Origin of the sequence: Taibaiella koreensis (assembly GCF_003545715.1) — a bacterium.
GTDB classification, from domain to species: Bacteria; Bacteroidota; Bacteroidia; order Chitinophagales; family Chitinophagaceae; genus Taibaiella; species Taibaiella koreensis.
Genome location: NZ_QVNU01000008.1, coordinates 1 through 57,359, shown reverse-complemented (window position 1 = coordinate 57,359; position 57,359 = coordinate 1). Strand labels below are relative to the sequence as shown.

The following is a 57,359-nucleotide window of genomic DNA, read 5'->3' as shown; positions in this document are numbered from 1 at the left end:
CGGGCCAAGCTCAAGGACCGGGGAATAATTGGTTTCCCGTATGCGGATGGTCCTTTCCGTTATCAGGGCGCCCGGGCGGGCTGTCCGCTGCTACGCCGCTGCCGCTGTGCCTTAGAGCTTTTGGTACATATACCTAAGTAAATGATGTATTACCTTAAGTAGACTCTTGATACAACGGCCGCGGGGTATTCGCTGCCATCCCTGGCGCACAGGCTGTGGTGCAGGTACGGGCCTTTTATATAACACCAGCTGAAGCAATAACCGGGCAAAGGAGCATGTAATATTATAGAGACAATAACGAGCCCGTCGGCCGGCATAGCTTAGGGTAGAAGACCCCAATGCAGGATGCTAACAAAGTATAGTGATCGCTACCCGGCTTCAAAAGGTACAGACGATCTATTGCTGTAGCAGCGGTATGGAGAAGCATATCGCAGTACCCTCGCCGGGAACACTGCGCAGCTCAAGGTCGCCGCCGATAAGCCTTGCCCTGTGATGCATGCTGAGCATGCCGATGCCCTTGCCGGCGTATAACGCTTCTTTACTGAATCCTTTACCGTTATCGGATATATCCATACGGAAGCGATCGTAGCTATATTGCAGCGTGATATGAAGCAGGCGGGCGCCGGAATGCTTGAGCACATTGTGTATCGCCTCCTGTGCGATACGGAATATCATCAGCTCCTGCTCCTGCGGCATAGTACACACGATACCTTCAACCGCTACGTTGCCCTGCAGCTGCTGCCTGCTGTTCAGCCGTGCGACTTCTGCTTCCAGCGACGAAACCAGTCCAAGGCCCTTCATCAGTTCCCCATTGAGCGAGCGGCCAAGGTTCTTAATGTCCCTTACTATTGTTTCCAGTACATCGGTGGTCGCCAGCATCAGCTTATCGCCGGCAAGCTGTGTGTGCGTGCGGGCGATCACTTTAAGATTGGTTTGCATCAGGTACAGCAACTGGCTGATATTGTCGTGCAGCTCCATGGAAAGGCTATTCATCGAACGCTCCTGGGCTTCTACTTTTGCAAGCAGCACTTTATGTTCGTTCTCTGCTTTCAGCTTTTCCTGCTGACTGGCAAACCGTACCTGCCGGTTCTTATGCGCTACCAGGATGAGGATCACGAAAACGCCGACGGCCATAAATAATATTGTGCCGGACAGGAACAGGGTCAGTATTTCTTTATTGTTCATGACGTTTTTGCGGAAGAAAGCGCAGGAAAATAATGTCTAAAGAGATATAAAAGAAAGTGGTCACGCAGGCATGTGTTGCCTGCAATACTGGGTCAACGACAATTTTGAAAATGCTGAAAAACCCCCAAAACAGAAAATCGGAGAGCTTGTAGAACATGATGGTCGCGGTGAACCAGAAATCCTGGTTTTGCCGGTACCGGTTACCCGTTTGCTTTACCATAATTTGATAAAGCGAGAAGAAGCATAATATCGTAATGACGATGGTGCTAAACATGGTAAAATTCAACTTCAGCGCATTTGACGGCTCGATAAAAAAGGCATTAATGAAGCAGATCACAGCTCCTGTCACCGCGACTACAATACCCCAATTACCTTTTTTGAGCCGGCGGATACTATAATTGAAGTACAGGCACAGCAGACAGAAATCAAAAAGATCATAAATGGAATAGACCAAATGATTGGTTCGATAATAATAAGCCGTATAGTAAGCGGCGGCTTCCGATACCATCGCAAAAAAAACAAGCAGGAACAGGATCCGGGCAGTTTTGCTGAACTTCCGGAATGCGGGCAGACAAATAAAGAAGGTGACGCCAGGCGACAGGACCGCCATATGGTCGAGTATTAACCAAACTAAGTTCATCATATCGCCTTTAGCCAATCTGGCAGTTTATCTTCCTTGCCTGTTAAGAGGTAGCGACTTCCTGCAGGGTGAGGAAGCCCATTTTAATCGCTTTCACCACCAGGGAAGCCCTGTTATGTACTTCCATTTTTTTGAACAGATTGTCCCTGATGCCCTGTATGCTGCGTACAGAAGCGTTTAAGGTGGCGGCAATCTCGGGGTAAGATAAGTCGGAGACGGAAAGCCGCAATACTTCCAGCTCCTTTTGCGTGAGCACGGGTATTTTCACCAGCTTATCTTCCATGGCATTATGCAGGTACCGGCTGAAAGCGCCGGAATAATATTTTCCCGACGCCGCGACAGCGAACAGTGCCTTCCTGATCTCGGCGATATCGGCGCCCTTTAGCAAAAAGCCATTGGCCCCGGCCCTGATCATCCTCAATATGTATATTTCCTCTGTGAGCGCCGTAAGCACCAGCACTTTCATATCGGGCCATTCGCGTTTAATGACCGCGATACTTTCAAATCCGTCCATATGCGGCATATGAATATCGATCAGACAGATATCGGGCAAAGTAGCAGCCATCCGCAGCTGCGTAATAAGCTGCAGGCCGTCGGCCGCCTCAATCGTAACCTCGATGTCGGAATCGGCACAGAGCAAGGCAATAATCCCCTGCCGTACAACAGCATGGTCTTCCGCATAGGCAATAAGAAGGGAATTACCGGCGCCTTTCATCGTTTTCTGCCCTGGCATCAATGGTGTTTGTGCTACAAAACTAAGCAATCATCGTCGAATTAAGCGGTACAGGATCACCGCGATCAGGCATTTGCCTGTTGTTGTTGCCGGTACTAAGTCCAACCTTTGCCCTGTTATCGGCATAAGCAGCGAAGGGCTGCAGACCAGAAAACCGGTGCGGTCAGTGCCTCCGGAGCATAGTCCCGGCAAAGTAAACATCGTTTTCAGGAACCCTGCATGGGGTCCGTCCTGCTGCATTTATTGTTCAACCAGATCAAGTATCTTTTATGAAGAATCTTATTTCGATTGCAGTTGTTTCGGTGTTACTGTTACTTAATGTATCCTGCGCGCAAAAGGCATCAAAAAGAAAAGTATTGGCGCCAGGTTCCAGGTGGAACGGCTATACGAGAACGATAGGGCCGTCGCCTAGCCCCCGAGGGCAGCACAGTGATGCCTTAACTGTTTACTTTAGCACCTACGGTATTACCCTATTGTATAAAAATAGCCCGAAGTAAAGGCTGGAAAGAGGAGAGGAGTACGGATCCGGTATTGGCTACGGAAACTAGAAAACTCTATCCGTTTTACAAATTTGATTCTACCTTATTCAGAATAGCAAGAAACCAATAAAATTTATACGTAGCTGATGTATTATTGAAACAGGCAGCCAGTGAAGTAATAAGTAAATCAGACTGGTAAGGCAAATTCATAATGCAAATTAAATAATAAAACGTTGACAAGATTTTAGGTCAACTGACCAAAAACGAAACAGTCAATCATTTTCTGACCGGCTGCTTCAATTCTAAGTTATCTTCATTGGCGTTTAGGGTGCGTCAAATTCATAGCTTTATCATTTCATGGCTTATTATTGTTAGTTTTTTTCAATTCCATATAAAGGTCTTGCACTATAGTTCCAAAGCGATTTAACATATAATCGACTTTCAGCCTTTGCTCATTCTCTGCCTTGGATAATTTCTTTATAGTATTTAGCTGTACTTTTTGGTCATATAATCCTATCTTATGTAGCTGCTGAATGCGGACACCCCTATTGATATCCCTTCGGATATGCGGTGCTTGAGTATACATCTCAAGCACCACGAAATCGTCAAGAAAGGCATCCGAAATCATATGAGAGAGCCGAAAAAAGTCGGATTGAGTAATTCCATTTTCAATATACAATTTAAAAAGCTTTCCGATAGATGTTGCCTTGTCAATTTCATTTAACCTTGCGATTATAAGAAGGATTTGTCCCCCTACATAATTTCTCGTCTTATCATTTTCAAGTTTTTCTTTGAACTGATCGATCTTTTCTTGTGGTATGCCTTCGACTGCAATTAGAAATTTCAATATTTTGGATGCTTCAAATGACTCTTTTATTTTCTTTGATAGGTTGAAAACATTAATGACACTTCCTATGATTGGAATCTCCTTTAATAGCCCATCTTTTAAAACACTATCCAGCCCAACCTCTAAAATATCCTTTGAAAGATCAGTTAACTCTTTTGATCCTAATGATTCGATAAGGTCAATGTTTTCTATCATGATACCCTAGTTTTGTCATGTTGCCTACAATAAAATCAAGAAAGCAATTTATGAAGAAGAGCCAATCATCTCTGATCGACTGCTCTTCTATCCATTCTATCTTCTTTCGCGTTTTGGAGTATCAAATTCCTGGCTTTGCTATGTTGCTAAGGCCTGTTTACTCATTTTCAGTTTTGAGCTTCCATTTTGAACAAGACAGCTTCCAAAACCACACATCTGTAACACTACCTTCCAGGCAGGATAATCGTATACAGGTATCTCAAATTATTTGATTTGCTCTTCAAGTAAACATATCCATTAATTTGCTTTTCACTGGCATTGATTGGATGATTACAAAGGGTTGGCCCCCAAACTTCCAAACGGCCCTTGTAAATACTTATGAACCTGTTTTTAGATTCACGTATGTCATTTGGAATATCCTTACCCATTACTAATGGAGTATATTCACTTTTCTCCCAAACCGTCTGTTTATCAGTCATTGAATTAATCAACTTATGCTGGTTTTGTGTAAGAGATATAGTACCGCCTTCTTTAAGCAACCGTGTAATATTGCTACTAGTAGATTTTCGACAAGCCTTATAACTGTAAAAAGCGATAAATCGCCTGCGGCAGCTTTTGCAATAATACTGTTGCTTCTGCGTCTTCGTAAAACTATTCTTGATGATATTTACACTGCCACATGAACACTGCTTACGTTCATCACTAACCCTGTTACACGAGGATATTAAATTCATATTTTCAGGCTGATTTTAAGGCAAGAAATAAGCGAAGCGGGCATATGCCCGCTTCGCAAGGTTACGTTTCGTTTTAATTTTTAACTGAAATCCAAGCACTTAAATCTTCCCGAAGTGTCCATCACTAACTCTGTAACACTACCCTCAATACATCCTGAGCCTTTGATTGAATAATCTTCCAATCCTTATTCATTAGCAACATATTGGTATCCCTAATTACATTATCATTACCTAGTTGATAAAATTCGTTAAAAATTTTATCAAAATCCCAAATCGCTCTTTTTTCACTCTCATTAAAAATTGATTGGAACCATTCCTTGTCTCTGACGTAAGAAATAGAGTGCCACTGTTCATATAATTCTTCTCCCAAAATCATAAATGGAATTTGTGATTGATAGAATTGTGATTTCTCACTAGAAGCTATATACTCCAGGACTGAGATAAGATTATTCTTAAAATTCAATTGCAATTTCTTCATGTCATCTTCCCTTTGGTAGTCCTTCATATGGAATATGAGTTTTGACTTGAAAATCAGGATCATTGGTTGGTACTACTTTACCATTTTTATCTAAATAATCACCACTTTCATTTCTCCATCTAAAGTATCCATTTTCTTGCCTAGTCCAATCGCTGGCTGCTGCGTTATGCCTATCATTTTGGTGTTCAAATATGAAGTGAAAATATTCGTATTTTAAAATAAAGTAATTATATTTATAACTAATTTGAATTTGATTAGGCAAAGCAGCTACTTTTGTGCTCATGCTTTTACCTGCTTATATCGATATGCATACGCATAGAGAACAAACAAGCGATGCTGTGATGGCGCTGCAAAACCGTTATGATGGTTTTGATGTGCCGCCCGGCAATCAATACTGTAGCATGGGCCTGCATCCCTGGTACCTCGGTGAAGTATCGGCGCAAATGGCGTTGCTGGCACATTATGCAAGGCACAGGCAGGTGCTGGCGATCGGCGAATGTGGCCTGGATAAGATTTGTACAACGCCCTGGGCGCTCCAGCTGGAAGCCTTCCGGCAGCAGATCGCTTTGGCAGAGCAGTTGAAAAAGCCCTTGATCGTCCATTGTGTCCGGGCCTATACCGAGATCATGGCGCTGTTAAAGACAGTAGTGGTACCCGTAATCATACACGGCTTTCAAAAGAAGCCTGAGCTGGCCGCGGCATTACTGGGCCAGGGTTTTTATCTCTCCTTTGGCAAGGCATTGCTGGAAAATAAAGCGCAGGCCGCCGCAAGCCTCGCGGCCACAACGGCCGATCGCTTTTTCCTGGAAACGGACCATGCAGCGCTTCCCATCCGGCGTATCTATGAAGCAGCTTCTGAAATTCGGAAAACTGGACCGGATGAGCTTATTTTGCAGCTCCAAAAAAATTTCAAAACCGTTTTCACATGATGAAGGATACGGCATGGCTGTCGCGTACGGAATTACTGATCGGCAAGGAAGCACTGGAGCGGCTGGCCAACAGCCGGGTACTGGTGGTAGGCATGGGCGGCGTGGGCTCTTTTGCCGCTGAATTTATTTGTCGTGGCGGCGTTGGCCGCATGACCATTGTAGACGGCGACACCGTCGATCCCAGCAATCGCAACCGGCAGCTGCCGGCACTGGCTACCACGCATGGACAAAGCAAAGCGGAGCTGATGGCCGAACGCCTGAAAGCGATAAACCCGGAGCTGGCGTTGGAAGTGATCAGGGAATTCATACGGCCCAAGGCTGTAGAGGAGATACTGGCCGAGCCTTACGATTATGTGGTCGACGCTATCGATAGCATTTCGCCTAAGCTATCGTTCATGAAGGCCGCCTATTATAAAGGGTATCCCCTCATCAGCTCGATGGGCGCCGGTGGCAAGCTTGATCCCACACAGCTCGAGATCGTTGATATTTCGAAGACCTATATGTGTCCCTTTGCGCAGCATCTGCGTAAGATGCTACGCCGCGACGGTATTCGCAGCGGTATCAAGGTCGTCTTTTCACCCGAGGAGCCTGTAAAGGAATCGCTGATGATGACGGATGGTTCCAATTTTAAAAAATCGGCATATGGTACCATGTCCTATCTGCCGGCCACCTTTGGCGCCGTCGTCGCTTCCGTAGTGATCCGCGATCTTATTACAACAAGCCGGTAAGGGGCTGGCTAACCTTTATCCAGCACTATCCTGAAGCCCTCCAGTTGACGCCGGTGTCGCAGCACATGTACGATAGCATGCTCCATCATCTGCTCTATATCATAGATCTGTTGCCAGGCGGTTCTTATTTTCGCTGCCTCGTCCGGTTCTTCCAGCGCGGTATCGGGCACTTGTTCCAGTATGCCGCAGGTAAATGCGAAAACCTGGTCCAGGTCTTCCAGGTAAGCCGCGCTGCCGTGCCGTAGCGTCGGCAGCGGCCTTTGGAGTGCCATTCCTCTCAGGTTGCCGATATAGACGGCATAGCTGTAAGCGCAGCTGACGACATGGGTGAGCACCGTTTGCACCGACCGGCATTGTTCATCTGCCGTTAAGGGGTCGGCGATGACAACTAGTTCCTTATCATCGAAAAGCAGGATACATTGTTTCAGATCGTGTAGGGCCCGTTCGTATTCATCAAGCAAAGCGCCTGTAGCACCCTGCCTTCGGTATGGGATCATATAGATATTTTGGGTACAGCTGCAAGTTCGGTAAAATAAAATGGGAATACTATCGTTTATACGTATAAGTGTGTCTTTGTAGCAGAGACATAGTACGGAATTCTTTCCCGTGTGTCTTTCAGCTAGTAGTAGTATGCTGTCTCCTGGTAAACAGGGCCGGCGGCATCCCGGAATAAGGGTAAGCGGCGCTCCGGTTGTCTGACTAAAAGAACGAAGCATTTTTCAGAAAGTATCGGAACGTATTAATGAATGGATTTGGCATTTGGCTCCTGCTGGCCGGCTTGTTGACCGGGAGCAGTCTTTGGGCGCAGGAAAAGATCGGAGGGCAAGTAAAGGACAAGAAGACCGGAGCGCCGCTCTCTTTTGTAACGGTAAGTGTTCCCGGTACAGCTATTGGTGGCTTTACCGACGAAGATGGCCGTTTTCTGCTTGACGCGCCCGCGCGGGCCGACAGCCTGTGGGTGTTTATGCTGGGCTATAAAGAGCTATTGCTGCCCCTGGCCGGAAAATCCCTGCAGGCCCTCGATATACGGCTGGAAGAGCAGGGCGCTATGCTCGCCGAAGTCTCGGTGAGCAGCAGCAAGGAAAAATACCGCAACAGGGACAACCCGGCTGTCGCCCTCATCCGCCAGGTGATCGATCACAAGGACCGTAACTATGCCACCGGGACCGGTCCCCTTTCCTATACCCGTTACGAAAAACTCCAGGTTTCCCTCCTTAAGGACAGGGACAGTAAAAAGCCGGCGAAAAAGGCCGCATTGGCGACGTATCTTTATCAAAATGCGGACACGGGAAAGGTAGCAGGTAAAGCCGCCTTACCTGTATTTGTACACGAAAAGGCCAGCCGCTATTCCCGCGATCCCGCAGGGCGTACTACCAACACACTGTTCGGAGAGAAGAAAGCTATGCTCAGCGGCATTATCGACGACAATGGCCTGGAGGCTTATCTCGATAAGATCTATAGCAGCACCGATATCTACGACAACAACATTCTTCTGGGCGATCAACAGCTTTTGAGCCCTATAGCAGGCCTGGCGCCTTCTTTTTACAAATATTACATTACTGATACCATCAAGGATACCACGCCCTGGCAAATAGAACTGTCCTTTTTCCCGAGAAATAAGATCGATCTGCTGTTCAAGGGTACATTGCTCATCAGGCTGGATGGCAGCTATGCCGTGTCGCAGGCCGAAATGACGGTGAGCCGGAACATTAACCTCAATTGGGTAAAAGGGCTGAAGATAAGCCTGGATTACCAGCGCAGCGATTCGGGCAACTATTATCTGAAGCAAAGCAACCTGGGCATGGAGCTGTATATCTTCTCGCAAAAGAAAGGGCTCTATGGAGAAAGAATGGTCTCCGTTTCCGGCTACCGGCATGCGATAGCGCCGGACAGTCTCCTCAAAGAACAGGAGCGGCCTGCCGATGCATTGCCCGATGTGGCATGGGACAAGCTGCGTCCTGCCGGTCAAACCGCTGCGGAAGCCAATGTATCGGCGCATCTCGACACATTAAAGCGGCTGCCTGCCTTTAAGCGGGCGGCCAATATCCTTACTCTGGCGCTCTCGGGATACGAGGTGTTGGGCCCTGTAGAGATTGGTCCGGTAGGTTCTTTCTATAGCTTTAACCCGGTTGAGGGGCTGCGCCTGAAGCTGGGTGGGCGTACCACTGTCGACTTCAGCAAGAAGTTCATGTTTGAAGGGCATGTAGCTTATGGCTTCCGGGACAAGCAATGGAAATACAACGCCGGCGTTACTTATTCGCTTACCAACCGCTCTATATTCGAATTCCCGGTGCGCTCTATCAGCCTGCGCTATAGCTACGAAACACAGATCCCCGGCCAGGACCTGGCCTTCGTGGAGGAAGATAACTTCCTGCTTTCATTCAAAAGAGGTAATAACGATAAATGGTACTACAACAGGAAATGGCAGGCCGAATATGTTCACGAGACCCGGGAGCATTTAGCTTTCCGGGCCGGCTTCAGCCATAGCGTGCAAACGCCCGCCGGGGGCCTGGTCTACCGTATGGGGCAAAACGGCCAGCCCGTCTTGCGGCGCGAGCTTACCCTTACGGAATTAAGCGGCGAGATCCGCTGGGCGCCTCATGAGCAATTTTACCAGGGAAAGAAATTCCGGCGGCCGGTATTCAACGCCTACCCTATTGTCACGCTAAGGGGTACTATGGGCATTAAAGGCCTTATGGGTGCCGACTACAGTTACCGGAGCCTCACGTTGAATATATTCAAGCGGTTTTACCTGTCGCAGCTGGGCTATTCGGATGTGGTCCTGGAAGGTGGCCGCGTATGGGGGCATATACCCTTTCCGCTGCTGTATATCCACAAAGCCAACCAGAGCTATGCTTACCAGCTGCAGTCCTACAACCTGATGAACTTTATGGAGTTTGCCAGCGACCGGTATGTGAGCCTCTATATCGATCATTCTTTTAATGGCTTTTTCCTCAATAAAGTACCGCTGCTCAACAAGCTGCAGCTACGGGAAGTGGCCTCTTTCAAGGCGTTGTACGGCAGCATCGGCAGCGATAACCTGCCTCGGCGCAAATCCCAGGGCCTTTTCGACTTCCCGGTCGATAATCGGGGCCGTCAGTGTATGTATAGCCTGGACCAGGCGCCTTATATCGAGGCCAGCCTGGGTATTTCCAATATCTTCAAAGTGTTGCGGGTAGATGTCGTACGGCGTTTTTCCTATCTCGACCATCCCGGCATTACCGGCTGGGGTGTACGGGGAAGAATAGTGCTGGCCCTGTAATGCAAGATCCGGCTAGCGGAATAGCTCAAAGCCATACTGAGCATCGGTCCAGAACGCGTCCAGGGCAATCATCCGGGGCTTAAAAAAAGAGATGAGGGCAGGCCAGTCATCCTGCCGGAAAATGCTGACGCCTTCTATGCAGGTGCCGATGCTACTCACCACCCTGCCCTGCCCCTTGTCCGTGTGCTCTTCCCATTGCCAGGCTTCGCCGGTATGCCTTTCCAGCATGGGCCTGAGCTCCCGGAACTGCTCCATCATCAGCTCCCGGATGCCGGCGTCGGGATCGGACAGCACTATGCCGATAGAGGCCTGCTTTCGTTCCGCCTCCATCCTGAACTGCAGGTGACGGATGCCGGTGCGGTAATTGATCCAGTTGATACGAAGGCCTTCAGCAGACAGCTGCAGGGCCATATATTGACCAAAGGCTTTCCAGAAGGCTTCCCTGATGGCCGAGGACTCTTCTCTTGTGTACAAAAAGATTGTTTTTAATAGCCCGGCAAAGGTACTATTATTGCGGCTTTGCCGCCGGATCGGGCAGCGGCAGCATTTGATCAACATCCAGGGGGAAGCTGTCGTATTTTTGGTAAAGCTTCAGGTATTTGGCCGGATCGACAGGTTCTTCTTCCAGTATTGCCTTCAATCCGTAGAAGAAACCTTCCCTTTGCTGGCCGGGATGGAACAGCAGGGTAACGGTTACTGCTGCAGCTGAGTCATTCCGGAAACCATGGGGGCTCATCCTGGGGATGAAGACCAGGCCACCTTCGGGCACCGTTATTTCACGATCTTCCAGGCTCACCGTCAGCGTTCCCTTATTGACGATAAAAGTCTCGTCCATAAAGCGGTGATAATGCAGCCGGGCGCCGATGGTACCAGGCTGCAGCAGTATCTCGTAAACGCCGAGCTGATCGTTGGATAGATCGCTGGTCACCTTAAGGGTGATCTTATTGCCATTGATCGCGATCGCTTCGCCTTCTCCCGGGAGGAAGACCACCGTTTTGTCTTTAAGCTGGTCGTTCAGGTAATCTTTAGTCGTTTGCATGTTGTTCTTGATTTTGCTGCGACAAAGATCGGCCGGGCTGCAGCGTAAAACATTTACTTATGTTGAGAAAATGAAGCCGTTTACAGCGCTGCGCGGATACGGCTGAGCTGGGTAGGCGTTACGCCTACATAGGCCGCCACTTCATGTTGTTTAAGGCGGGGCTCCAGGCCCGGATAGGCTTCCCGGAAGTCGAGATACCGGGTGGTAGCATTGTCGTGGCGCAAGGAGATTTCCAGGGGCTCTTTTTCGATGATCCAATGCAGCTCCATATAGCGAATGTATAAAGCAGCAATGTCAGCATACTGTACCGTCAATTCTTTAAAGCGGTCGAAATTATATTCCAATATACTACTTGCTTCCAGGGCCTTTATCGTAAACCGGCTTGGTCCTTTCTGAAGCAGGGCGCTCATCGATGCCATAAAATAAGCTTCCGGGAAAAACCGCTTGATCACGGTATTCCCGTCTTCCGTAATGAAATACTGGGAGAACAGACCTTTGCTTACGAAGGCAACCGTGCGGGGAACATCACCTTCTCTGATGAAAAAATCATTTTTCTTCACACGGCGTTCGGTAATCATACCTGCCCAGGCGGCGCGGCTTTCCGCCGAAAGCGGCGCATAGTGATCCAATCTTTTCCAAAGCTGTTCCATTGTTTGGTTTATTCATGCAAACATAAGCAAGCCGCGCAGTAATGGCGCACGATTTGTTCTGATTTTTGATCTACTGGTAAGCAGGTGCCGGCGCGCTACCTGTTTTCAGGGAAGTCTGAACCCAGCCTGGCAGGGATTGTGTTTTTTTGCTATTTCGCTGGTTTTGGCCCAACCTTCAATATATCATTCAGGTCTTTTTAAGCGTTCCTGCCGTATAGTACTAACGACTATTTCGTCTGTCTTGATTGAGGACATGATGCTATACAAAGTTCTTTTTTCACTGGGGGCTGGTCCGGTTGCAGCGTATCGCAGCCGGACCTCATTGAAGAACCTTTATTGAAGAACCGGTAAGCAACCAGGCAGGAATACAACAGATCAGAATCGTTGCGTGTGCAAATTCCGGGTATCCCTTCGAGATGCCCATAAGAAGATTTAACAGACAATAAGACCGGAATTTTATGGTAACAGAAATGGCAACGCTCAGCGTACCCTACGCTGATGCAGGCAATCGCACTATGTCCGCTGAGGGCGGCAGATTGCTCGACTTTAAAACACCCGCTACTTCGGGGATCATCGGCATCGCCGGACCCGGGCAGGATGCCTGGAAGCAGGTTGCAGCAGATACTGGCGGCAACCGTTGTTTCACCGTCTTCTTTATGCAAGGCGACAATCCGCTGTTCATGCCGCCATTGGGCATGCCCGGCGGCTATAACGGGCATATTTTTATCGACAAGCCCCGATATAAGATACTGCCGGGAACAGTGCAGACCCAACCATTGGTGTATGCTTGTTTTGACCAGCCCGATGCCATTTTCCGCATGCTAAAAGAGCAGTATGGCGTTACACCTCAGGTACAGCATTATGGCAACAGCTATGTATCGTTACAGATCGCCGGTACGCCTGAGTTGGAGTATATATATTACTACCTGGGTAAGCTGCAGGCCTTGCAGGCAAAAGAAGAACATATAGCCTTGCTGGTAAAAGATCTTGTAAGCACATTGCTGGATACCCTTATGGGCCAGGTCCATACCAGGCTGCTCGACAGACGCATGATCCGTAATCATGCAGGTACCATAGAAAGAGCCAAGTCTTATATCTTCGAACATTTCATGGAGGAGATCACATTGGCCGGTCTGGCACGTCATTGCTATGCCAGCCCTTTTCACTTTAGCAGAATATTTAAACAATTCAGTGCCTACGCGCCACACCAGTACATACAAGCGCTCCGGCTCAAGCACGCAGAGCTGCTGCTGCGCACTACCGATCTGCCCATTGCCGAGATCAGTACCTTGAGTGGGTTCCGGCGTACCGACTATTTCTCCGCAGCATTTAAAAAACGATACAAAATGGCCCCTTCGGGATTTAAGCGGCTGTCTGCAGCCTAGGTCCTCTTTTTTACGCGGGTACAGTGCTGGCTATAGCAAAGCGATAGTTATGTTGTTTAGCCAGGCATAAGACCATGGCTGAAGGATCAAGCGTAAAGCTGGGAGAAGGAACAATTTAGTTCAGCTACCGTTCAGACCGCTGTCGCGTTCCGACCGGTAGCCGGACAGGACGGCCTGTAACCGCTCCGGAGATAGTAATTGCTCCGTAGGAGCAAAATGTCTGTAGACAAATAAGTCAGCAACCCTGCAATTGTTCCGTAGGAGCAAAATGTCTGTAGACAAATAAACCAGCAACCTTGCAATTGCTCCGTAGGAGCAAAATGTCTGTAGACAAATAAACCAGCAACCTTGCAATTGCTCCGTAGGAGCAAAATGTCTGTAGACAAATAAAAGCAACCCTGCAATTGCTTCGTAGAAGCAAAATGTCTGTGGTTTCAGCCATCATTCAAACCGCTGTCGCATTCAGACCGGTAGCCGGGCAGGACGGCCAATGGCAGCTTGACCAGGAATACCGAACCATGTCCCGGTGTGCTGGAAACGGTGAGCGCTCCCTCATGGCGATCGACAATTTCTTTACTCAGGTAGAGCCCAAGTCCCAGGCCGGGGATATCGTTGGTCCCTTCGGCGCGGTAGAAGCGGGTAAAGATCTTTTGGCGCTGCTCTTTACTCAGCCCTATACCTTCATCTTTTATGGCCAGGCAGGCTTTCCCATCCTGTGCATACAGGTTGACATATATCTTGTCGGCCTGTGGCGAATATTTGATCGCATTGGTAACCAGGTTAACGATCACCTGTTCTATACGTTGCTTATCGGCGTTTATCCATATGGCGTCGCCGGGGTCTTCGCATATGATACGATGGCTTTGGATTGTATACTGAAAGGTCTCCAGGTTCTCCTGCAGCAGTTGGCGCAAATTGAATACCTCCAGGCTGAACTGCAGTTTGCCCGCCTCGATCTTGGACACATCAAACAGGTCGGTGACCAGCGAATTCAGTTTTTCCACCTGGTTGATCAGTTTATCGAAGAAGAGGCGCCCTACCCCATCCTGAGCCGTTTTATTAAGGATCTGCAAATAGCCTTTGATAGAAGTGAGGGGCGTTTTGAGCTCGTGGCTGGCCAGGGCGATGAACTCGTCCTTTTTGGCGCTGACACTTTTAACTTCTTCAAACAACCGGGAATTGTCCAATGCGGTAGCGGCCTGTGCCGCTATGCTGCTGACGATATCTTCATGCTCCTCACTGAACATTCCCGGCTCGGGATGTCCGAAGAACAGGCCGCCGATTACTTCGCCGGAGACGGATATTACGGGCACGGCCAGGTAGCTTACTACCGGCAAATGCCCCTGGGGTTGTCCATAATGAGGCGCGCTTTTACCGTACCTGGGGTCTTTCGTGATATCATCGGACCGCACTACGCCCAGGCCGCTGAAGGTAGGGTGAAATACTGCGGTATTCCTGGGCATACCAAATTGTTCGAAAGCAGATCTGTCGGCTCCCGATAAGGTATAGAGCATAAAGGCTTCTCCCTGCTCGTCGATTGTATTGTAAAAAAAAGCGCCAAAGGCTGCACCGGTAAGGTGCGTGGTGGCGTCGGTTGCTTTTTGCAAAATGGCTTGCACATCCAGGTCTTCCGATATAGTCTTGCTGATATCATAGAGTAGCTCAAGCCGGTGCGCCACCTGCTCTATCACCCGTGTGGCATGGATTCTTTCCGATATATCCCTGGCGATTTTCGAAGCGCCGGTGATCTTGCCGGAAGGGTCTTTGACCGGCGACACCGTAATTGAGATCGGAATTTCGTGTCCATCCTTGTGCAGACGGATCGTCTGAAAGTGGTCGATCTTATTACCCGCTCTGATATTGCTGATGATCCGCTCTTCTTCTGCCTGCAGCGATGGAGGGATCAGGATGGTAATATGCTTACCCAACACTTCGTCTTCTTTATAGCCGAATATTTTTTGCGCGCCCTGGTTCCAGCTTGTGATAATGCCGTCCAGGTTCTTGCTGATAATCGCATCATCGGACGATTCTACAATAGCGGAAAGAACGGCCTGTTTTTCTTCCCAGCTTTTTTGCCGGCTGATATCAATAAGCGTAAAGCAGGCAGCCGTCATCCTATTTTCTGCCCCGGGAATGAGCGCCGGGTAAACTTGCAGGTGGCGTACTTCGCCATCTTCGTCCTTTACGATCAACTCGGCAGGTTGTGGCTCCGCCTCCATCAGTGCCTTCATCACAGGACTGTCTTTGGGTTGCATTATTTTCCCATCGGGATGGAACAATTGCCAGCGTCCGTGCCAGGTGTCTTCCCCTATGCGGGGTTGATAGCCCCACAGCTCTGCGGCGGCTATGTTATAGAAAGTAAGGATGTTGTTTTTGTCGCAGGTAAATATAGGGACCGGCAAACCATTAACTAGTTTACCGAAGTGAATATCGTTTTTTTCCGAAGCAGAAGCAAGATCAAAAGATGGGGTAACGCTCATCGGGTTAGTTTCAGGATCAGATGCAAAGCAAGCCGGAGGAGATCCCGGACGTATTTACGTCCATCAAGTTACGACAATATTGGCGAACAGATTTTTATTTAAATAAATGATTGTAAGGCAACCGGTAGCGCACCCGTTTTACCAGGGCCAGTAGCTGCAGATCAGGATAGCGGTAACGATGCCTGTCAGGTCGGCCAGCAACATAGAGCCAATGGCATAGCGGGTATTTTTTACGTTTACAGCGCCAAAATAGACCGCGATCACATAGAAGGTGGTATCTGAGCTGCCCTGGAACACGCAGCTCAGCCGCCCGGCGAAAGAATCGGCGCCAAACACTTTCATCGTGTCCACCATCATACCCCTCGCGCCGCTACCGCTCAACGGCTTAATCAGCGCAGTGGGCAAGGCATCCACGATATTGATGTTCAGGTGCAGTGCAGTGAACACATATTTCAGTCCGCTGGTGACCAGATCGAATACACCGCTGGTCCGCAGCATGCTGATGGCCACCAGCATGCCCACCAGGTAGGGAATAATCTTTATGGAAATATCAAAGCCGCCTTTGGCGCCTTCGACAAAAGCATCGAATACATTGATCTTTTTATATAACGCCCCGAATACGATCAGCAGGAAGATCAGCAGAATGAGCCCGTTGCTGAGCAAGGCGGAGAAGCTTTCCATCCGCGTTCTGTCGAGACGGCTGAGGTACCAGATCAATGCCGCGATAGCTGCCGATATGCCACCGATCCAGCCCAGGATCACCGGTTGAAAGAGGTTGATCTTCTGGCGGAGGGCGACTATGGTCATGGCCGCCAGGGTGGCGACGAAAGTCGCGATCATACAAGGCAGAAAGATATCCGTAGGATTCGCAGCATTCAGCCTGGCCCTCATCGCTATAATAGAAACCGGTATCAGGGTAAGACCGGCCGCATGCAGGCAGAGGAACATGATCTGGGCGTCGGTAGCCTTATTCTTGTCGGGATTGAGCTCTTGCAGGCTTTCCATCGCCTTGATGCCAAAAGGTGTGGCGGCATTATCCAGGCCCAGCAGGTTGGCCGAAAAGTTGAGCATCATATGACCCATCGCCGGGTGGCCCTTGGGAATACCGGGGAAAAGCCGCGAGAAGAAGGGACCTATGATGCGGGATAAGAGCCTGATGCCGCCGGCATTTTCAGCGATGCGCATAAAACCCATAAACAGGGCCATAATGCCGATAAGGCCGATGCAGATTTCAACTGCCGATTTGCAGGTAGCGAGGATGCCGTCGGCCACCTGTTCTTTATAAGTAATATAGTTCCCGTTGTCCAGCTGCCGTATACGGTCTTCCCCCTGTTTGAACTCTTTATGCGCATCGAGTTGCTGCCGTATACCGGCAGGTACATGGAGGCTGTCGTATACCTGCGTCATGGTGGTATCCCCAGCCTTCCCCGTCACCATTTTGCTGTAGATCTGCTGGTGGTCCGGTGAAAAGAACAGTTGCGCCGATGCCGCCAGGACGGCCAGGACGATGAATGCGCTCCAGATTCTACTTAATGCCATAAGATAATTGCGGGATATACCGCGGCGAATTTAATCAAATCTTTATGTTTTCCGGGATCCCTTGTTCCATTGCCGGTATAACGATGGACCGGGGCGTTTGCCATTGCCGCAAACGAGATCATATGGAACCGGAATTGTCTTTGTTCCTGCACACCGGCCGTAGCTTCGCCGACGCCATAGAAAGTCAGCTATTTGGCAAACCTTGCTTCGAGACCGGAGGAAAAGCCTTTATTTGTTTTTTTGGGAAAAGTATGGTGTTCAAACTGCCGGTCGAAGCGCATCGTGTGGCTATGGCGCTGGAAGAAGCCGTTCTGTTCGATCCGTCCGGTAAGGGCCGCGCTATGAAGGAATGGGTGCAACTCAGCTACCGCCACAGGGATCGTTGGCCAGACCTGGCACAGGAAGCATTTGTCTACGCCCGGGAATAAAGTAGCTTATGATTTGCCTTTGTCCAGGGTAAAGCCAAAGGAGGAACCTACACCTACTTTGCTGCGTACGGTTACGGTTTGCCCATGGGCTTCTATAATGTGCTTGACAATGGCCAGGCCCAGGCCGGTACCGCCTATCTCGCGGCTGCGGCTGCGGTCGGCGCGGTAAAAGCGTTCGAAAATGCGGGAAAGATGGTGCTCGGCAATACCCGGTCCATCGTCGGATACCTCTATATAGATGCGTCCGCCGTCCATCTGGTAAACGCCGGTGGTGATGGTGCCGCCGTCGTTGCCATATTTCAGGGCATTTTCCACCAGGTTCACGATCACCTGCTTTACCTTCTGCTTATCGGCATACACGGTAATGGCGGCCTCTGTTCCCTTCTTGATATGCATGTCGATATTACGGTCCCGTGCCTTCAGCATCATTTCCTCATACACATCTTTCACGAGCTCCTGGATCACGAACGATTCCTGCACGATCGGTATCTTACCCGATTCCAGCTTGCTGATCTGGTCGAGATCGTCGGCCAGTTGTACGAGGCGCTGAATACCTTTGGTAGCGTTGCTGAGGAATTTTCGGTTCACCGAGGCATCGTCTATCGCACCGTTCAGCAGGGTATGCACATAGCCCTGCACCGTAAATATGGGTGTGCGCAGCTCATGAGCCAGGTTCATCAGGAACTCTTTCCGGAACAGCTCGTTCTTCTGCAGCATTTCGATTTCATCTCTTTTTTCGATGGCCCAGCGTTCCACGTCTTTCCGTACTTCATCGATGGATTTTTGCGGTAGAATATTCTGATAAAAAAACTCCTCGCGCTTGGTGGCTTTGGTCTGGTAAATGAATTTATAGATCAGTTTTATCTTGCGGTAAATAAAGTACTGGAGCGTGTAAAAATAGATCGTATAAGCCACGGTAAACGTAAGGGCAAAAGCGCTGAGATCGATGTACCAGGGTTGTCTTAAAAAGAGGGTAAAAACAGTAATAATAGCAGCCAGTATCAGCGCCGTAAAGAACGAGAGAATGGCGGGAGAAGTGTTTTTGGATTGTATGACAGGCAAAGCATTCCGGTTTGGGGCAAAAGTAGCTGGAAATTAGGATTATTTTAAAAAGTTGAGATTAAATTTTTGCGTTCAAAATGTTTGTGGCATTATCTTTGTGTATATTTCATTTTTCATTCTCTTCCATGTCCGCTTTCAGTCAGAATCCCCGTCCCTGGATCATCCGTGGAGTGTTTGTTGTATTGGCTGTAATCCTCATAGCCCGCCTGTTTACACTTCAGATCCTGGATGATAAATATAAAGTGATGGCAGAAGGCCAGGCGATCTTCCGTAAGGTGGTTTACCCTGCCCGCGGCGCTATTATCGATCGTAAAGGCAAGGCGCTGCTCATCAATAACGTGGCCTACGACCTGGCTTGTATTCCCAACAAGATCAAAGATCTCGATACGGCGCAGTTCTGTACCGTGATGGGTATCGATCAGGCTACGTTCCTGAAAACCATGAAGAAGCTGATTACGCGCAATGGTTATCAGCGGCAAAGCATTTATGAGGCGGGGCTGTCGCAGGAAAAGAACGCGCGGCTGCAGGAGAATCTCTATTTATTCGAAGGTTTCGAGTTGCTGGAGCGTTCTACCCGTACGTACCCCCTGGGCATTGGCGCGCACATTTTCGGCTACCTGAACGAGGTAAGTGAAGGCATGCTTGGCAATTCCCGCTATGCCTCCTATCGCCAGGGCGACTATGTAGGCCAGAGCGGCCTGGAGAGCCGTTATGAAGAAGTACTTCGCGGTCAGCGCGGTGTAGCGTATATGGTACGCGACGTGTTGAACCGTCCCAGGGACTCGTATAAGAACGGCAGCATGGATACCCCTTCGATAGCGGGTCGCAGCCTGGAGCTGTACCTGGATGCCGACTTGCAAGCTTATGGGGAAAAGCTGATGGCAGGCAAGATCGGCAGCGCTATCGCTATCGATCCCAAAACCGGTGGTATTCTCGCCCTGGTATCCGCCCCCTCCTACGATCCCAACCTGCTGTCCGGCGCTACTTTTGCCAAAGGTTATACCGAGCTTTCCCGTAGCTATACAAGACCATTGTTTAACCGGGCGATCCTGGCCCAGTATCCTCCTGGCTCAACCTTTAAGCCGCTCACGGCCCTTATTGGCCTGGACGTAGGCGTGATCACGCCGGCATTCGGCTATCCCTGCGGCGGCGGTTATTATGCCTGTGGCCGCCGGATCGGCTGTACCCACTCGGGCGGTGGACACGCAGCCAATCTGCGTCTGGCAATGGCCAATTCCTGCAACTCCTATTTTTGCGATGTGTTCCGTAAAACGGTCGATGCAAAAAAGTGGGCCGGCGGTACACACGAAGGCCTCCAGCGCTGGCATGACTATCTTTCTGCCTTTGGCCTGGGACATCCCCTGGGTATCGATATCCCCGGGGAAAAGCCCGGCGGCATTCCCGATTCTTCTTATTTCAACCAGAAATATCATGGCAGCTGGAATTCCTGTACCATGGTATTCGTGGGGATGGGCCAGGGCGAGGTCGATATGACGCCGCTGCAGATGGCCAATGCCATGTGCCTCATCGCCAACCGCGGCTATTATTATATACCGCATTTCGTAAAGAGCGTTGGCGGCAACGCCCAGGACCCCACGTTAAAAGATTACCTGGTGAAGCATACCCCCACTCATATTTCCGACAGCGCCTTCGAATCGGTGATCATGGGTATGGAAGATGTGGTCAACCGCGGTACGGGACGTGTTGCCATATTACCCGGCGTGGAAGTATGTGGTAAAACCGGTACGGTGGAAAACTACTGGATCCTCAACGGGCAAAAGACCAAGCTGGACAATCATTCGGTGTTTGTATGCTTCGCCCCCAAGAACGATCCCAAGATCGCCATCGCCGTGGTGGTACAAAATTCCGGTTATGGCGCCACCTGGGCAGGACCTATAGCCAGCCTGATGATGGAAAAATACCTGAAGGATTCCATATCCGGCGCTTCGCGGATTGCGCTCCAGGAGAAGATGTATAAAGCCAATACAGTTAAAAGCTACATTCGCGTGATCGATTCGCTCCAAAGGCAAAAAGACCTGCTGCGGGATATGCTGCGCACGGCTGACAGACGTACCCAGGACAGCGTGAAGAAGCAGCGTGATACCATGCTGGTACGGCAGATCATGAAAGAATATTACCAGCTGAACACCGGAAGCGAAGTAAAAACCAATAACGGCACCATCCGCTTCCAAAACTAGCAACACTCTCTAAACGACACGAACAACATGAGCTTAGGCCGTAAACCCCTGACTGCCCGCATTGACTGGCCGGTAATTTACCTTTACCTGGCCTTGGTGGCCATCGGTATTGCCGCCGTATATTCCGTAGAATACACCAATTTTTCCGATCCCTTCTTCAATATGAGCAAGAGCCATATGAAGCAGCTCACCTGGCTTTGTGTCTCGCTGGTAGTGGGATTGATCATCATACTTACCGACAGCAAATTCTTTCTGGCGGTGGCTTACCTCTCGTACCTCACCGGTATATTGTTGCTGCTGGCCACTTTTGCTCTGGGATCGGAAGTGAAAGGTTCACACAGCTTTATTAAATTCGGTTCTTTCAGCTTTCAGCCAGGTGAGCTTTGTAAGATCTTCACGGCGCTGGCGCTTGCCCGTTTCCTGTCGACGCCCGAAACAAATTTTAAAACACTGAAGGACCGGCTTATTGCTTCGGCGATCGTGTTGCTGCCCTGCGCTATCATCATCAAGCAGAATGAGACCGGACTGGCCCTGGTCTACTTTTCATTCTTCCTGGCTATGTACCGTGAGGGGCTTCCCAATGCTATTTTGCTGATTGGATTTTCGGTAGCCGGCCTGCTGGTAGGAACCTTGCTCATAGAGCGCCTGCCCTTTTTTATTATCATTACTGCAATACCCATTCTGATTACCTGGTTGCTGCGCCGCCAGCTGAAGCGTAACCGTATCCTCATCGTCGTGATCGTGGGCGCCTGGCTTATTGCGGTGCTCTTTAGCCAGGTAGTGGTGCCTTATGTATTTAAAAATGTATTCCAGGGATACCAGACCGAGCGTATTTATTCCATGTTGGGGCAGGATGTACCGCAGGAGTACCAAAAGCCGGGCGTGGTACCCAAAAAGGATGCGGACTATAACGTACGCCAGTCCAAGATTGCCATCGGCAGTGGCGGCCTTCTGGGCAAAGGCTTCGGCAACGGCACCCAGACCAAATATTCTTTTGTACCGGAACAGAATACCGACTTTGTATTTTGCGGTATCGGGGAGCAGTTCGGATTTGCCGGTAGCACTTTGCTGGTGCTGTTGTACATGACCCTGCTGCTGCGGATCGTTTTCATAGCCGAGCGGCAACGCTCTATGTTCAGCAGGGTCTATGCCTATTGTGTGGCATCCATTCTTTTCTTTCACCTGGCCATTAATCTCAGCATGACCATGGGGCTGGCGCCGGTGATCGGTATTACCCTGCCCATGCTAAGCTATGGTGGTACTTCGCTGCTCTCGTTCAGCATCCTGCTGTTCATTTTGCTGCGGCTTGATGCCGACCGCCAGGTGCTCATCCGTTAAGTAATACCGGTAGCTGTAGAGACGTAGCATGGTACATCCACGGTAGCTGTAGAGACGTAGCATGCTACGTCTCTACAGCTACCGTATCAATTCCTTTTATCCTATTATATTTGTTCATTCAAAAATTATTTTTAGATTTGCCTAAAAGTAATACTTTTTGAGTCAACAACATAAATCACTACAGGACGTACATGGAAGCGTCGAGGTGTCGCAACACCGCTCCAAATGGCGTAAGCTGCTTTCTTTTTTTGGTCCCGCCTACCTCATCAGTGTAGGGTATATGGATCCGGGCAACTGGGCTACCGATATTGCAGGGGGAAGCCAATTTGGTTATACCCTTATATGGGTCCTGCTCATGAGCAATCTCATGGCGCTATTGCTGCAAAGCCTGAGCGCCAGGCTAGGCATTGTATGGGGTAAGGATCTCGCGCAATGTAACCGTGAGACCTATCCGCGGGGTATGAACTTCATCCTTTACCTGCTCGCCGAGGTGGCCATCGCTGCCTGCGACCTGGCCGAAGTGCTGGGGATGGCCATAGGCCTGCAATTGCTCTTTGGCCTTGACCTTATCTGGGGCGTGCTCATCAGCCTGCTGGACACTTTTCTGCTGCTATGGCTGCAACGGCTGGGTATGCGTAAGATGGAGATGTTCATCATCAGTATGATCGCTATTATCGGGATGTGCTTCCTGGTGGAGATGATCTATGCGCAACCCGATATTAAAGGTATTGCCAGCGGCTTTGTGCCCAGGATTCCCAACCAGGCGGCTTTGTATATCGCTATCGGTATCATCGGCGCTACGGTAATGCCACACAATCTCTACCTCCATTCGGCATTGGTGCAGACGCGCAAGATCAAAAGAGATGAAGAATCGCTGAGAAAGGCTATTAAATACAACTTCTGGGACAGCACCATTGCGCTTAACCTGGCCCTGTTTGTCAATGCCGCGATCCTGATCCTGGCAGCTGCAGTCTTTCACAAGGGCGGCCGCACCGATGTGGCCGAACTGAAGGACGCGCACGAGCTGCTGGCGCCTATGCTGGGCTCCGAATGGGCGCCACGCCTGTTTGCCATAGCCCTGATCGCCGCAGGACAAAGCAGTACCGTTACGGGCACGCTGGCTGGCCAGATTGTGATGGAAGGCTACCTGCGGCTACGCATCAGCCCTACCCTGCGGCGGCTGATCACCCGCTTGCTGGCCATTGTACCGGCTATCCTGGTTATCCTCATCAGCGGTGAAGAAAAGGTGGGACAGCTGCTTATTTTTAGCCAGGTGCTGCTAAGCATGCAGTTGGCCTTTGCCGTGATCCCGCTCATTCACTTTGTGAGCGACCGGCGGAGAATGGGTAAATTTGCCATTAACCTGGGTACCCGCGTGGCTTCCTGGATAGTAGCAGCGGTGATAGCGGTGCTTAATTTCAAGCTGGTCTACGACGAAGTGCGCTCCTGGATCAGCGATAGCAACAGCGTATGGGTAGATGTACTGATCGTAGCCGGTTACATCGGTATGATGGCCTTGCTGGCCCTTACGCTTATCTATCCGCTGGTGCTGCGCCGCCGTAAGCACGCTATGGATGTGCATACCCAAACCAAACCCCTGACGCCTATGCCCGTGCCGGATTTCAAAACGATTGCCTTGGCCCTGGATTATTCTCTCGTCGATAACCAGGTGATCCGTTATGCGCTCAAAATGGCAGAGCCCGATAGCCGGTTCGTCCTGATCCATATCACGGAAAGCGCATCCAGCACGATGATGGGCGGGGAAGCGGAAGATTTCGAGACCCGCCGGGATAAGGCACGCATGGAGGCTTACCAGAAAGTGATCAGGGAGGCCGGCTACGAATCGGATTATGTATTGGGGCACAAGCGGCGGACCCGGGAGATCGCCCGCATCTGCACCGAGCAGCATGCCAACCTGCTGATCCTGGGCAGCCACGGGCACCGGGGATTGAAGGATTTTATTTTCGGGGAAACGGTAAATAAGGTACGGCACCTGGTGAAGATACCGGTATTGGTAGCGCAATAAATAGCGAAGCCGGCGGTTCTAAGGTAAAGGGCAACGATGTCGTGGTGCTTCGACAGGCTCAGCAGTCGTAGCAGAAGGTACCATTACTCAATGTTTCCTATATGCCGACACTCAGTTGATCATTTTTAAAGAAACAGCCCTATTATGAAAACGCGCTACTTAACCATCCTGGCGACGCTGATTGGCTTTGCCCTAAAAGCGCAAGTACCGGCAACCGCGCTAAGCAGCGTCGCACGCATACAGCAATGGGATACTGCCGGGCTTAAAGTGCTTCCTGCCGGGAACGGCGAAACGGAGCTGGAGAACGGCCATGGACAGGTTTTGCGCTTCAGGACCGATAGCAGCGGAAAAGTGGTCCCCTACCATTGCGGCATCGCCTATCAGCTGTTTAACTATGAGAAGGGATACCTGAAAAGCGTATCGACCTTTGGTCTCGGCGGGGGCCTTTTGGGAGAACCAGAATCTGAAGGTGAGGCAACCATGGAATTATCGGTTAAGAAAGAAACCCTGTTAAAAACGCAATTCGCCCGCCTGGATGCGCAGGACGGAAACCTTGAATTTAAAGATGAGGCACAGCAGATCGTCCTGGCAAGGTTATACGACGAAGAGCACAAATTGCTGAAGGAAATGTATATATCAAGCGCTTATTACTGGCAATTGCAGCACAGGCTATACCGGCCTTAGTATTGCCGGCCTGCCGTGCCGCTGCTCTATTGGGAAAGTTTGGATGCTCAAGGGCAGCTACCGACCACACATCTTCTTAACGCTTCTCTTGATCCAGGTAGCGCTTACAATCGCTTACATAGGTGTCGAAGTCAGATTGTACCTGTCCGGCATAGGCTTGCGCGTAAGCCAGTACCTGAGCTGACCACTTCTTACGATTGCCCGCAAAGGCGATCAGTTCATCGGCAATGGAAGAACTTTGCCTGCCGCTGCTCCTCAACTGGCCCGAGGCGGTAAGCCGCGCCATAGTACCGATGAGGGATTCCAACTCGGCTAGCCGGCCTTTACACTGGCTGAGGTCCATACGATCCTGTGTGGGTTGTAATGCCTTCAGTACAAAGTCGGTCTTGTCAAAGCGCAGCTCGTGCAGCATTTTCGGCGTTACCTGTTGTATCCGGTCCTGCAAGGTGATCACGCGTGCCGCCTGTGTAGGCCAGGACGGTTGCGCTGCAGGTGTATAGGGCTGCAGCGAAGAGCGTTCCACCTGTTTAAGGTCCAGCAGGTGCTGTTTGCCACCCGCTTTTACCAATAGTATATACCGCTGGACCCCAAGGCTGCCGGTACCGGCAATGCGGAATGCCACATCCTGTACCTTCGCCTTCTTGTCAGGCAGGTTCGCCTCAAACCAATCTTCTACCGCTGCGGCGACAACTTTTTTCCGCTTGTCGGATATGGCGTAGGTCTTCTTCTGATCAATAAGGATACCATCGTTCTTCACTTTGCTTTTGATAAAATCGGGTTCTTTACGTTGCTGCACCTGGGTCAGAAATTGCTGCAGCAAGCCGGTCGCGGTTTCTTTTTCAATAATGACGGCTTTGCCTTTTTGCAGGGTATCGAGATAGACATCCATGGCATACCGGGCCAGCATTTCCGCTTTTCCAGCGGTATAGCCGGCGCTTCCGGCGCCTACGTGGATACTGGTAAGGAAGCGGACGAGCTCCCAGCTGGCCGGTGCTTTCAAGGCTTCATCAAAATCGTTGAGGTCGAAATAGACCACGTTGTTGCTGCCTTTATAGCTGCCGAAATTTTCAAGGTGCAGATCGCCGCATATCCAGGTATGGGTTTTATCTTTCCAATCAATGGCGCGTACAAGATCTTCGTAGAAGAGATGACAGGTACCACGGAAAAAGCGGAAAGGGCTTTCCATCATCGCCTGGTATTTCAGGCGTACAAATTCCGGTAGGCGGTCGCTGTTGAACTGCCGGATGCGTTTGAATACAGAGGCCATGGTCGAAGCCGTTTGGAGAAAATAAGGAATATCTCCCCGAAAGATACGAAGCCAGGTGCAAAAAAGGTTGTTTTGTTTTCCCTGGTTGGCAAGAATTGAGTATATATAATGCTTGCTGCGAATCCGCACCACCGCGAGCAAAAGAGAAGAAACCGCAAAGGACGCTAAGCGATACGCAAAGAGCGTAAGGGTGCTAAGCATACAAAATGGCTAAGTACAACAAATACTTGGTGTCTTTGTGCCTTCGTGACAAAAACATTGCTCCGCATCGCCGTGCCACAGCGGGCAGAGTTTATGTCGTCATGCTGAATTACTCCGGTGTAATGAGCTCTGTGACCCGGTAGGAATACTCGAAGGTAAAAGAATCGGTGCCCACCTGCTCCACGTCAAAAGTCCATTCTTTGTCGGGCTGGCATTGTTTCATCACTTCCTTAAACTTGCATATCACCGCCATGATCTGCTGTGCCTGGTGGTCGTTGATGGCCGTGCCTTTGTCGGAAAGATGCCGTTTGATCTGGTCGGTATTCATAGCGCTCCTTTTTGCGATTAACAAACGGAGCTTGCCAATTGTTGCTGCGTCTTATCTTTCAAACCGGTATTTCGCTTTAAATTGCTCACCTTTGCCCGCTGATAATAAGATAAAACATGAGCCAGGAGCCCAGGGAAGTCTACGCCCGGTTAAAGGAGCAATACCAAAGTGAGTACGAACATATGAGCCGCCGGCATCGCAGTCTGGGGCTCTTACGGCTGCTGGACGCGCTGCTCGTACTATGGTGCTTCTATACGTATTTTACACGCGACCAGGTGCTCTGGCTGGTTCCCGGCCTGCTGGCGCTGGGTCTTTTTGTCTACCTGGTGAAGCGGCACCGGACCATGGGACAGCAGAAGATAAGACTGGCCACGCTGCTGCAGATCAATAAAGAGGAGCTGGCCTATCTGGCGGAAGGCGCCATGCCCTTTGCCAACGGACAAGCCTACCGGGACGAAACACATGCTTATAGCGCAGACCTCGATCTGTTTGGCCCGCGTTCCCTGTACCAACACCTTAACCGTACGGCTACACAAATGGGCCAGGATCGCCTGGCTTCGGGCTTAAACGAAATGCTGCCGGAAGCGGCCATCAGGGAAAAACAGCAGGCCGTCGTGGAGCTGGGGCTTTCGCTGAACTGGCGCCAGGAAAGCTATGCCTCGGGTCGTATGGCGCAGGACAGCAGGGAACGATACGATAACCTGCTGCGCTGGTCGGAAAAGCCCGAACCAGCGGTTGGCAGACTGATGCTGGCACTGGCATATATCTTCCCGGCGGCACTGATCGGCATCCTGTTGCTGTATGCCCTGTTCCGCACGCCGCTTTACTGGGATATTGCGCTGCGACTGTTCCCGGTCAACCTGCTCTTGTTTGCTTTAAGTTTTAAAAGAATTAAACAAGCGATTGCCGGCACCGAACAGGTAAATGAGACCTTAAGCGCCTATGCGGCTATTTTCGAACAGATCGAAACAGCTAACTGGCAAAGCCCTTACCTGAAAAGCTTGCAGCAAGGGCTGCAGGGCCAGGGCATTAAAGCCAGCACGCAGTTGCAGCAGCTGGCAAGGATCTATAAAGGCATGGAGGCTGTACTGAATCCCTTTTCCGCTGTCATTACCAATGGCCTGTACCTGTATCATGTGCACCTGCTGCAAAGGCTCAGCCGCTGGAAAGGCCGCCACGAGGCACTGATACCGCAATGGTTGCAGGTGATCGGGGAAGTCGAACTGCTGAACAGCCTGGCCAATCTCCACTACAACAATCCTTCTTTTTGTTTTCCCGCGCTTAACCAGGAGCAGCGTATCGTTTTCCGCGACCTGGGACATCCGCTCATCGGGGCCGAACGGCGCATATATAATGACATAGCCTTTGATCAGCATCGCTTTGTGATCCTTACCGGCTCCAATATGTCGGGCAAGAGCACTTTCCTGCGTACGCTTGGCGTTAATATGGTACTGGCGGGCATGGGCGGACCGGTATGCGCCCGTGTCGCCGATATACAGCCTTTGCCGGTTCTGGTATCGATGCGGCAAAGCGATTCCCTGGCCGACAGCGAATCGTATTTCTTTGCCGAGGTAAAACGGCTCAAGGCGATCATGGACCGGCTGGAGCAGGGCGTATGTTTTGTGTTGCTGGATGAGATACTGCGGGGCACTAATTCCGACGACAAACGCAGTGGTACGATAGGTGTGATCAGGAAGATGATCTCGAAAAAAGCCATTGGCGCCATTGCCACCCATGACCTGGAAGTGTGCCTTACTACGGCGGAGTATCCCGGCGTGCTGTGCAACAAATGTTTTGAAGTGGAGATCATTAACGACGAGTTGGTCTTCGACTATAAGCTGCGCGAGGGCATCTGTAAAAATAAAAGCGCTACTTTCCTGATGCATAAAATGGACATTATTGCATAGCAGCCGGCAATTTGGTTGTTATGTATAAAAAGTGAATATTTGTGTATGGATCCTAAAGAAGCAGCGGGCTTAAAACGGCCGGTGCAGCCGATGCCCGCAACGATACGCCAGGCTCTGGAGACGGCCGGCCTGATGGAAACCTACAAAGCACGGCCGGCTTACCAGCAAAACGACTACCTGGGCTGGATCGCCAGGGCCAGGCTAGCTGCCACGAAGGAAAAGCGCCTGAGCCAGATGCTGGAAGAACTGCGGCAGGGCAATGTCTATATGAAGATGAAATGGGATCCTGTTACGAGCCGTAAGCGCTAAACTACGATTTCGCTCCATGATCAACCTGCGCTTTCACGGCAATAAATTTTCCCAATCGTTCAATATTTCTTTTCTTTGCTACCCTTTTTAGCGGAGGAAATGTATTGTTCCCAAGATGGATTTTAAAAATATAGATGAGGATCTGAAACCCTTATTGCAGCGCATCGCCGCCCGCAATGTGCAGCGTAGTATGATCCCGGGTGAAGATTATATCCCGGTGACCGGCAAGGTGCTCGACGAAGAGGATATTTTATACGGCGTGGACGCTACGCTCGACGGATGGCTCACTACAGGTCGCTACGCCGTACAGTTTGAACGGAAATTTGCCCAATACTTCGGCAGCCGTTTTTCCCTGCTGGTCAATTCCGGCTCATCGGCCAATCTCGTCGCTTTTTATGCGCTTACTTCTCCCAAGCTGGGCGAAAGGGCCTTGCGTCCCGGCGACGAAGTGATCACTGTGGCTGCCGGCTTTCCCACCACGGTCAATCCTATGGTGCAATTTGGCTGTATCCCGGTATTTGTCGATGTAGATATCCCGACTTATAATATCAAAGCCGAACATATAGAAGCCGCTATTTCTCCCAGGACAAAAGCCATCATGCTGGCGCATACCCTGGGCAATCCTTTTAACCTGGATGTTGTGATGGCGATAGCCCGCAAATATAACCTGTGGGTGATCGAGGATGATTGCGACTCGCTGGGTGCTACCTACCGGGAACAGAAGACCGGCAGCTTCGGCGACCTGGCTACTGTATCTTTTTACCCCGCACATCACATTACCATGGGCGAAGGCGGCGCCGTGCTGATCAATAATGCCTCTTTGAAAAAAATAGCGGAAAGCTTTCGCGACTGGGGCCGGGATTGCTGGTGCGAGCCAGGGAAAGACAATACCTGCGGTAAACGGTTTGATCAATGCCTGGGCGAGCTGCCCTGCGGCTACGATCACAAATACACTTATTCCCATATTGGCTTCAACCTGAAGGTAACCGATATGCAAGCGGCCATAGGCCTGAGCCAGCTGCGCAAAGCAGATGCCTTCGTGGCGCGCCGCCGGGAAAATTACCAGATGCTGTACCAGAAGCTGAAACCTTTTGAGGAACACTTTATCTTGCCGGAGCCCACACCGGAAAGCGATCCCAGCTGGTTTGGCTTTATGCTGACGATAAGGGAAGGCAGCCCGGTAAACCGCAACGCGCTGGTCCGCTTCCTGGAAGACAACAAGGTGGGGACAAGGCTGCTCTTCGCCGGCAACCTGATCCGTCAGCCGGCATACCTGGATATTAAAAAACGACTCGCAGGCAGTCTGACCAATACCGATAAGATCATGAACGACGGCTTCTGGCTGGGGGTATGGCCGGGCCTGAAAGAAGCGCACTACGATTATATCGTGTCGGTAATCGACCGTTATCTGAAACAATAGTCATGTGCTGACAGGCGCGTAATAAAAAAAGGTTGTATCGGCAGCCGGCCGGGTAATACCGGCCGGCTGCTTTTTGTATATCCTTTAGGGATAGTTGTTGGGGGAAACAATTAACTTAGCAATGAAAACCTAACCCCAAAATGGAAAAAACTACCCCCAGTTTATACGAATGGGCCGGCGGCATGCCTGTATTCGAGCGGCTAACCGACCGTTTTTATGCCAAGGTGCTTCAGGACCCTCTGCTCGAGCCTGTATTCCGGCATATGTCGCCCGAGCACCAACTACATGTCGCGCATTTCATCGCAGAAGTCTTTGGCGGTCCCAAAGAATACAGTGCGACCGGTGGAAGCCATTTTAAAATGATCCAAAGGCATTTGTCCCGGCACCTTACCGAACAGCATCGTCAACGCTGGGTAGCACTGCTGATGGAGACTGCCGATGAGCTGCAATTGCCCGATGATCCCGAATTCCGTTCTGCCTTTGTTGCCTATATTGAATGGGGTACCCGTATTGCGATGTTGAACTCCAATCTCGACGACCTGGCCTTAAATGCAGAGGAGCCTATGCCGGAATGGGGATGGGGCGTACCTGGCGGGCCTTACCAGCCGGGATAGAGGCAAACGTGACCCCATTCTTGGCTGATCTCTCTAATCTATATCCCATGAAAAGCAAGTCGTATTGGCTTTGCCTGGCATTGGCATTGGCGGCCTGTAATGGTTTCGATTCCCTGGTACCTTTTTCTGAACCGCAGCCGGCCTGTAAAAAATCGCTCCGGGCCATTCGGGCGACGTTGCGGGGAAAATACTTTATCTGAGTATCCGGATATAGGAAACAAAGCCGGTCCTTGAGCTTGTCGAAAGGACAAAGATGATGCCTCGACAAGCTCAGCAACCGTTATTTAGAAGCGAATTGTATCCCGTTTCCTATATCCGGATAGTCACTATACCTTAATGAACGGCAAGGCGGCTTCAATACCGTTGATAGTTTCTTTAAGATCGATCCCTGAACATTACGACTATGACTACTACCCCACAGCAACGTTTATACGCGATCATCGGCGCCGGCATCGTCTGGTTTGCGCTGGTCCTGCAATTTGCCTTGATACCGGAAAACCCGGAAATACCCGCTGCGACGGCGATCGTCAATTATTTCAGCTATTTCACGATCCTTTCCAATATCCTGGTTGCCCTGTGTCTCACGGCATCTGCCCTAGGCCGGAGAGGATTTTTCCTGAAGCCCGGCACGCAAACGGCAATTGTCATCTACATCGTGATCGTAGGCCTGGTGTATAATGCCGTACTGCGCTTTCAATGGGCGCCTAAGGGTATGGCCCGGCTGGCCGACGAGCTACTGCACAGCGTCGCTCCCCTGCTCTTCCTGGTTTACTGGTTGCTCTTTACGAGCAAGGAGCAGTTGCAATGGAAGCATATTCCCGCCTGGCTCCTGTTTCCCCTGATCTACCTCGGCTATACCCTGGTCAGGGGCAGCCTCATGCATTTTTATCCTTATCCTTTTCTTGATATAGACAAGCTGGGCTATGCGAGCGCAGTGTTGAACTGTCTTTGGGTAACGATCGCCTTCATCTTGTGCTCCCTGCTCTTTGTGGCGCTGGCCAAAGCCTGGAAGAAAAAGCCGCTAACCTGATAACAGGCCTGTTTTTCTTTTCTTTGTTCTTTTGCCATTTTTTCCTCAAAAGGCTGTATTGACTAGTGGCCTAACGACGCTACTGTGCGTTGTCCGGCCGGAGGATGCCGAAGCATGGAGCTTAAACTTCGCTCCTGACTGCCGGGAACTGGTAAACCGCAAGTATCGGGTTGTTGCCGCTTACTACAGGTGGTACTTTTGTGTTATAAAAATGCAATGACTATGAGCACGCAGGAAATAATCAATTACGACCGCATCGCGGAAGCCATCCAATACATCTCTGACCACTTCAGGGAACAGCCTGACCTGGACGAGATTGCCGGACAAGTACATATGAGCGCCTTTCATTTCCAGAGAATGTTCCGGGAATGGGCTGGCGTAAGCCCCAAAAAGTTCCAGCAATTCCTTAGCCTCGATTATGCCAAGTCGATCATCAAAGAACCACAAAGCAGCCTGGCCGATACGGCATTTGAAACCGGCCTGTCGGGTCCTGGCCGTCTGCACGATCTCTTTGTACAGATCGAGGGCATGACACCCGGCGAGTATAAGAACGGCGGCGCCGCTTTAACCATCAATTACTCCTTTGCCGAAAGTCCCTTTGGCAATATGATCGTGGCCTCTACGGCTAAAGGTATTTGCTACATGGCTTTCACGGAGAACGAGATGGTTGGCTTGGAAGAGCTGAAGCAGCAATTCCCGCAAGCTGCGTACCGGCAGATGACTGACCTGCACCAGCAGCAGGCGCTTTACATATTTACACAGGACTGGAGCCGCCTGCACGAGATACGCCTGCACCTTAAAGGCACGGCTTTCCAGCTGAAGGTATGGGAGACCCTGCTGAAGATCCCTATGGGGCAGGCTTCGAGCTATGGACAGATTGCAGCGGCCATCGACCGGCCTGCGGCATCGAGAGCGGTAGGCACGGCCATAGGGCAGAACCCGGTTGCCTTCCTGATACCCTGCCACAGGGTACTCCGGGCTTCGGGCAATATAGGCGGCTATCATTGGGGCAATACCCGGAAAGCGGCTATCCTGGGTTGGGAAGGGGCAAAGACCTATGGCGAAACGGCCGAGTAGTCTCTATGGACAGGCTGTCAAAAGCCCAGTTACGTTCTCCCTTGTCCCTTCGACGGAGCTCAGGGACCGCTTAACCTTCGGTAGCTGAGCTTGTCCAATTTTGTGTTCTTCTTTATCTCTTTGACGGGGCCCAGGGATCGCTTTATCAATCAATAAATCTTATGGAAAATATTATGCAAAGGCTTGACCAGACCGATTGGCAGGCAGTAGCCGAAGGTATGCACGGTAACGGTTATGCCTTGCTTCCTGGTCTGCTCGACAGGGAAACCTGCCGGCAACTAATTACAGACTATGATAATGCCGGTCAGTATCGGAAGACCATCGTGATGGAACGGTACCGTTTTGGCCTGGGGGAATACAAATATTTTCGTTATCCCCTGCCGCCATTGATACAGGCCATCCGGGAAAAGGTATATCCGCAGCTGGCGCCGGTGGCCAATGCCTGGATGGATGCCTTGGATACGGCTACCCGCTTTCCTGATGACCTGATATCGCTGCAACACCGCTGCAACGAGCAGGGACAGTCCTTACCTGCCGTGCTTATTCTCAAATATGGCGCCGGTGGACATAATACCCTGCACCAGGATCTTTACGGGGATGTCTTTTTCCCTATACAAATGGTGCTGTTCCTCGACGAACCGGGTAAAGATTATACCGGTGGCGAATTTGTGCTTACCGAACAGGTACCACGCGCGCAGTCGAAAGCGATCGTATTACAACCCGGCCAGGGCGATGCGCTCCTGTTTACCACCAGCTTCCGCCCGGTAAAAGGTGCGCGGGGTTATTACCGGGCGCACATGAAGCATGGCATAAGTGCAGTGCATACCGGTCAAAGGCATACGCTGGGCATTATTTTTCATGATGCGGGGACGTAGGGGTTAGATATTAGATGTTAGATATTACGTATTAGGTATTAGGTATTAAGTAGTAGGTATCAAGTATCAGGTATCAAGTATCAGGTATCAAGTATTTGATACTTTCGCATTGCCTATTGCCAACTATTTCATTAGATATAAGTATTGAGTAGTGAGTAATGGGTATTGGGATTTTGCAACTTCCAGTTTGCCACCCTGCCGATTGCCACCTATCCATTGCCTATTGGAATTTAAACATTGGATCTTGACTTTGCTTATTGCCAACTATTTTATTGAGGATTGAGTAATGGGTATTGCGTATTGGGATTTGGAATTTCCAGTCTACCGTGCTGCTAATTGTCTATTGGAATTTGACTTTTGGTGCTAGTATTTCTACATTGCCTACTGCATATTGCCAACTATTGCTCCATCATTTAGCCGGCTCCGCCATGCTGCGCCAAAGATAAAATACCAGGTAGCTCTCCCAGCCACTGAAGGCGCCGAACAGGCGATCGATACCAACCTGATCTTTACGGTCGCTGATCAGCTGATGCCCGACAAGGGCCTGCAGCAAGCCCACATCGCCGTAGGGAATGGCCTCCCCGGCACGGAGCGATTTCATCAGCGCATAATTGGCTGTCCACACGCCAATACCACGTAAGGCCATGAGCGCCTGCTGCTGTGTGGCAAAAGAAGGCAATTGTTCCAGCAAGGTACGGCTCATGGCGCCGGAAGCAAATACGGCAGCGAGCTCCGTCAGGTACCGTGCCTTCATACCGGAAAACTGCATCTCTTTGAGCGCTTCCACTGGCGCCTGCGTCAACGCTTCGGGGCCCGGGAAAATAAAATAGGATTGTCCTTCGTAGTCGATGCTGGTCCCGTATCGTTCTGTGAGCCTGCGTTTGAGCCTGTAGGCGAAGCTAAGATTGATCTGCTGGCCAATGATGCTCCAGCAAAGCGCTTCAAAGAGATCGGGAATCCCCATGAGTCGCAATCCTGAATACCGATGGGACATATAAGCCAGCTTTTTTTCTGTATCCAATAAGGTATAAAATGGTTGCAGATCGCGGTCCAGGTCGAACCATTCCCGCACATACCGTTCGACCGTGTTCTGTGTCTTAGTGGTAAGCTTTCCTTTAAGCACCGTGACCTCCAGGCTGGCATCTGCGCCCGTGATCCGCAATAGCAGCGGCTTTCCTTCGACAGCCAATGCCTTGATCAGGGCTCCGTCCCTTACCTGGTGCAGGCAATCGTCGTAACCACGGTCAAGAAACCAGCAGCATTCCGCGAAGTTGAATAAGGCCGGTATAGGGATATCAAAAGTATTTCGGGCGCTCATGGCCGCAAATTTAGTGATATGTCGAGGCGGGAACAACCGGAAACTTGCGCTTTAATCCTTAGTATTGCATTGCAGGCATAAGGAACGCCTGTCATCCTTTCACCAATAGAAAAAATAATTTATGGCATTTGGTTGGACACCCAAGCATGTGGAGAATATACCCTTATCCGGCTTAAGCCGGGAACATTTCCTGGTGCTGGCCCTGGAGGCGGCGCAGCATATGGACTGGTCTGTCGATCATATCAGTGCTTCGGGCTTTATGGGCAGCACCCGTAATGGTTCATTTGGCTGGAATGCCGATGTGAAACTGGTGATCGGAGACGATGCTGCTGTGTTGACGAGCGCTTCTTCCAACAGCGAGTTTTTCGATGTCGGCAGGAATAAAAGAACGGTGCGCCGTTACCTGGAAGCTTTTGGGCAACTGGAGCATCAGTATTCCGATACCGAGCTGGATGAAAAATACATTAGCTACGCAACCGCATTCCCACCACCGGAAGAGGATATTTTGTTATTGCCGCCGCCTACCGCTAAGGAGAACTGGAACGCTTTTCTCAGCTTTTTCATCCCACGTAAGGATTATTTCGTTACCCCTTTATTGGCCGATCTTAATATCCTGATCTTTGTTATCATGGCCTGCTGCGGCATGAATATCATTAACCCTGATAATGACATTCTGTTACGCTGGGGCGCCAATTTCAAGCCGATGACGCTTGAAGGCCAGTGGTGGCGCCTGCTTACCAATTGTTTTTTGCATATCGGCATCATGCACCTGCTGCTCAATATGTATGCTCTGGTGTATATCGGCTTGCTGCTGGAGCCTTACCTGGGCAAAGTGAAGTTTCTGGCAGTATACCTGCTCACGGGGCTGGCCGCCAGTGTCGCCAGTCTGTGGTGGCACGATCTCACTGTCAGTGCCGGCGCTTCAGGCGCTATATTTGGTCTTTACGGCGTTTTCCTGGCTATGCTGACCACCAACCTGGTTGCAAAGGAGGCCCGTAAGCCACTCCTGGCCAGCATCCTGGTATTTGTGCTGTACAATCTTTTTTACGGGCTTAAAGGCAATATCGATAATGCCGCCCACATCGGCGGACTCATCAGTGGTATTGTGGCAGGCTACCTGCTGTATCCTGCGCTGCGCCAACCGGCTCCTTCCACACGAGGCTATTTGTCCCTGATCCTGCCGGCAGTGCTCATAGTCGGTGCTTCGGCTTTTGTGTACCACAAGCTGCCCAATGATATCGGGCAATACGATGCCAAGATCGAAATTTTTGCAGGCCTGGAGAAGGAAGCATTGAGCATTTACCAGATGCCGGAAGATATCTCATCAGACTCGATGCTACACATCGTACAGCGCAAAGGGATCGACAACTGGAGGAAAAGCCAGGCGCTGATGACGGAGCTGAAGCAACTCCACCTACCCGGAGTATTACAAGAGCGAACGGCCAAGATATCGGATTACTGTGCGCTACGCCTGCAGTACAGTGAGCTGCTGTATAAGGCCATTAAGGAAAACACCGGACGATACGACAGCGCGATGACCGCTTGCGACCGGAAGATCAAAGTGCTTCTCGAAGGGCTTCAAGAAGAGTAAGGACATTTGCTCCGTCCTGTCTTTTCCAGACAATTATGTACCGGTGTTTACATTTGTAGCCAAACGGTTACATGATTTACGTATCTTTGCTTTTATGAGAAGAGATGTATTTCAGGCGATCGCCGATCCCAACCGGCGGGCGATCATAGACCTGCTGGCGCGGCAAAGTCTTACGCTGAACGAGGTAGCCGATCATTTTGATATCAGCCGGCCGGCGGTATCGAAGCATGTGAAGATACTGACGGAATGCGGCCTGATCGTAATCCGGCAGCAGGGGCGCGAACGGTACTGTACCGCAGATTTTCGCCAGCTGGGCGAGGTCTCCGACTGGGTGGGTCGCTATCATGCCTTCTGGTCGTCGAAGCTCGATGCCCTGGGCCGCTTCCTGGAACAGGATGAGACGGCGGCAAGCCCAAAGAAAAACTGGCGCAAACAAGCGGAGGAATAAAAGATATTTAATTGCTAAAGCCAATAGCTATGAAAGCCAGACTCAATTGCATTACGATCGCGGTAGATGCCCTGGACCGCGCGCAGCACTTTTATGAAATGATCTTTGACGAAAAGGCCGCTGAAGTTTCCGATGACCTGGTATTGTTCAGCATCGATAAACATTTGAGCCTGGTGCTGGCCACCCGCAGCGATTTCGACAGCTATGAAGCCATCACGGGACAGACGAATGCTGCGCCGGGTACTTCCGAATGTATCATGAGCCTTTTCCTGGAAAATGAAGCCGCCGTGGATCATCTGCTCGAAATCGCACATACAGCGGGGGGAACAATTGCCGGCCCTGCTTCGACCTATGGATGGGGCTACGCCGGCTATTTCCGCGATCCCGACGGGCACCAGTGGGAATGCGTTTTTAACGAGCAGGTATGGCAGGATATGCAGGCGGGCTGATCCCGTATTTTGCGTAAATTTGTAGCAGGCGCCGGCACATTAGCCCGGCGCGATCCTGTCCTTGAAAAGAAAGCCCATTTACGTAGAAATCGAAATGGAGACCAGCCTGGAACGGCTCTGGCACTATACGCAAACGCCAGAGATCCATTCGCGCTGGGATCTGCGTTTTACCCGCATCGAATACCTGCCCCGTACCAGCGCCGACGAGCCGCAACATTTTCTTTATGAAACGAAGATCGGCTTTGGCATTAAGGTATCGGGAAAAGGGATGACCAGCGGCAGCCATAGCAAAGAGAGCGGCGAAAGCACTTCCGCGCTGAAATTCTGGTCCGATGAAAAGATATCTTTGATCCGTACCGGTTCCGGGTACTGGAAATATATCCCACATAGCAAAGGCATTACCTTTCTTACCTGGTACGATTATGAGACCCGTCATGGCGCCCCTGGGCAATGGATCGACCGGTTGCTGTTCCGGCCGCTTATCGGCTGGGCCACAGCCTGGAGCTTCGATTCACTACGGCTATGGCTTGACCGGGACATCGCGCCCCGTGTATCCCGCACCTTATACTTATTGTTTGCCCTGGCCAATGTAACCATTGCCCTCACCTGGCTATACCACGGCATCGTACCCAAGCTCCTGTATATGGAGACCGGCGAGCTGGCAATGATGAAGGCATCGGGCCTGTTCGGCGGTATGGAGACCACTGCGGTAATTGCCGTTGGTATCGGCGAGATCCTGTTCGGCCTGGCCTTCCTGTTCCTGGGTCGCAACCGTTTCCTGCATTACCTCAACATAGCGAGCCTGCTGGCGCTGGGCTGCACGGCATTCGTTGCCAAAGCAGCCATATATAAGGCACCATTTAACCCGGCGACAACAAGCATCGGCGTACTCGCCTTATCGCTTATGGTGCTGGCCATGAGGCCGTTCCTGCCCGATGCCGGGCGTTGTCTCCGTCAACCCCAAAAGAAAAAGCATGTCGATCTATAAGCAATACCTGGGCAAAGATTTTGACCGCCTGCATCCGATGATGCAGCAACGTTTCGGTGTCAGCAGCGAGCAGCCTGTGTATATGCTGGGCACAGGCGTTATGGAACATGTGCGTAATGCCGGCTGGTATACGCTGCCTTTTCTTTACCTGGGCACTTTCCGCAATATCATGTTTCCCGAAACCGGCGCCAATATACCCTTCACGATCGAGAACTATGGCTATAGAGATACCTTCGGCCGCGACACGGTGAGTTGGAACCGTAAATTCCACTTCGGAAAAAAAGTACGACGCTTTGATGCCACTATGATCTATAATGAGGCCGAGCACCGTATCGTCGATTACCTGGGCAGCAGGCAGCACCTGGCTGTGGATATAGACATAAGGGTAAATGAAGACAATAGTATCACCATACGCTCGGGCAATCAGCGGTTCTATGAAGGGCGCATCGCATTCCGTTATCCCGGATTGTTCACGGGCAATGCGGAGGTTCGGGAATCTTACGATGAAATACAGGACCGCTTCAATATACAAGTGACCGTCCGTAACAAGACATTTGGTACGCTCTTTGGCTATAAAGGGTATTTTAAAGCCGAATTCAAGCCTTTGGTAAATGGTATTCCTGCCGACGCCCGGCCTGTAAGGGAAGAGGTGCGGCAATAACAGAATGTGTAACTTTGAATGATCATGGGTAAATCATCACCTGCATTCCAGCTGAGTCCGCTGCAAAGGCGGATCGAGATCATGAGGCCCTGGCTATTGCTGGGCATCTATATTCTGTGCGCAGCGTTCGGGATCTGGTGGCTGGCTATCCCGGTAGCCCTGGTAACCTGCCTGGCGGGCTTTGTGCAGATGCACGACACCATACACAATGCGCTCGGCGTCTCCAAAGGCACCAATGATCTTTTGCTCAGCCTAAGCGGCCTACTACTGCTCAAAAGCGGCCATGCCCTCAAGATCACACACCTGAGGCATCACGGTCAATGTCTCAGCGATAACGATCCTGAAGGTGCGCCGGCCCGCTGGACCCTGAAGCAGGTATTCCTCAACGGACCTTATCATATTTTCGCATTGCGGATCGCCTCGCTGAAAATGGCGCCGCATACCCGCAGGATACAGCTACAGGAATCGGCAGCCACCTTGTTGCTGCTGGCGGGGTTTATCCTGTTATATGTATTTACAGGCTCGCTGGCTGGTCTGGTATATTGGGCCGTGGCATTTGTGCTCAGTTGCCTCATGCCGCTATGGGCATCCTATATCCCGCACAAGATGGCCGCACGTCATCCGGCCCGTATGGCAGGCGTGCGCATGGCCCGTATCTGGACCCCTATTGTCTCTTCTTTTGCTTTCCATCATTTGCATCATACTTTTCCAAAAGTGCCGACCGCACTATTGCCCGAAGCCGCAAAGCTGCACCCGGGGCTGGATGAAGAAGAGCATCATCATCACTAAGCCGGGACCGCTTTTACAAAACGGCAACATCGTAGAATTGGAATTCAAGGGGATTTGCTTTAATCTTGCAGGATGAGTCAATCTTACTGGCGACGCTGGTATTGGGCCGTGCTGTTGTGGCTGCTGGTGCTGATCTTATTGTTCACCTGGTTTACACTGGCCTGGTCATGAGTAGTCTCGACTGGGTTATCATGCTCGGCACCTTGTTGCTGATCATTGTATTCGGGGTATGGAAGGGCCGCGGGCACAGCAGTTCCGATACTTACCTGCGGGCCGGGCGGCAAATGCCCTGGCATGTGGTGCTCCTGGGTATTATGGCCACACAGGCCAGCGCCATCACCTTCTTATCGGGCCCGGGCCAGGCCTATACCGATGGTATGCGCTTTGTGCAGTATTATTTCGGTCTTCCCCTGGCTATGATCGTCATCAGTATGGTTTTCGTGCCCATATTCCAACGACTCAATGTATTTACAGCTTACGAATACCTGGATAAACGCTTTAACCGGCAGACCCGCCTGTTTACTGGTGTGCTGTTCCTCTTTTCCAGGGGCGTATCTACCGGTATCAGCGTCTATGCGCCTGCTATCATTTTATCCACGATCTTTCATTGGAATATTTATCTCACCAATTTGCTGGTGGGCGGTTTGCTCATCATCTATACCTATACCGGCGGCGCCAAGGCCATAGCCCACACGCAAAAGATACAGTTCGGCATCATCCTGCTATCGATGGCTGTGGCCGGCTACCTGGTTGTGGCTTCCCTGCCCGACAATATACGCTTCAGCGATGCCTTATACCTGGCCGGTAAATCGGGAAAGCTGAATGTGATCACCACGACCTTCAACCTGAACGACAAGTATAACCTGTGGTCGGGCCTGATAGGCGGCTTCTTTCTTGCCCTTTCTTATTTTGGTACAGATCAGAGCCAGGTAGGACGCTACCTTACGGCCAAAGACATGCGTGAAAGCCGGCTGGGTCTGCTGCTCAATGGTATGGTCAAGATCCCGATGCAGTTCCTTATCCTGCTGACCGGCGCCTTGCTTTTTTCGTTCTATACGATCTATAAAGCGCCACTGTTCTTTAATGAATCTGCTGCGCAGAAAGTAGCAACCATTGCCCCCGAAGCTTACCAGCCTTTGTATATCGAAAATCAGCAAACTGCAAAAAGCAACCAGCAAACGGCGCTGAAGCTGATCGCGCTGCGGCAATCGTCCTCACCGGCAAAGACAGGGGAAGAGCAGCAACTGCTGCAACGGCTCAAAGAGGGTCAACACCGGATCGAGCAGCAAAGAGATACCCTGAGCAAGCTGATCAAAAGGCATCAGGCGGCCATCGCTGAGCCGGAGAACGACAGCAATTATATCTTCCTGCATTTTGTACGCCACTACCTGCCGGCCGGAATGGTGGGGCTGTTATTTGCCGTGATCTTACTGGCCAGCTGGGGCTCTATTTCGGCCGCCATTAATTCGCTGGCCTCCTCTACCCTGGTCGATTTCCACCAGGTATTCTGTAAGGAACCGCTGAACGGTAAAGACCAGGTACGCTACGGGCGGCTGTATACGCTGATCTGGGGTGTGTTCAGCATCGCCGTGGCAATGTTTGCCACACGCATGGGTTCGCTGATCGAAGCCGTAAACGAACTGGGCAGCCTTTTCTACGGAGCGATACTGGGCATTTTCCTCACAGCTTTCTTTCTCAAGCGGGTAAAGGGACAGGCCGTATTCTATGCTTCGCTCGGCGCCGAAATACTGGTATTGCTCATCTATATCTTCAAGCTGGTCGCATTCTTATGGCTTAACGTCATTGGCGCAGTGCTGGTGATGTTGCTGTCGTTGCCGTTGCAGGCTTTGCTGGACCGCAAAAATAAAGCTACGGGAATCTCTTAACCCCTTACAAAAGGATTGCTTGCTTTTTCCTTGCCAATGCTGGTTTCGGGACCATGGCCACTATACACGATCGTATCGTCGGGTAAAGTATAAAGCTGTTCTTTGATGCTTTTCATTAAAGTCTCGTGGTTGCCGCCGGGCAGATCGGAGCGGCCTACACTGCCGTTGAACAGTACATCGCCGCCAATAACCCAGCCACCTTCGGCATTGTAGAAAACGATGCTTCCGGGCGAGTGTCCCGGCGCCAGGCGTATCTCGAGCTCATCTTCGCCCAGGTTTATCTTTTCTTGCTCAGAGATAAAAAAGTCAGCAACGGGAAGTACCGGCAGGTGGAAGCCGAACATAGTGGCCGAACCCCTCACATTGGCCAGCACGGGCTGTTCGAGCGTATGCATACCGAAGGGGATATTGTATTTGCTCTTTAAGGCATCGATGCCCAGCACATGATCGATATGGGCATGGGTATTGAGGATTTGCTTTGGCTGAAGGCCATGTTGCTCAATAAAAGTGAACAGGACGCGTTCTTCGTCGGCGCCGTACATGCCGGGATCGATGATCCAGCAATCTTTCTGCTCATTGAACAACACATAAGAATTTTCCTGGAAAGGATTGAAGGTGAAGGAAGCGACCTGGAGCATAAGCGGGATGCGGTTTTCTAAAGGTGAATGAAATGGATGGCGAAAATAAGACTAAATTTTTTTCCGGATTTTCTATACGTGGATTTGGAAAATAATAAAAGAGCCTTTACTTTTGCACTCCGTTCAACGAACGAGTAGCGGTTGATTTCGTAGCTCAGTTGGTAGAGCAATACACTTTTAATGTATGGGCCCTGGGTTCGAGTCCCAGCGGAATCACTGAAAGCCACTCAATAGAGTGGCTTTTTTGTTTAAAAACGCTTAAAATAATTCAAAATCAGCGTTTTTTAAAAAAAGTCATAACAATCAGATACAAAGCAAAACAAGCGAAAAGGCTACCCATAAGGGTACCAAACTTATTTGTTTATTTTGGTACCCTCGATTGACCCGAAGGTTTGTGTAGGTAGGGTTTTAGGTTCGAGCGATCATTCGTCCACCTAAAAATTGTGTTATGAAGGTTAATGAAAAGCTCTCCTGTAAGTGATTTTTCGGCCAATCTACTAAGCCAATTAGAACCTGTTATTGGTTTATAAACACCTTTATCCGTTACTGTCTCAATACAGTTTTTCAAGAAAGCTTCAATAGTTAATTTGTCTCTGGCTTCTCTTTCATCTACATCTTTTACAATAAGTTATAAAGATTCATCGTCGATACGAAAATTTGAAAAACGGTTACATTCATCAGAATTTTCTCCGAAAATGGTCTTTAGGCTTGATAGAGTTTGTAATTTCCAAAGACCATTTTTTAGCGCATCAGAATTATGAAGCTTGTTAATTTACCGTTCAATTATAATGACTGCTTCTTTTATCTTCATAGATAGAGTGTTTGGTACTACAAAATACAAATTTCTCCAAAGTAAAGGGTCAAATGTATTTGAATTAGAAAAGCCACTCTAAAGGAGTGGCTTTGTACAACATAATCAACTCGGTACTTATAAGATGGCTAGCACGCTTCAGTACCGGGCACGGTAGTGCATCCAACTTGAATTGTTACTGGGCATCCGCCGCATTCGGTTATAACTCTAGTGGGAGGTGTCGGACACATTTTATTACAAGTCCCGCCACAACTCACCTGACTTGGCCCTCCACCAACAATTTGATTACCCCCTTCTATAGATAACGGAGCAATAATTTTTTTCTTCAATGATAATTTCGAGCCTACGATTTTCTTTTTCATGTTTTTACGTTTTTAGTTTACGATGAAATACTGATTTTGGTCCATGTACATCGGACGCTTTCAGTATCGTAAAAGTATTGATATTCAAGAACCAAAAAATCCCTAATACTAGTGATAGGCATGAGACAGGTTGATTTTTCCACTAAGAAACGGGAGGCTTTAGGGACACTATTTGATTAAAATAATCTGACTATCCGGATATAGGAAACAGGATACAATTCGCCTCCAATTAACGGCTGCTGAGCTTGTCGAAGCATCATCTTTGTCCTTTCGACGAGCTCAAGGACCGGCTTTGTTTCCTATATCCGGATAGTCACTTAAAATAAATCAGTCTTTCTACGGATACATTGCTTTTTATTTCCATGTAATTTTACTCAAAACTCATTCAGCATGAAAAAGAAAAAAATGCAACTCAGCAAAAAGCTGTTCCTCAGTAAAGAAACAATTGCAAAACTTAACGAAAATCAGGGGGCGGCAATAGTAGGTGGTGCTACTGGTCCTTGTATCGTTCCAACAGTAATTAATTGTCCGACAGTAACTAAATGTGCGTCGTTTATTATTACTCAATGCCACAACGCGATTTGCGATTCTTACCGTACCATTTGTGATTGTTCTTAATCTTGAATCGGTATTTCACAAAAACAAAGACTACCTGATCAGATAGTCTTTGTTTTTAAATAATTTTGATTTAAGTCAAACATACCGCGAATAAACTTCTTCCGGCTTAAATCTTACGAAATTACTCTTATCGAGGTTCAGTTTACTTAACAGCCTTGGGTCATTGTTACTACTAACATGAATATAAAATTCTATTACGTTCCCTTGCGTATCTGTAAAAGCTTCTAGAGGTCTATGACTTAGATTCACATAATCAGTAATACTGATCCCCAACAATCTCGCAATTTCAATGTCCGGTAACCTTACACGGTATTCCGGAATACTCATTTCTCTTTCCATAAAATACGTGCTTTAATATTTCTAAATTACAAATAACACGTACTTCTTTTTGCAAACATTTACCAAATTATTTTTCAAAAAACGGTTAAAAATCAGATTAACTACCTGCCTTATTTTTCTGAATAAATTCACTCCTTACCTGTCCGCAATGTGGCTTCCGGAAAGAAGAAAAAATGTCCACTGATTCCTGTCTATACTTTTACGAGTGCGAATCATGTAAGACACGCTTAAAACCGTTGGCGGGGGATTTCTGTGTATTTTGGAGCTATGGTACGATTAAATGCCCTCCTATTCAACAAGGAGTATCATTGCTGCGGGTAGCGAATTCGCTGTTACTTCCCAGTGCAATTTATCCCCTTTTTCTGTAAGCCCTCATCGCCAGAATATGGGCCACGATTATAATTCCGATACACCAGGCAAGCGCGATCCATAGCGAATTACCTATCGGATGATTTGATAATAATGCGCGAATGGATTCCACTATCGAAGTAACTGGCTGGTTTTCGGCAAAGGCACGAACGCCTGCAGACATGGTCTTGGTTGGCACAAAAGCAGAACTGATTAAGGGCAGGAAGTGAAGCGGGTAAGCAATCGCTGCCGCACCATCCACCGACTTGGCTGACAATCCGGCAATTGCTGCGATCCATGTCAAGGTCAGTGTAAACAGTGATAGTATACCAGCCACAGCCAGCCAGGAGAGTATTCCGGCGGGTGAGCGAAAGCCCATAATAAGGGCTACCAGGATGATCACAAAAAGTGAAATCATATTGGATAACATCGAGGTGAGCACATGCCCCCACAGGGCGGTCGAACGGGCAATGGGCATAGAATTAAAACGTTCAAATATACCCCTTTGCTTATCCAGGAACAGGCGATAGGATACATAGCCCACACTGTTGGCAATCGCTATGAGCAGTATGCCGGGCAATAGGTAATTTACATAGTTATCTGTGCCGGTCTGAATAGCTCCGCCCAACACGTAGACGAATAGCAGCATCATGGCTATGGGCATGATGGTAACCGTAATGATGGTATCCATACTGCGAAACACGTGGCGCATCGAACGTCCGAGCATGACGCTCATATCTCTAAAGAAATAGTTGTTTGTCGTTTCCATTTAATTATTGCTTTTTTTTGTTGATGATTGTAAGAAATATTTCCTCTAGTGTTGGCTGCTTTTCTATATACTCAACGGTTGCAGGTGGGAAAAGACTCTTCAGTTCCGCGAGGGTGCCGCTGACAATGATCCTGCCTTCGTGAAGAATAGCAATTCTGTCGGCGAGTTGCTCGGCTTCCTCGAGATACTGAGTGGTCAGGAATACTGTCGTGCCACCTGCCGCAAGCTCCTTAATGATCTTCCAAACTTCGATGCGCGCCTCGGGGTCAAGACCGGTAGTCGGCTCATCGAGGAAAATAAGCGGTGAAGACCCGACAAGGCTCATGGCAATATCAAGCCGGCGGCGCATTCCACCCGAGTAAGTAGAAGCCTTACGTTTGGCAGCATCGGTCAAACCAAAGCGATTCAACAGATGGTCTGCGACCTGGCTGGGGTTTTTAAGGTGCCACAGCCGGGCGATCATAATCAGGTTTTCCCTTCCGGTCAGGATCTCATCTACGGCGGCAAACTGCCCGGTGAGGCTGATCGATTGCCGCACATTCCCGGGTTTTGACAGTACGTCAAAACCGTTCACAGTGGCCGTTCCACTATCTTGTTTAAGCAGAGTGGTGAGGATCCTAACAATCGTTGTCTTACCCGAACCATTGGAGCCAAGCAAGGCAAATATGCTACCCTTTTCCACCTTGAGGTCCACACCTTTCAGGACATGAAGATCCTTATAGGACTTTTGAAGTCCTTTCACTTGAATTGCGTTTTGCATATGCTTTTGTTGTTTATAGAAAGGTAACTTTTGACAATTCGGCGCCCATGCCCTTGAGTTCGGCGTAGGTCAGTTTATCCATCATGGCGCCGTCAAAACAAATGGTTTTAATGGCCCGGTAGTATTTATTGGTCAGGGCAAATGTTGGACGAAAGGATACATTGCGGAGTGTTGAACCATTGAACGTGGCTTCATTCAGCGCCGTCTTATCGAACTTGACGCCAATAAAGGCCTGTCCGTCAAGACATACGCCCCGCATATCGGAGTACTTGAAGTCAACTCCCTTGAAAGTGCAGTTTTCAAAGACCGTTTTTGTAAGATCGGTCTTGGTCAGTTTGACGTCGATCAGTTCTGTATCGACAAATCTAGCCCCGGTCAATCCTGAGGTACTGAATACGGTCCGTAAGAGAATGGTCTTGTTGAAGCACGCCTCTGTAAGGTCATTGGCAGAAAGGGTACAGTCTGTTAGGTTCGTTCCGTCAAAATTGGCGTCGCGTATATCACTCCCCATAAATGAACTGCTCGTCAGATTTGTTCCACCAAAATTTGCTCCGCGTATATCGCTGCCGATAAATGAACTACCGGTTAGATCTGCGCCCGCAAAGTCGGAGCCTTGTAACGCGCTTCCGTTAAATTTTCGTTTGCGTGCAGTAACACCCACGAAATCACTCTCTGAAAGACTACTCCCACTGAAGTTGATCAGCATCTCCCGTTCGCCGGGCGGGCGCGTGGCCTCCTGTTCGGCCTGCTCTGTATCGTCGTAACTGTTATCTATGCCCTTGGACGAGGTTTCAGACGCTGCGGACCGGAAATTTTCTGAGAAATAATTGAGGTCAACATCAAAAATTTCAGCTAGCTGATTGATGGTAACGATATCCGGGATGGATTCTCCACGTTCCCATTTGCCAACCGCCTGTGGACTGATAAAGAGCAGTTGGGCAAGTTGCGACTGAGACATGTTCTTTTCTTTTCGGGCTTTGGTGATCTTACCACCTAACATTTTAATATCCATAAACTGCTATATTTTATTTGACTCTTTCGATACAGCAAAGATATTGTGCCCTCAAGCCGGAATCAGCAAAAGCCTGCATCCTTATAGTTGTATTGGCGCTATTTTTAGTTGTTTGATGACAACCTATAGTTGCGATTATTGCCCTGTCGCAACAGATGAGGCTGTAGTGGTACCCGAAGCTACAAGACCGGCCGGGCCGTAAACCGAATTTGCAATTCAAATAGATACTTTGTACGTTTGCTTTATAAAAGTTCTTATCAGCGACATAATTTTAATTGCTTCGTTCACTCTTGGGGTTCGATGTTTGTATCCGTCATAAATGAGATTTTCAGGAAACATCGAACTTATTATTTTCCTTTTTTGCTCGACGGTTCCCCTCTTCATATAAAACATCAAGCTTTGAGATGGTAAAAACCGCTTTATCCCAAAGTGACGAAACATCATTTTGAGCACTAATTGAAGCAGTCAGTTTAACTTCGAGCTTATTAATCTTCTGCTCACTTTCACTCTTAATTAATCTATAGTCTGAAGCGTCTAAATCCTCACTTAGTAATCAATTTCTTGCTTTAACAATCTTACCTTGGTGTACGTAGCAAATTTTATATATGGTTTTATAAACCAAGAAATTGTTTATGGGTGCAATCATAACGGCGATGTCCAAAATTATAGACTATTCTGTTGACGTAGTAGCGGTAAAAATTGGGTTAAAGACAGCGATCAAAAACAAAAAAGCCGCCGTTGCAACGGTGGCTTTTTTGGATGCAATTATTTTGTAGTTATGGTTCCCCGCTGATGGAACAACATGGGTTACCTACTGTAGGGCTTGTGTTCGGAGGGCAATTACGTACAGTCGGGCAATTAATGGTTGGGCCAGGACATGGGCCGCAAGGACTGGTATCTCCCGCAAAGGTAGCTCCGCCTAAAACGGCTCCTGTTTCTGCTGCCATTAAGTTGCCAATCCATTTTTTCTGCAAGACAAGCTTACGATCAAGACTCAAATGCCTCTTTTTCATATGACTTCATTTTTTTATGAACTACAAACATAGTTCGAGTCACAGCAAAAAAAATGCAGTGAATATTTGTATACAAGGTGATTTTATGTTGGCTAACTATCGAAATTTCTCATCAATCTCATCCTCAATCGCATTTTTCATATCATCCAGATAGGTGGTCTCCAAGATACACAACAAGGTTGCAACGATAGGTAGAGAGCTACTTTCACTCTATTATTATAGTTCTGCAACCTACTCAAAATGGAGCTTGGAATGAAATTATTGAAGCTGCGCAAGATATTAATGCGGTTCCTAACTCACATCATTTCATAGATGATATCATAGAGCGATTAGGATATTCAAAAAATGATTACAAAGAAATCGTAAGCCTCTTATCAACACTTTCTTTTTGGAATGCATACACCAAGCCAATTCGTGATTGGCTAGATTCTAAAAAGCAATCTTTCCTCTTGGTTTGACATGAGAAATTTTATTTTATGAGTGCCGACATTCTATTCAAATCAGCAATCAAAAAGTTCGACTTTTGCACCAAGAGGGTTCACTGAAAGCCACTCACTAGAGTGGCTTTTTTGTTTAAAAACGCTTAAAACAATTCAAAACGGACGTTTCCTGCAAAAAATGGAACAAGCGAAAAAGTTAGGGGGAAGGAACGATTATGTAAACGTTTCGGATCACGCTAAAAAGTGTTCTATAAGGAACATTGAGGCCTGGCATAGTGTCGGCCACACCAGAAGTGTGTCGTGCCTGCATATAAGGGTGGCATGGCGGCACCCGAATGCTATTGGGACGCAACCATACCGCTATTAGTGAGATTGTTTGCAGGGAACTAAGGTTTATTGCTGAAAAAACAACCCTGCAATTGCTCCGTAGGAGCAAAATGTCTGTAGACAAATAAACAAATAACCTTCTTAATTGCTCCGTAGGAGCAAAATGTCTGTAGCAGAAAAACAAACGACCCTATAATTGCTCCGTAGGAGCAAAATGTCTGTACCCAAAGAACAAACAACCCTGCAATTGCTCCGTAGGAGCAAAATGTCTGTAGACAAATAAACAAATAACCCTTTAATTGCTCCGTGGGAGCAAAATGTCTGTAGCAGAAAAACAAACGACCCTATAATTGCTCCGTAGGAGCAAAACAAGCGAAAAGGGTACCAGATTGATTTGTTTTGGTGTCCTCGATTAGCCCTATGGCTTGTGCAGGTAGGGTTCTAGGTTCGAGCGGCTATTCGCCTCACCATTTGTCTTAAAACGTAAACATAAATCGGTTAAAGAAAAAATGACCTTAATGAAGTAAAGAAGGTAGACCTTTGCGATAACAACAAATGAAATAGAAAAAAGCGCCGCTATGGATTTCAACAGTTACCTCGAAATATTCCAGGATGCATCCCGTCAGCTTGATGAAAAAGTCCTGATCAAAAAAAATATTGATGTGGCGGTCGGTGTTGTTTTAAATTCTGTTTTTTTGAAACTCTATAAGCGGTCTTGGTCGTCTCCACATCAAGACCCATTGACAGCAGAATCCCGGATTTTTTTCTCCATTTGGGTCAATCAGGAGTCAATTGATAAGAACAAATTGCTTTATAATGTCCATGCCTTAAAGCTTAGAAAATTACCGGGCTATACGATACAAAGCAACAAGTTTGCGGCTGTCTTCCGGGCAGGCTTTAAAGAATATCAAGAACAATGGCCAAACGTTAGTGTATCCTTTGGTCCGCTTACCTTAATGCAAGGCTGGCTTGGTATCGAGATCGATCATTTTCAATTTCAGATCTTAAATCTGGCCAATTCTTTCCTCGAAATAGAAAGTTTGATTGACAAAACACTTTTTGCTTTTAAGCAGCACTAATCGTCGCAGGATTTTTCTTCAGCCATAGCAACAGGGCATATTTTACGATATACGATGCGCAGTGGTGCACGTAGACGATACCGCTTTTCCCAATGCCTCATTTACGACCTCGTGATCACTATATAAAAGGACCCACTTCGGGCAAGTATCCCGCTATGAAGGTATTTACAATAGACCTGGGCGTGAGTACTGTTACCGTTTTTCCGGGAGGGAGAATGATATTTTTCGTGTAACCTTCAGGTGTCCATAAATGCAGGACACCCTGATACAGCACATATGCGTCCTGGTCAATGGCAATAAAACATCCGTCGGGCAAGGTATCCAGTACATCTTCATAAACGATCTTTTTCCCGTTTGGATCAATCCTTTCCCGGTGCAGAATCTCATCTATCTTCTGAATGGAGACATTATCCATAAAGCCATACCCGGGATTACCCTTCAGCCAGAGAGCTTTGAAACGCTGATAATCCTGCCGGCGACATTCAAAACAGGGCCGGTGGCCGGAGGCAAAGGCGGTAGCCTCATCCCGGAAGAAAAGCTCTGTATACCGATGCGGGGCCATTACCTGCCGTTGCCGCCCGTTAAACGCCAGCAAGCAGGTTAACCAGGCCTTGAGCTTAAACGGGCGAACGATCTGTTGATCATCCTTGTGGAGCTGACCACGGTTTCCCATCCAACTGCCACGGGCTGCTGTTTTGATGATTTCCCCAAATGGTGTGACACGGTTTTGTAACATCGGATATGTTTTTAGCGAATGATATGCCGAACGGCCTATCAAGCAATTGAGCCAGGGGAGGCGATGAATTACGCAAATAAGTTTTACAACCCGATCAACACAATTTTACGACACCTGTTCACCGGGGTTTGTGAAATTTCTTAATCAAGAACGCATCCTTTAGTAATTTGTATTTTCACAAGTGTTAGTAATATTGCCGTTCACTTTCTCTGTCTGTTCATCACCAATAAGTCAAGGACCGGCGGATGTTTTGTTTCCTATACTGGCATAGTCAGCTAAAGTAATGCAAACTGATCTAAAATTAAGCCGATGTCTTATGACTATCTATTGCCATTAGTAAAATGCGTGATTCATTTTGCGCCGGTTTTAGCTCAATAATACCGTAAACAACCAAACCACAGTAACACATAACTAACGCATGATCCAATTAGGCTACACAGAGAACATTCATTTATTGTCCGAGCAAGCGATATTTTTTTTGTATTCCATATTAGCTGAAGAAGAAAAGCGCAGGATTGAAAAATTGTATCGCTGGCATGACCGGCAGGCTTCACTCCTGGGCAAATTTTTGCTTTATCAGCTGCTTGGCGGCCAGGAAAACGATAAAGAGATCCTCTCCCGGTTGACTTATTCGCAATATGGGAAGCCCTTGCTGGAAGGCACAGGTATATCCTTTAACATCAGTCATTCCGGAGACTATGTTGTATGTGCCGTATCGGAGCAGCAGGAGATCGGTTTGGATATCGAAAAAGTTGAAAACGTTCAGCTGGATGATTTTACCGGAACGCTTTCTGAAGATGAATTTTCGCATATCATAAAATCACCACAAAAAAACTTAACATTCTTCAAAACCTGGACCAAAAAAGAGGCCATTTTAAAGGCAAGAGGCAGTGGAATCGTGAGTGATATGTCCGGCTTTAAACAGATTGATGAAGGTGTTGTTACCTTCCGGCAGGAATCTTTTTTTGTAACGGAAATCGATATCGATCCCCAATATTGCTGTACGCTGGCGGGAACCAGGATGCATGAGCCTGTCCGGAAAATAAAACTCATTCCGGAGGAGCAAATCCCCGGATCATTTTTCTCGTAAAAAAATATATTATTTTAGTAACAACTAAAATACAATTATGTAAATGCCTTATTTATTGAGGAATACGGCAACTTGCGCATTCTACAAAGAAAAACAAGTGTAGTCCTAAATTATCTTTAAAATCCTGCGATTTTAAAAGAGTAACAGACAAATTCAAATTTGATCTGGAAAATTTTCTTCAAATTTACACCCACCAAACACTTAAACGATTGACATCGTATGTTACCCCTAACTTCAAATCAAAGAGCAATTTGGTTTGATCAAAAGTTATTTCCCAATGCTTCCTTGTATAATGTTCCCGCCTATACTCGTATCAAAGGTTCTATCGACCCTGCAGCATTTGGAAAAGCTATTGGTATCCTTATTGCGCAAAGCGACGTATTACGTGCACAGTTTCACGAGATTGATGGCGTACCCCAACAAGTATTCAAACCTTTTGATCCTTCCGGTGAGCCTCCGTTAAACATCATTGATTTTTCCCGCCACGCAGATAGCGAAGAGGCCTGTATGTCCTGGATGAAGACGCAATCGGCGCAGCCTTTACGATATGCAGCGCATGAACTGTATTCCTTTGCCCTGCTGAAAAAATCGGGCCACGAATACTTCTGGTACCTGAACCTGCACCATACCATTTCGGATGCCTGGAGCAATGCCGTAATGATCAAAAGGCTGGCGCATATCTATGACGGGCTGTTGCAGGGAACAACCGTAACCACGGAAACCCTGTTCCCTTATGCCGCTTATGTAGCAGAGAATTTACGGTATCAAAACACATCTTCCTTTGCAGATGATGCCGCTTATTGGCAAAACAGGTTTGCCACCATTCCCAAACCCGTTACCGTAGGCATAAAGGAGGATAAAAAGGATTTGTCCCTTGCCCGGAGCATGCGTAAGCGCCTGTTCCTGGAAGATGCTTTTTACCAGCAGATACAGGCCTTTGCTGCAGCGCAGGAGGTTACGGTTTTTCATGTTTTCCTGGGCGTCCTCTACACCTATTTTTCGCGCATCAACCAGACGGACGACCTGGTGATCGGTGTTCCGGTATTGAACAGACCCGACGATTCGTTTAAAAATACAGTGGGTCTTTTCGTAGCCGTACTGCCGGTGCGCCTGCAGTATAAGGCGCCGGTCTCTTTCGAAACTCTGGTAAGGTTCATCAGGGACACTTTCAGGGAAGATATGCAACACCAACGGTTTCCCCTGGATGAAATCGTGCGGATGGTGAAAGCGAAGGCACCCGAGCTCCCTTCCCTGTACGACATTACGCTTTCCTTCGAAAAGCAGAATTATAATACACCCATCAACGGGTTCGAAACCGAAACGGCTTCCATAGCCCGTGAAGGTGAGAAGGAGCCTTTATCTATTTTCGTACGGGGCGGTCATCCGGGCGAAACGGTAAAAGTGGATTTTGACTTCAACCTGGGCCACTGGGATGAATACTACATGGACCGGTTCATGGAACAATTCCCGCTTTTATTCCAAACGCTGATCCGGACGCCGGAGCAAACAATCGACCGGGCGCCGTTGATCACGGAAGCGGCGAAAGCCCTGCTGTTACGTGCCAACCCTGCGGCGACGACCGACCCAGACACACTGGTAGCGGCCTTTGAACAAGCGGTACAGCTATATCCCGGCAACATCGCGGTAGCATTCGAAACGCACCAGCTCAGCTATACGGCGCTGAATGCACAATCCAATGCCCTGGCCCATTACCTCAGGAATCATTATCTGGTACGGCCCGGAGCGATCATTGCTTACTCCCTTCCCAAATCGCATACGGCGATCATTGTTATCCTGGGCATTCTTAAATCGGGTGCGGCTTACCTGCCCATAGACCCGGCTTACCCTGAGGAAAGAAAAGAGTTCATGCTGGAAGATTCCGGTGCCAGCCTTGTCATCACGTCGAGCGACCTGGACATCCCCGCCTTTAAAGGCGAAAGATTGTTCATGGATCATGAGGCCTATCTTCAGGAGCAAAACGGAGACCCTGTGCCCGTCAACGAACCGGATGATACCAGCTATGTTATTTATACCAGCGGCTCTACCGGCAAGCCCAAAGGCGCGCTGATCCGGCATCGTGCTGCTGTGAATATCGTAATGGAATACCTGCGGGATATGCAATTGAAGCCTTCCGAAAATTGCCTGCAGTTTGCTTCCTTATCCTTTGATGCCAGTGTGCTGGAAATATTCATGGCCTTGTTCTCCGGCGCTACCCTATTCCCTGTTTCTAAAGATACGATAGCGGACTTCAATAGCTTTGCCACGTTTATCGACGAAAAAGATATTGCAGCCCTCATCTTACCACCTTCTTACCTGCGCAACCTTGATAAAGCCAGCCTGGCCAAAGCAAGGATGCTGATGACTGCAGGTGAACCCGCTATTTCCAGGCTGGAGCTGGGTTTGCGGGACGACCAGGATTACTACAATGCTTACGGCCCTACGGAATGTACGGTATGTACTACCATTTTTAAAGAGCAGCAAAATATCAGCAGAAATGTACCGCTTGGTAAACCCATTGGCGGCATGCAGGTCTTTATATTGGATCAAAACAAAGAGCTGCTCCCTTATGGCGTTCCTGGCGAACTCTTTATTTCCGGCATAGGATTGGCCAAAGGTTATTTGAACAATCCGGCATTAACTGCTGAAAAATTTATTCCATCGCCTTTCGAGCCAGGTAAACTGATGTATCGCAGTGGCGATGTGGGCCGCCGGCTTTCCGATGGACGGATCGAGTACCTGGGCCGGTCGGATGACCAGGTAAAAATAAGAGGTCACCGGATCGAACTGGGTGAGATCGAAGTCATCTTAGCCTTGCATGCTGCGGTGCAAAACGTAGCTGTAGTGATTGCCGAACCGGCGGCGGGAGAAAAAAGTTTGTACGCTTTTGTCGTGCCCCGGGGTGAGGTTACGGTAGAAACGCTGTTCGCCTTTTTAAGGAAAGGCCTGCCTCATTTTATGATCCCCGACAGGATTTTCCTCCTGGATCGTATTCCCCTGACCATGAACGGGAAGGTGGATAAAAGAGCACTATTGGCTGCAGCAGCGCTGCAGCCTGGCAAAACATATGCTGCGCCGGAAACGGAACAGGAAAAAATAGTGGCCGGTATCTGGCAACAGTTGCTGGGCATGGAAAAAGTAAGCGTCACCGACAACTTCTTTCAGATCGGTGGCCATAGCTTAAAGGTAGGACAGTTTATCAACAGGCTGCATCAGCAAACCGGCATCCAGCTTTTATTCAGCGACGTATTCCACGCGGCAGTATTAAAAGATGTTGCCGCCCTGATGAACGGCAAACAGACAGCAACCCTAGCCGAATTGGTAAAAGTTGAAAAGCGCGATGCTTACCCCCTTTCTTCCTCCCAGAAGCGGCTGTATCTGTTGCACCAGATCGATGGCGCCGACAACAGCTACAATATACCCAGGGCCTTTTGGATAAAGGGTCCCATCGATCATCAACGACTGGAACATTGCTTCCAGACCCTGATCGACAGACATGAGATACTCAGGACTGCCTTCGAGATGCACGATGGGGTGCCGGTCCAGATCGTTAAAGAGACGCTGCCTTTCCATATTGCTATCGTAGAAGGGTCTGTCAAGGATAAAGACCAATTGATCGGCTCCTTTATCCGCACCTTCGACCTGGCTACCCCTCCCCTGCTCCGGGTACAGCTTTGCCACCTCGAACAGGAGCAGCAGCTCCTGCTCTTCGATATGCATCATATCATATCAGATGGAGTGTCGGCTGTTTTGTTTATGGAGGAGCTGATGCGGTTGTATCACGGTCAGAGCCTGGAACCGCTTGCTTTGCAGTATAAGGATTTTGCGGCCTGGCAAAACGACTTCCTGGCTTCCGGTGCGCTCAAAGAGCAGGAGGCTTACTGGCTACGGCAGTTTGCCGATGAGGTACCGGTGCTGAACCTGCAGACAGACCTGCCCAGGCCGGCACAAAAGACGTTTAAGGGCAAACGCAAGCGGGTCCAATTGCCGCAGGCGCTTTGCCTCGAGCTGGAAACAACGGCCAACCAAATGGGCTATACGCTCAATCAATTGCTGCTGGCTACGTTCAAGGTATTGTTGTACAAGTATTCGGGCAACGAGGATATTGTGGTGGGCAGCCCTGTGGCGGGCCGCACCCGGGCCGAACTGGATAAGGTGCTGGGTGTTTTTATCAATACACTGGCGCTGCGCTCTTATCCTACGGGACAGAAAACGTTCCGCGCATTCCTGGCGGAGGTAAAGCAGGCTAGTGTCGATGCATTAAAGAACCAGGAGTATCCTTTCGAGCTGCTGATCGAACAATTGGACCTGAAAAGGGATATGGGCCGTAACCCGCTTTTCGATATCATGTTCTCTTTCGTGCATGAGGACAATACGGAGCTCGCTTTGGGGGATGCTTTGCTGGAACCCGTAAAAAGCATTTATGATACCAGCAAATTCGATCTCCTGCTGGAAGGGGTAAAGTCTGCCAAGGGTATCGAGCTGAAGCTGGAATACAGTACGGATCTTTTTACCGAGGGTACGGTGACGGCGCTGCTGGAGCATTATGTACAGCTTTTAGAAGATACCCGGCTTAACCTGGACCGGTCCTTAGGCGAGATCAGGATATTGTCTGCTGAAGAAGAAAAACGCTTGCTGGCAGAGGACGTTGCCGTGCAATACCCCGATACCTGCCTGCACCTGTTGTTTGAGCGGCAGGTGACTTTGGTACCGGATCATATTGCCCTGGTGTGGCAAGGTACGGAGATATCCTATTCGGTATTGAATGAAAGGGCCAATGCTATTGCTGCTGCAGTACAAGCGGCGGTACCGGGTGTGCGCAA

54 protein-coding genes and 1 tRNA gene are annotated in these 57,359 nt (G+C 49.2%); 31 read left to right on the top strand and 24 right to left on the bottom strand.

The genetic code is table 11. The features are described 5' to 3' along the window. Positions 1 to 396 precede the first annotated feature (396 nt). From DZK30_RS22395 to DZK30_RS26075, 7 genes are all read right to left on the bottom strand, one after another. A complete protein-coding gene (locus DZK30_RS22395; RefSeq protein ID WP_118976426.1) occupies positions 397 to 1,185 on the bottom strand; it encodes a sensor histidine kinase in 789 nt (262 codons plus the stop codon). Then, the gene (locus DZK30_RS22390) at positions 1,175 to 1,828 is read right to left on the bottom strand and encodes a hypothetical protein (RefSeq protein WP_162903344.1); all 654 of its coding nucleotides are present in this window, start codon (positions 1,826 to 1,828) and stop codon (positions 1,175 to 1,177) included. The genes DZK30_RS22395 and DZK30_RS22390 overlap by 11 nt, the downstream gene beginning before the upstream one ends. Before the next feature lie 40 nt (positions 1,829 to 1,868). Beyond that, the gene (locus DZK30_RS22385) at positions 1,869 to 2,558 is read right to left on the bottom strand and encodes a response regulator transcription factor (protein ID WP_118976424.1); all 690 of its coding nucleotides are present in this window, start codon (positions 2,556 to 2,558) and stop codon (positions 1,869 to 1,871) included. An 834-nt stretch (positions 2,559 to 3,392) separates the two neighbouring features. After that, positions 3,393 to 4,079 (bottom strand): hypothetical protein, encoded by a 687-nt coding sequence (locus DZK30_RS22380; protein WP_118976423.1) that lies wholly within the window; start codon positions 4,077 to 4,079, stop codon positions 3,393 to 3,395. A 224-nt stretch (positions 4,080 to 4,303) separates the two neighbouring features. Then, a complete protein-coding gene (locus DZK30_RS26690; protein WP_449452192.1) occupies positions 4,304 to 4,813 on the bottom strand; it encodes an IS1/IS1595 family N-terminal zinc-binding domain-containing protein in 510 nt (169 codons plus the stop codon). Positions 4,814 to 4,937: 124 nt separating this feature from the next. After that, the gene (locus DZK30_RS22370) at positions 4,938 to 5,318 is read right to left on the bottom strand and encodes a hypothetical protein (protein WP_118976422.1); all 381 of its coding nucleotides are present in this window, start codon (positions 5,316 to 5,318) and stop codon (positions 4,938 to 4,940) included. Then, positions 5,293 to 5,574: a hypothetical protein gene (locus tag DZK30_RS26075; protein WP_162903343.1), complete on the bottom strand. Its 282-nt coding sequence runs from the start codon at positions 5,572 to 5,574 to the stop codon at positions 5,293 to 5,295. Before DZK30_RS26075 ends, DZK30_RS22370 begins: the two co-directional genes overlap by 26 nt. On the opposite strand from DZK30_RS26075, the gene DZK30_RS22365 reads away from it, so the two are divergent. Together DZK30_RS22365 and DZK30_RS22360 are read left to right on the top strand one after the other, a co-directional pair. Then, positions 5,573 to 6,220 carry a TatD family hydrolase gene (locus tag DZK30_RS22365; RefSeq protein ID WP_118976421.1) on the top strand — a complete coding sequence of 216 codons (648 nt, stop codon included), beginning with the start codon at positions 5,573 to 5,575 and terminating at the stop codon, positions 6,218 to 6,220. The genes DZK30_RS26075 and DZK30_RS22365 overlap by 2 nt on opposite strands. Then, the gene (locus tag DZK30_RS22360) at positions 6,217 to 6,948 is read left to right on the top strand and encodes a tRNA threonylcarbamoyladenosine dehydratase (RefSeq protein WP_205529538.1); all 732 of its coding nucleotides are present in this window, start codon (positions 6,217 to 6,219) and stop codon (positions 6,946 to 6,948) included. Before DZK30_RS22365 ends, DZK30_RS22360 begins: the two co-directional genes overlap by 4 nt. A gap of 8 nt (positions 6,949 to 6,956) precedes the next feature. Here the strand turns inward: DZK30_RS22360 and DZK30_RS22355 are convergent, their stop codons facing one another. Next, positions 6,957 to 7,445, bottom strand: coding sequence for a DinB family protein (locus tag DZK30_RS22355; RefSeq protein WP_118976419.1), 489 nt, complete (start codon positions 7,443 to 7,445; stop codon positions 6,957 to 6,959). Between the two features lie 245 nt (positions 7,446 to 7,690). Here DZK30_RS22355 and DZK30_RS22350 point away from each other — a divergent pair, with 245 nt between their 5' ends. Beyond that, positions 7,691 to 10,210 carry a DUF5686 and carboxypeptidase-like regulatory domain-containing protein gene (locus tag DZK30_RS22350; RefSeq protein WP_118976418.1) on the top strand — a complete coding sequence of 840 codons (2,520 nt, stop codon included), beginning with the start codon at positions 7,691 to 7,693 and terminating at the stop codon, positions 10,208 to 10,210. A gap of 12 nt (positions 10,211 to 10,222) precedes the next feature. Here the strand turns inward: DZK30_RS22350 and DZK30_RS22345 are convergent, their stop codons facing one another. The 3 genes from DZK30_RS22345 to DZK30_RS22335 all read right to left on the bottom strand — a co-directional run bounded on the left by DZK30_RS22345 (position 10,223) and on the right by DZK30_RS22335 (position 11,899). Continuing rightward, a complete protein-coding gene (locus DZK30_RS22345) occupies positions 10,223 to 10,684 on the bottom strand; it encodes a DUF4268 domain-containing protein (protein WP_205529537.1) in 462 nt (153 codons plus the stop codon). A 34-nt stretch (positions 10,685 to 10,718) separates the two neighbouring features. Continuing rightward, positions 10,719 to 11,249, bottom strand: a complete 531-nt coding sequence (locus tag DZK30_RS22340; RefSeq protein WP_118976416.1) for a cupin domain-containing protein — start codon at positions 11,247 to 11,249, stop codon at positions 10,719 to 10,721. 80 nt (positions 11,250 to 11,329) lie between these two features. Continuing rightward, positions 11,330 to 11,899, bottom strand: a complete 570-nt coding sequence (locus DZK30_RS22335) for a Crp/Fnr family transcriptional regulator (RefSeq protein ID WP_118976415.1) — start codon at positions 11,897 to 11,899, stop codon at positions 11,330 to 11,332. A 458-nt stretch (positions 11,900 to 12,357) separates the two neighbouring features. On the opposite strand from DZK30_RS22335, the gene DZK30_RS22330 reads away from it, so the two are divergent. Beyond that, entirely contained in the window at positions 12,358 to 13,284 is a 927-nt protein-coding gene (locus tag DZK30_RS22330; RefSeq protein ID WP_118976414.1) for a helix-turn-helix transcriptional regulator, read from the top strand. Between the two features lie 434 nt (positions 13,285 to 13,718). Here DZK30_RS22330 and DZK30_RS22325 read toward each other — a convergent pair whose 3' ends face one another. Beyond that, positions 13,719 to 15,764, bottom strand: coding sequence for a PAS domain-containing sensor histidine kinase (locus DZK30_RS22325; RefSeq protein ID WP_118976413.1), 2,046 nt, complete (start codon positions 15,762 to 15,764; stop codon positions 13,719 to 13,721). A 138-nt stretch (positions 15,765 to 15,902) separates the two neighbouring features. Then, complete coding sequence (locus DZK30_RS22320; protein WP_118976412.1) at positions 15,903 to 17,303, bottom strand: nucleoside recognition domain-containing protein; 1,401 nt, start codon at positions 17,301 to 17,303, stop codon at positions 15,903 to 15,905. A 122-nt stretch (positions 17,304 to 17,425) separates the two neighbouring features. Here DZK30_RS22320 and DZK30_RS22315 point away from each other — a divergent pair, with 122 nt between their 5' ends. Beyond that, positions 17,426 to 17,731 (top strand): hypothetical protein, encoded by a 306-nt coding sequence (locus DZK30_RS22315; protein WP_118976411.1) that lies wholly within the window; start codon positions 17,426 to 17,428, stop codon positions 17,729 to 17,731. Positions 17,732 to 17,737: 6 nt separating this feature from the next. Here DZK30_RS22315 and DZK30_RS22310 read toward each other — a convergent pair whose 3' ends face one another. Beyond that, positions 17,738 to 18,793 carry a sensor histidine kinase gene (locus tag DZK30_RS22310; protein WP_118976410.1) on the bottom strand — a complete coding sequence of 352 codons (1,056 nt, stop codon included), beginning with the start codon at positions 18,791 to 18,793 and terminating at the stop codon, positions 17,738 to 17,740. Positions 18,794 to 18,918: 125 nt separating this feature from the next. On the opposite strand from DZK30_RS22310, the gene mrdA reads away from it, so the two are divergent. The 4 genes from mrdA to DZK30_RS22290 all read left to right on the top strand — a co-directional run bounded on the left by mrdA (position 18,919) and on the right by DZK30_RS22290 (position 25,039). Next, a complete protein-coding gene (gene mrdA, locus DZK30_RS22305) occupies positions 18,919 to 20,991 on the top strand; it encodes a penicillin-binding protein 2 (RefSeq protein ID WP_162903342.1) in 2,073 nt (690 codons plus the stop codon). A 27-nt stretch (positions 20,992 to 21,018) separates the two neighbouring features. Continuing rightward, positions 21,019 to 22,329 (top strand): rod shape-determining protein RodA, encoded by a 1,311-nt coding sequence (gene rodA, locus DZK30_RS22300; RefSeq protein WP_118976408.1) that lies wholly within the window; start codon positions 21,019 to 21,021, stop codon positions 22,327 to 22,329. Positions 22,330 to 22,486: 157 nt separating this feature from the next. Beyond that, the gene (locus tag DZK30_RS22295) at positions 22,487 to 24,355 is read left to right on the top strand and encodes an Nramp family divalent metal transporter (protein WP_118976407.1); all 1,869 of its coding nucleotides are present in this window, start codon (positions 22,487 to 22,489) and stop codon (positions 24,353 to 24,355) included. 144 nt (positions 24,356 to 24,499) lie between these two features. After that, complete coding sequence (locus tag DZK30_RS22290; RefSeq protein ID WP_118976406.1) at positions 24,500 to 25,039, top strand: hypothetical protein; 540 nt, start codon at positions 24,500 to 24,502, stop codon at positions 25,037 to 25,039. A 76-nt stretch (positions 25,040 to 25,115) separates the two neighbouring features. Here the strand turns inward: DZK30_RS22290 and DZK30_RS22285 are convergent, their stop codons facing one another. Beyond that, complete coding sequence (locus DZK30_RS22285) at positions 25,116 to 26,306, bottom strand: DUF2252 domain-containing protein (protein WP_162903341.1); 1,191 nt, start codon at positions 26,304 to 26,306, stop codon at positions 25,116 to 25,118. A gap of 310 nt (positions 26,307 to 26,616) precedes the next feature. After that, positions 26,617 to 26,835, bottom strand: coding sequence for a hypothetical protein (locus tag DZK30_RS22280; protein WP_118976404.1), 219 nt, complete (start codon positions 26,833 to 26,835; stop codon positions 26,617 to 26,619). Positions 26,836 to 26,951: 116 nt separating this feature from the next. On the opposite strand from DZK30_RS22280, the gene DZK30_RS22275 reads away from it, so the two are divergent. The 8 genes from DZK30_RS22275 to DZK30_RS22245 all read left to right on the top strand — a co-directional run bounded on the left by DZK30_RS22275 (position 26,952) and on the right by DZK30_RS22245 (position 34,067). After that, positions 26,952 to 28,742: a MutS-related protein gene (locus tag DZK30_RS22275; protein WP_118976403.1), complete on the top strand. Its 1,791-nt coding sequence runs from the start codon at positions 26,952 to 26,954 to the stop codon at positions 28,740 to 28,742. Between the two features lie 45 nt (positions 28,743 to 28,787). Further along, positions 28,788 to 29,051 carry a YdeI/OmpD-associated family protein gene (locus DZK30_RS22270; protein ID WP_118976402.1) on the top strand — a complete coding sequence of 88 codons (264 nt, stop codon included), beginning with the start codon at positions 28,788 to 28,790 and terminating at the stop codon, positions 29,049 to 29,051. A gap of 115 nt (positions 29,052 to 29,166) precedes the next feature. Continuing rightward, complete coding sequence (gene rfbH, locus DZK30_RS22265) at positions 29,167 to 30,471, top strand: lipopolysaccharide biosynthesis protein RfbH (protein WP_118976401.1); 1,305 nt, start codon at positions 29,167 to 29,169, stop codon at positions 30,469 to 30,471. A gap of 140 nt (positions 30,472 to 30,611) precedes the next feature. Next, positions 30,612 to 31,085 (top strand): group II truncated hemoglobin, encoded by a 474-nt coding sequence (locus tag DZK30_RS22260; protein ID WP_118976400.1) that lies wholly within the window; start codon positions 30,612 to 30,614, stop codon positions 31,083 to 31,085. Between the two features lie 47 nt (positions 31,086 to 31,132). Then, on the top strand, positions 31,133 to 31,285 hold the full coding sequence (locus DZK30_RS26070) for a hypothetical protein (RefSeq protein WP_162903340.1): 153 nt from the start codon (positions 31,133 to 31,135) through the stop codon (positions 31,283 to 31,285). Between the two features lie 203 nt (positions 31,286 to 31,488). Continuing rightward, entirely contained in the window at positions 31,489 to 32,115 is a 627-nt protein-coding gene (locus tag DZK30_RS22255; RefSeq protein WP_118976399.1) for a Pr6Pr family membrane protein, read from the top strand. 222 nt (positions 32,116 to 32,337) lie between these two features. Further along, positions 32,338 to 33,192 (top strand): methylated-DNA--[protein]-cysteine S-methyltransferase, encoded by an 855-nt coding sequence (locus tag DZK30_RS22250; RefSeq protein ID WP_118976398.1) that lies wholly within the window; start codon positions 32,338 to 32,340, stop codon positions 33,190 to 33,192. 161 nt (positions 33,193 to 33,353) lie between these two features. Next, positions 33,354 to 34,067: a 2OG-Fe(II) oxygenase gene (locus tag DZK30_RS22245; RefSeq protein WP_118976397.1), complete on the top strand. Its 714-nt coding sequence runs from the start codon at positions 33,354 to 33,356 to the stop codon at positions 34,065 to 34,067. Positions 34,068 to 34,476: 409 nt separating this feature from the next. On the opposite strand, the gene DZK30_RS22240 is transcribed toward DZK30_RS22245, so the two are convergent. Beyond that, a complete protein-coding gene (locus tag DZK30_RS22240) occupies positions 34,477 to 35,385 on the bottom strand; it encodes a DNA-3-methyladenine glycosylase family protein (RefSeq protein ID WP_118976396.1) in 909 nt (302 codons plus the stop codon). 121 nt (positions 35,386 to 35,506) lie between these two features. On the opposite strand from DZK30_RS22240, the gene DZK30_RS22235 reads away from it, so the two are divergent. From DZK30_RS22235 to DZK30_RS22205, 7 genes are all read left to right on the top strand, one after another. Next, a complete protein-coding gene (locus DZK30_RS22235) occupies positions 35,507 to 36,976 on the top strand; it encodes a rhomboid family intramembrane serine protease (protein ID WP_118976395.1) in 1,470 nt (489 codons plus the stop codon). A 94-nt stretch (positions 36,977 to 37,070) separates the two neighbouring features. Further along, positions 37,071 to 37,424: an ArsR/SmtB family transcription factor gene (locus DZK30_RS22230; RefSeq protein ID WP_118976548.1), complete on the top strand. Its 354-nt coding sequence runs from the start codon at positions 37,071 to 37,073 to the stop codon at positions 37,422 to 37,424. A 29-nt stretch (positions 37,425 to 37,453) separates the two neighbouring features. Next, the gene (locus DZK30_RS22225) at positions 37,454 to 37,873 is read left to right on the top strand and encodes a VOC family protein (RefSeq protein WP_118976394.1); all 420 of its coding nucleotides are present in this window, start codon (positions 37,454 to 37,456) and stop codon (positions 37,871 to 37,873) included. Positions 37,874 to 37,934: 61 nt separating this feature from the next. Next, complete coding sequence (locus tag DZK30_RS22220; protein ID WP_205529536.1) at positions 37,935 to 38,861, top strand: DoxX-like family protein; 927 nt, start codon at positions 37,935 to 37,937, stop codon at positions 38,859 to 38,861. After that, positions 38,848 to 39,522: a DUF4166 domain-containing protein gene (locus tag DZK30_RS22215; RefSeq protein WP_118976392.1), complete on the top strand. Its 675-nt coding sequence runs from the start codon at positions 38,848 to 38,850 to the stop codon at positions 39,520 to 39,522. Before DZK30_RS22220 ends, DZK30_RS22215 begins: the two co-directional genes overlap by 14 nt. A gap of 24 nt (positions 39,523 to 39,546) precedes the next feature. After that, positions 39,547 to 40,311, top strand: coding sequence for a fatty acid desaturase (locus tag DZK30_RS22210; RefSeq protein ID WP_162903339.1), 765 nt, complete (start codon positions 39,547 to 39,549; stop codon positions 40,309 to 40,311). A 65-nt stretch (positions 40,312 to 40,376) separates the two neighbouring features. Continuing rightward, positions 40,377 to 42,197, top strand: a complete 1,821-nt coding sequence (locus tag DZK30_RS22205) for a sodium:solute symporter (protein WP_240432975.1) — start codon at positions 40,377 to 40,379, stop codon at positions 42,195 to 42,197. Here DZK30_RS22205 and DZK30_RS22200 read toward each other — a convergent pair. Beyond that, positions 42,194 to 42,835 carry an MBL fold metallo-hydrolase gene (locus tag DZK30_RS22200; protein ID WP_118976390.1) on the bottom strand — a complete coding sequence of 214 codons (642 nt, stop codon included), beginning with the start codon at positions 42,833 to 42,835 and terminating at the stop codon, positions 42,194 to 42,196. The genes DZK30_RS22205 and DZK30_RS22200 overlap by 4 nt on opposite strands. 143 nt (positions 42,836 to 42,978) lie before the next feature. On the opposite strand from DZK30_RS22200, the gene DZK30_RS22195 reads away from it, so the two are divergent. Continuing rightward, a tRNA-Lys gene (locus tag DZK30_RS22195) sits at positions 42,979 to 43,051 on the top strand. A gap of 723 nt (positions 43,052 to 43,774) precedes the next feature. Here DZK30_RS22195 and DZK30_RS26065 read toward each other — a convergent pair. After that, positions 43,775 to 44,008, bottom strand: coding sequence for a class I lanthipeptide (locus tag DZK30_RS26065; RefSeq protein ID WP_162903338.1), 234 nt, complete (start codon positions 44,006 to 44,008; stop codon positions 43,775 to 43,777). Between the two features lie 390 nt (positions 44,009 to 44,398). Here DZK30_RS26065 and DZK30_RS26060 point away from each other — a divergent pair, with 390 nt between their 5' ends. Further along, complete coding sequence (locus DZK30_RS26060; RefSeq protein WP_162903337.1) at positions 44,399 to 44,626, top strand: class I lanthipeptide; 228 nt, start codon at positions 44,399 to 44,401, stop codon at positions 44,624 to 44,626. Between the two features lie 512 nt (positions 44,627 to 45,138). Continuing rightward, entirely contained in the window at positions 45,139 to 45,333 is a 195-nt protein-coding gene (locus tag DZK30_RS26525; protein ID WP_449452180.1) for a GDCCVxC domain-containing (seleno)protein, read from the top strand. Here the strand turns inward: DZK30_RS26525 and DZK30_RS22180 are convergent. The 3 genes from DZK30_RS22180 to DZK30_RS22170 are packed head-to-tail and all read right to left on the bottom strand — an operon-like array spanning position 45,315 to position 47,854. Next, positions 45,315 to 46,049, bottom strand: a complete 735-nt coding sequence (locus DZK30_RS22180; RefSeq protein WP_317125503.1) for an ABC transporter permease — start codon at positions 46,047 to 46,049, stop codon at positions 45,315 to 45,317. The two genes, DZK30_RS26525 and DZK30_RS22180, sit on opposite strands and share 19 nt — an antisense overlap. Positions 46,050 to 46,086: 37 nt before the next feature. After that, a complete protein-coding gene (locus tag DZK30_RS22175) occupies positions 46,087 to 46,842 on the bottom strand; it encodes an ABC transporter ATP-binding protein (RefSeq protein WP_118976386.1) in 756 nt (251 codons plus the stop codon). 13 nt (positions 46,843 to 46,855) lie between these two features. Next, positions 46,856 to 47,854: a pentapeptide repeat-containing protein gene (locus DZK30_RS22170; RefSeq protein WP_118976385.1), complete on the bottom strand. Its 999-nt coding sequence runs from the start codon at positions 47,852 to 47,854 to the stop codon at positions 46,856 to 46,858. 632 nt (positions 47,855 to 48,486) lie between these two features. Between DZK30_RS22170 and DZK30_RS26055 the strand changes: the two genes are divergently transcribed. Next, entirely contained in the window at positions 48,487 to 48,630 is a 144-nt protein-coding gene (locus DZK30_RS26055) for a hypothetical protein (protein WP_162903336.1), read from the top strand. Here the strand turns inward: DZK30_RS26055 and DZK30_RS26645 are convergent, their stop codons facing one another. Next, positions 48,631 to 48,867: a class I lanthipeptide gene (locus DZK30_RS26645; RefSeq protein WP_205529535.1), complete on the bottom strand. Its 237-nt coding sequence runs from the start codon at positions 48,865 to 48,867 to the stop codon at positions 48,631 to 48,633. A 1,345-nt stretch (positions 48,868 to 50,212) separates the two neighbouring features. Between DZK30_RS26645 and DZK30_RS22165 the strand changes: the two genes are divergently transcribed. After that, positions 50,213 to 50,713 (top strand): hypothetical protein, encoded by a 501-nt coding sequence (locus DZK30_RS22165; protein WP_118976384.1) that lies wholly within the window; start codon positions 50,213 to 50,215, stop codon positions 50,711 to 50,713. Positions 50,714 to 50,831: 118 nt separating this feature from the next. Here DZK30_RS22165 and DZK30_RS22160 read toward each other — a convergent pair whose 3' ends face one another. Next, on the bottom strand, positions 50,832 to 51,449 hold the full coding sequence (locus DZK30_RS22160) for a hypothetical protein (protein WP_118976546.1): 618 nt from the start codon (positions 51,447 to 51,449) through the stop codon (positions 50,832 to 50,834). 418 nt (positions 51,450 to 51,867) lie between these two features. On the opposite strand from DZK30_RS22160, the gene DZK30_RS22155 reads away from it, so the two are divergent. Further along, on the top strand, positions 51,868 to 52,539 hold the full coding sequence (locus tag DZK30_RS22155; protein ID WP_118976383.1) for a 4'-phosphopantetheinyl transferase family protein: 672 nt from the start codon (positions 51,868 to 51,870) through the stop codon (positions 52,537 to 52,539). A gap of 219 nt (positions 52,540 to 52,758) precedes the next feature. Next, a partial coding sequence (locus DZK30_RS22150; RefSeq protein ID WP_162903335.1) for a non-ribosomal peptide synthetase occupies positions 52,759 to 57,359 on the top strand: 4,601 nt, incomplete at its 3' end.

Bases quoted from the DNA above. Each gene is read 5' to 3' on its own strand.
- DZK30_RS22395 (WP_118976426.1), bottom strand. From the start codon at position 1,185: ATGAACAATAAAGAAATACTGACCCTGTTCCTGTCCGGCACAATATTA.
- DZK30_RS22390 (WP_162903344.1), bottom strand. From the start codon at position 1,828: ATGATGAACTTAGTTTGGTTAATACTCGACCATATGGCGGTCCTGTCG.
- DZK30_RS22385 (WP_118976424.1), bottom strand. From the start codon at position 2,558: ATGCCAGGGCAGAAAACGATGAAAGGCGCCGGTAATTCCCTTCTTATT.
- DZK30_RS22380 (WP_118976423.1), bottom strand. From the start codon at position 4,079: ATGATAGAAAACATTGACCTTATCGAATCATTAGGATCAAAAGAGTTA.
- DZK30_RS26690 (WP_449452192.1), bottom strand. From the start codon at position 4,813: ATGAATTTAATATCCTCGTGTAACAGGGTTAGTGATGAACGTAAGCAG.
- DZK30_RS22370 (WP_118976422.1), bottom strand. From the start codon at position 5,318: ATGAAGGACTACCAAAGGGAAGATGACATGAAGAAATTGCAATTGAAT.
- DZK30_RS22365 (WP_118976421.1), top strand. From the start codon at position 5,573: ATGCTTTTACCTGCTTATATCGATATGCATACGCATAGAGAACAAACA.
- DZK30_RS26075 (WP_162903343.1), bottom strand. From the start codon at position 5,574: ATGAGCACAAAAGTAGCTGCTTTGCCTAATCAAATTCAAATTAGTTAT.
- DZK30_RS22360 (WP_205529538.1), top strand. From the start codon at position 6,217: ATGATGAAGGATACGGCATGGCTGTCGCGTACGGAATTACTGATCGGC.
- DZK30_RS22355 (WP_118976419.1), bottom strand. From the start codon at position 7,445: ATGATCCCATACCGAAGGCAGGGTGCTACAGGCGCTTTGCTTGATGAA.
- DZK30_RS22350 (WP_118976418.1), top strand. From the start codon at position 7,691: ATGAATGGATTTGGCATTTGGCTCCTGCTGGCCGGCTTGTTGACCGGG.
- DZK30_RS22340 (WP_118976416.1), bottom strand. From the start codon at position 11,249: ATGCAAACGACTAAAGATTACCTGAACGACCAGCTTAAAGACAAAACG.
- DZK30_RS22335 (WP_118976415.1), bottom strand. From the start codon at position 11,899: ATGGAACAGCTTTGGAAAAGATTGGATCACTATGCGCCGCTTTCGGCG.
- DZK30_RS22330 (WP_118976414.1), top strand. From the start codon at position 12,358: ATGGTAACAGAAATGGCAACGCTCAGCGTACCCTACGCTGATGCAGGC.
- DZK30_RS22325 (WP_118976413.1), bottom strand. From the start codon at position 15,764: ATGAGCGTTACCCCATCTTTTGATCTTGCTTCTGCTTCGGAAAAAAAC.
- DZK30_RS22320 (WP_118976412.1), bottom strand. From the start codon at position 17,303: ATGGCATTAAGTAGAATCTGGAGCGCATTCATCGTCCTGGCCGTCCTG.
- DZK30_RS22315 (WP_118976411.1), top strand. From the start codon at position 17,426: ATGGAACCGGAATTGTCTTTGTTCCTGCACACCGGCCGTAGCTTCGCC.
- mrdA (WP_162903342.1), top strand. From the start codon at position 18,919: ATGTCCGCTTTCAGTCAGAATCCCCGTCCCTGGATCATCCGTGGAGTG.
- rodA (WP_118976408.1), top strand. From the start codon at position 21,019: ATGAGCTTAGGCCGTAAACCCCTGACTGCCCGCATTGACTGGCCGGTA.
- DZK30_RS22290 (WP_118976406.1), top strand. From the start codon at position 24,500: ATGAAAACGCGCTACTTAACCATCCTGGCGACGCTGATTGGCTTTGCC.
- DZK30_RS22285 (WP_162903341.1), bottom strand. From the start codon at position 26,306: ATGGCCTCTGTATTCAAACGCATCCGGCAGTTCAACAGCGACCGCCTA.
- DZK30_RS22280 (WP_118976404.1), bottom strand. From the start codon at position 26,835: ATGAATACCGACCAGATCAAACGGCATCTTTCCGACAAAGGCACGGCC.
- DZK30_RS22275 (WP_118976403.1), top strand. From the start codon at position 26,952: ATGAGCCAGGAGCCCAGGGAAGTCTACGCCCGGTTAAAGGAGCAATAC.
- DZK30_RS22270 (WP_118976402.1), top strand. From the start codon at position 28,788: ATGGATCCTAAAGAAGCAGCGGGCTTAAAACGGCCGGTGCAGCCGATG.
- rfbH (WP_118976401.1), top strand. From the start codon at position 29,167: ATGGATTTTAAAAATATAGATGAGGATCTGAAACCCTTATTGCAGCGC.
- DZK30_RS22260 (WP_118976400.1), top strand. From the start codon at position 30,612: ATGGAAAAAACTACCCCCAGTTTATACGAATGGGCCGGCGGCATGCCT.
- DZK30_RS26070 (WP_162903340.1), top strand. From the start codon at position 31,133: ATGAAAAGCAAGTCGTATTGGCTTTGCCTGGCATTGGCATTGGCGGCC.
- DZK30_RS22255 (WP_118976399.1), top strand. From the start codon at position 31,489: ATGACTACTACCCCACAGCAACGTTTATACGCGATCATCGGCGCCGGC.
- DZK30_RS22250 (WP_118976398.1), top strand. From the start codon at position 32,338: ATGAGCACGCAGGAAATAATCAATTACGACCGCATCGCGGAAGCCATC.
- DZK30_RS22245 (WP_118976397.1), top strand. From the start codon at position 33,354: ATGGAAAATATTATGCAAAGGCTTGACCAGACCGATTGGCAGGCAGTA.
- DZK30_RS22240 (WP_118976396.1), bottom strand. From the start codon at position 35,385: ATGAGCGCCCGAAATACTTTTGATATCCCTATACCGGCCTTATTCAAC.
- DZK30_RS22235 (WP_118976395.1), top strand. From the start codon at position 35,507: ATGGCATTTGGTTGGACACCCAAGCATGTGGAGAATATACCCTTATCC.
- DZK30_RS22230 (WP_118976548.1), top strand. From the start codon at position 37,071: ATGAGAAGAGATGTATTTCAGGCGATCGCCGATCCCAACCGGCGGGCG.
- DZK30_RS22225 (WP_118976394.1), top strand. From the start codon at position 37,454: ATGAAAGCCAGACTCAATTGCATTACGATCGCGGTAGATGCCCTGGAC.
- DZK30_RS22215 (WP_118976392.1), top strand. From the start codon at position 38,848: ATGTCGATCTATAAGCAATACCTGGGCAAAGATTTTGACCGCCTGCAT.
- DZK30_RS22210 (WP_162903339.1), top strand. From the start codon at position 39,547: ATGGGTAAATCATCACCTGCATTCCAGCTGAGTCCGCTGCAAAGGCGG.
- DZK30_RS22200 (WP_118976390.1), bottom strand. From the start codon at position 42,835: ATGCTCCAGGTCGCTTCCTTCACCTTCAATCCTTTCCAGGAAAATTCT.
- DZK30_RS26065 (WP_162903338.1), bottom strand. From the start codon at position 44,008: ATGAAAAAGAAAATCGTAGGCTCGAAATTATCATTGAAGAAAAAAATT.
- DZK30_RS26060 (WP_162903337.1), top strand. From the start codon at position 44,399: ATGAAAAAGAAAAAAATGCAACTCAGCAAAAAGCTGTTCCTCAGTAAA.
- DZK30_RS26525 (WP_449452180.1), top strand. From the start codon at position 45,139: ATGTCCACTGATTCCTGTCTATACTTTTACGAGTGCGAATCATGTAAG.
- DZK30_RS22180 (WP_317125503.1), bottom strand. From the start codon at position 46,049: ATGAGCGTCATGCTCGGACGTTCGATGCGCCACGTGTTTCGCAGTATG.
- DZK30_RS22175 (WP_118976386.1), bottom strand. From the start codon at position 46,842: ATGCAAAACGCAATTCAAGTGAAAGGACTTCAAAAGTCCTATAAGGAT.
- DZK30_RS22170 (WP_118976385.1), bottom strand. From the start codon at position 47,854: ATGGATATTAAAATGTTAGGTGGTAAGATCACCAAAGCCCGAAAAGAA.
- DZK30_RS26055 (WP_162903336.1), top strand. From the start codon at position 48,487: ATGGGTGCAATCATAACGGCGATGTCCAAAATTATAGACTATTCTGTT.
- DZK30_RS26645 (WP_205529535.1), bottom strand. From the start codon at position 48,867: ATGAAAAAGAGGCATTTGAGTCTTGATCGTAAGCTTGTCTTGCAGAAA.
- DZK30_RS22165 (WP_118976384.1), top strand. From the start codon at position 50,213: ATGGATTTCAACAGTTACCTCGAAATATTCCAGGATGCATCCCGTCAG.
- DZK30_RS22160 (WP_118976546.1), bottom strand. From the start codon at position 51,449: ATGTTACAAAACCGTGTCACACCATTTGGGGAAATCATCAAAACAGCA.
- DZK30_RS22155 (WP_118976383.1), top strand. From the start codon at position 51,868: ATGATCCAATTAGGCTACACAGAGAACATTCATTTATTGTCCGAGCAA.